The sequence below is a fragment of the Kribbella sp. NPDC050470 genome (genome assembly GCF_044458365.1).
Classification (GTDB): domain Bacteria; phylum Actinomycetota; class Actinomycetes; order Propionibacteriales; family Kribbellaceae; genus Kribbella.
In genome coordinates this window covers 109,450-165,750 of the sequence record NZ_JBITHV010000014.1, presented here as the reverse complement: position 1 = coordinate 165,750, position 56,301 = coordinate 109,450, and the positions used below count along the sequence as shown (strand labels likewise).

Below are 56,301 nucleotides of genomic sequence, written 5' to 3'. Positions count from 1 at the left end.
TCAGCGCCTCGGGCAGCTTGTCAGCGGCGAGGACTGCGGCCAGGACGACGGCGTCCTCGATCGCCTGGCAGGCGCCTTGGCCGAGGTCCGGCGACATTGCGTGCGCTGCGTCGCCGAGCAGCACGACGCGATCCTTCACGTACGTCGGCAGTGGGTCGAGGTCGACGATGTCGTTGTGCAGCACCTGGTCCTCGGGCGTCGCCGCGACGAGCTCCGGGATCGGGCGGTGCCAGTGCCGGACCCGACGCAGCACCTCGGCGCGATCGTCGCCGTACATCTGGTTCGGCTGAGCGGTGTTGACCATCAGGAACCAGTAGACGCGCTCGTCCGGGAGTGGGAGTACGCCGGCCTGCACCCCACGGCCGAGTGTCATCGTCTCCTGCACCGGCCACACGGATCCGGGAGGCGTCACCCCTCGCCAGACACATCGATGCTGGAAGACCGGATCGCCGGACCACAGGCTGCGCCGGGTCACGCTGTTGACCCCGTCGGCCGCGATCACCAGGTCGCCGGTGAACTCCTGGCCGTCCGCACAGACCACGGTGCCCTCGGGCGACACCGACACCACCTCGGCGTCGGTGTGCAGCGCCTCGTCCGGCAGCTCCTTGCGCAGTACGTCGTGCAGGTCGGCCCGATGGATCGCGAGTACGCCGACATCCTCGGGGTGACGGTGCCGCAGCCAGCGGCCGGACGGCGCCCGGAGGTTGCCGCGGGAGATGGTCGGGATCGACCGGGACCGGATCTCGACGCCCAGCGCGTCCAGCGCCCGCTCCGCGTTCGGCCAGACCGTCAGGCCCGCACCGACCTCGGCGATGATCGGCGCCCGCTCGAGCACGGTGACCGACCAGCCGATCCGCTGCAGTCCCACCGCGGCCGCCAGGCCGCCGATCCCGGCCCCGATGACGACCGCGGTCGAAGCTTGTTCACGCGTCCCCATGCCTCGGAGGTTACTTCTTCGCGGGATCGCCGGCGGAAGTGGTCTACCAGGTTCGTTGCCGGAATCAAACGTTTCGATCGGTGTGGAAGAGCTTTCTGACGACCCGGTGCCGGTGCTACCCAAGACCAATGCATGGTTCGCTGCCCGGGAAGGCTGCCGAGATCCGGGCGTTGCTGCTCAGCTTGATCGACTCGCTGCCCGAAGGCGCCGCGCTGCCGCCGGAGCGCGAGCTCGCGGTGCGCTGGAACGTGGCCCGGATGACGCTGCGCCGGGCCGTCGACGAGCTGGTGATAGAGGAACTGCTCGTGCGCCGGCACGGCAGCGGGACGTACACGACCCGGCCGAAGGTGGCGAAGTGGCTGGGCATGATCGGCTTCTCCGAGGACGTCCGGCGGCGCGGGATGCGCCCGGGCAGCACGATGATCGAGTTCCGGCACCAGAAGGCCGAGCGGGCCGCCGCGCGCCGGCTGCGGATCCCGGTCGGCGACCCGATCATCACGTTCACCCGGCTCCGGCTCGCCGACGACGTGCCGATGGTTGTCGAGCGCACCACGCTCCCGGCCGGGTACGTCCCCGGTCTGCAGGCCGGTGACCTGAGCGGCTCGCTGTACGAGGTGCTCGAGACGCGGTACGGCATCGACCACGTCAGCGGCACCTCCCGAATCGAGCCGGTCATGCCGGACGCCAAGACCGCCGGCTGGCTCGGCATCCCGACCAGCCAGCCCTGCCTCGCCGTGCACGGCATCAGCTTCGACCGCCGCGACCGCGTCTTCGAGTACACCTCCGCCCTCTATCGCGGTGACCGCTACGCGTTCACCACCGAGCTCCGCACCACGCCCACCCTCCGGTCCACCGCCCAGGGCCTGTAGTTGCCCTGAGCAAGAGTTGCTGTCCTGTCACGATGATTACTCTCGGTGGGCAACTGCTAATTATCGTGGGTGCCGCCATGGATCTCAGAAGCCCGATCAGCACCGTCATCCCGTCGTTGGACGGCCCCGTGTTGCAGGTACTCGCGCGCAGCGAAGGCGGCCTGTCCGGGCGGCAGATCCACAAGCTCGCCGGGACCGGCAGCGTCGCCGGCGTCCGGCTGGTGCTGCAACGACTGGCCACGACCGGCCTGGTGCACGTCGACGACGTCGGCAACTCGTTGCTGTACCACCTCAATCGCAAGCACCTCGTCGCCCCGGCCGTGGAGTTCCTCGCGGATCTGCGCAGCACCCTCACCGGCCGGCTCGCGGACGAGATCAGCGCCTGGCGGATCCCGCCGGTGCACGCCAGCCTGTACGGCGCGATCGCACGCGGCGGCGGTGACCTCGTGAGCGACGTCGACGTGCTGCTGATCCGCCCGGACCAGATCGACCAGGGCGACATCCTCTGGGAGGACCAGGCCGCGCGGCTGATGCGGACCGTCGTCGACCTGACCGGCAACCCGGCGCACGTCTTCGAGCTCAGCCGCACCGAGCTGATCGGTCACGTGACCGAGGAGCCGATCCTCAACGACTGGATGCGGCCGAGCATCCCGCTGTCCGGCCTGCCGCTCGAATCGCTGATGGCCGACTCCGCGCACCTCGCCGTGCGTTAGTCCCCGAGCAGCGGGGCGAGCAGGCGGGCGATCTGGCTGTTGCGGCCGGTCAGTTGTTCCTCGGCGTCCGCGACCGTCACGGCACGCCGGGCGGCGTTGATCCCGAGCCACCGCAGCGGTTCCGGCTCCCACCGGCGGGATTGATGCCCGACCCAGGGCAGCCGGGTGATCGCGGTGTCCCGGCGCAGGATCAGATCGGTCAGGGTCCGCCCGGCGAGGTTCGCCGTACTCACGCCGTCCCCGACGTACCCACCAGCCCAGGCCAGCCCGGACTCACGGTCGAGACCGACCGACGCGCACCAGTCCCGCGCGACACCGACCGGCCCGCCCCAAGCATGCGTGAACCGGACCTCGTCGAGTCCCTCGAACAGCTCCCGCACGGTTGTCCGCAGCGACGCGAAGACCCGGGGCACCTCGTCGTACGACGGCTTGACCCGGGAACCGAGGTGGTACGGCGCACCCCGGCCTCCGAACGCGATCCGCCCGTCGGCCGTCCGCTGCCCGTAGACGATCAGGTGCCGAAGGTCGCTGAACGTCGGCCGGTCCGCCAGCCCGATCCGCGCCCAGGTCGCGTCGTCGAGCGGCTCGGTGGCGACCATCAGCGAGTAGACCGGCAGCAACGTCCGCGTGTGTCCTTTCAGCGCCGGCGTGAACCCCTCGGTCGCCCGGACCACGACATCGGCCCGCACAACGCCGTACGGCGTGACCGCACCGCCCGGCCCGATCCTGGTCACCGGCGTCTGCTCGTGGATCGTCACGCCGAGGCGCTCGACGACGTCCGCCAGCCCGCGCACCAGCTTGCCCGGATGGATGGCGGCGCAATGTGGAGTGAAGACCGCCCCGAGCACATTCGTCGCGTGCACTTTGCGGACCGCCTCAGCGGCATCGAGGAAGTGCAGGTCGCCAGGGCCCCACTCGTGGGCGTCGGCAACCATCGCGCGGGCGCGGGCGAGCTGGGCCGGGCTGCGCGCCAGCGCGACCATGCCGCCCTTGTGGTAGTCGCAGTCGATGCCCTCGGCCTGGCTGACCAGGCCGACCTCGTTGACCGTGGCCTGCATCGCCCGGTGCATCTCGATCGCGGCCTCGCGACTCGATCCGGGCAGCGCCGCCAGCTTGCGCGACGAGGCCGGGAAGAACGCGGAACACCAACCACCGTTGCGACCTGACGCCCCGAACCCGGCCGTCTCGGCCTCGAGGACGACGATGCGCAACGCCGGATCGGCCTTCGCCAGGTAGTACGCGGTCCACAGGCCGGTGTAGCCGGCGCCGACGATCGCCACGTCGGCGTCCTGGTCGGCCGCGAGCCTCGGCCGCCCGGCGGCCTGCTCCGCGGGCTCTCCGGTGTCCCCCCAAAGGATCAGCGCACACCCCAGGAATAGGTCTGTTTCACCAACTTGAGGTAGACGAAGGTCTCGGTCGCCTTCACGCCCTCGATCTGCCGGATCCGCTCGGACAGCACCTGCAGCAGGTGCTCGTCGCTCTCGCAGAGTACCTCGGCCAGCAGGTCGAACGAGCCGGCCGTGATCACGACGTACTCGACCTCGTCCATCTTCGCGAGCTCGTCCGCGATCGGCTCCAGCGAGCCCTCCGCCTTGATCCCGATCATCGCCTGCCGGTCGAAGCCGAGCTCGAGCGGATCGGTGACCGCGACCACCTGCATCACGCCGGCGTCGGTCAGCCGCTGCACCCGCTGCCGGACCGCCGCCTCGGACAGCCCGACGGCCTTGCCGATGGCGGCGTACGAGCGGCGCCCGTCCCGCTGGAGCTGCTCGATGATCGCCTTCGAGGTGTCGTCCAGCAACGCCTGGTTCTTGTCGGGATTCCCCGTTCGCACTGCCACGCCGAGATCCTCTCAGTGTCACGGGGCGTAAGCAAGTCGGCGCAGCGGAATTCGTTGCAAGATAGCCGAATTGCTACGGAATCCCTTGTCTAGATCAGTTCGGTTTGACAGTATCGCCCGCGGAAGGTGCCTTTTAGGGGGTCCGATGAGTCAGCGTCATCAGCGTCTTGTCGGCCGCCGGACCGTGCTGCGGGGGATGTCGTTGTCCGCCCTCGGGCTGGCCGGCGGTGGTCTGCTGACCGGGTGTGGCATCCCGCCGGCCACGCAGGCCGCAGGGGAGTGCGTCAGTACCGACCTGTCCGCGGAGCAGAAGGCGCTGATCTTCTCGAACTGGCCGGGCTACATCGACGAGGACGAGGAGGACAGCAAGGCCGAGCCGCCCACGCTGGCCGCGTTCCACGCCGCGACCGGCATCAAGGTAACCTACACCGCCGACGTCAACGACAACGCCGATTTCTACGGCAAGGTCCGCGACCAGCTCGGGACCTGTGAGCCGTGCGGCCGCGACCTGTTCGCGCTGACCGACTGGATGGCCGCCCGGATGATCGGGCTGGGCTGGATCCAGAAGCTCGACCACGCCAACATCCCGAACGTCGACGCCAACCTGCTGGCGACGCTCAAGGCGCCGAGCTGGGACCCGAACCGCGACCACAGCGCACCCTGGCAGAGCGGGCTGACCGGGATCGCCTACAACGCCAAGGTCACCTCGGAGGTAGGCAGCATGGCCGACCTGCTGAACCGCGAGGACCTCAAGGGCCGGATCACGATGCTGTCCGAGATGCCCGACACGATGGGCTTCATGCTGCGCCTGACCGGCGCGGACCCGGGCGACTTCAACGACGCGGAGTGGAGCAGGGCCCTCGAGCTGCTCCAGGACAAGGTCGCCTCCGGGCAGATCCGCCGCTTCACCGGCAACGACTACGTGCAGGACCTGAACGCCGGCAACATCGCCGCCTGCGAGGCCTGGTCGGGCGACGTGATCGCGATGCAGGCGGACAACCCCGACATCAAGTTCGTCGTCCCCGAAGAGGGCCTCAACCTGTGGTCGGACAACCTGATGGTGCCGAACAAGGCCGACCACAAGGCGAACGCCGAAGCGTTGATGAACTACTACTACGACCCGGAGGTCGCGGCCACGCTGGCGGCCTGGGTGAACTACATCTGCCCGGTCGAGGGCGCCCAGGAGGCGATGGAGGCGATCGACCCGGAGCTGGTCGAGGACCCGCTGATCTTCCCCGACCAGGAGATGCTCGCCAAGACGTTCGCCTTCATGCCGCTGGACACGGCCCAGGCGAAGCTCTACGAAACCGACTTCAACCTCGCGATCGGGGGCTGAGCCCATGACTGCACCGGATACCGTCCCCGCCCCACCACCCCGGTCAGGTGACCTAGTCCTCACCGGCCTCAGCAAGCTGTACGGCGGTCAGCGCGCGGTCGACCAGGTCGAGCTGACCGTCCCGTCCGGCGCGTTCTTCGCGTTGCTCGGACCGTCCGGCTGCGGCAAGACCACCACCCTGCGGATGATCGCCGGCCTGGAGGAACCGAGCACCGGAACCATCCAGCTGGGTGAGCAGGACATCACCGGACTGCGCCCGTACAAACGCCCGGTCAACACGGTGTTCCAGAACTATGCGCTGTTCCCGCACCTGAGCATCTTCGAGAACGTCGCGTTCGGGCTGCGCCGCCGGGGCGTCAAGGACGTGAAACCGCAGGTCGAGCAGATGCTCGAGCTGGTCGAGCTCGGTGCCTTCGGCAAGCGAAAGCCGGCCCAGCTGTCCGGTGGCCAGCAGCAACGGGTCGCGCTCGCGCGGGCCCTGATCAACCGGCCGCAGGTGCTGCTGCTGGACGAGCCTCTGGGCGCGCTCGACCTGAAGCTGCGCCGGCAGATGCAGCTCGAGCTGAAACGGATCCAGACCGAGGTCGGCATCACCTTCGTGCACGTCACGCACGACCAGGAAGAGGCTATGACGATGGCCGACACCATCGCGGTGATGAACGGCGGCCTGATCGAGCAGCTCGGCACGCCCGCCGAGCTGTACGACCTGCCGGCCACCACGTTCGTGGCCAACTTCCTCGGGCAGTCGAACCTGATCCGGGCCGCGATCATCGGCACGTCCAATGGGAACCTGATCCTCGACGTCCAGGGTCGCAAGGTGACTGTGCCGCTGCCACGGTGCCGGGTCACCGAGGGCGAGGTCTGGATGGGGATCCGGCCCGAGAAGGTGTTCCTGGCCCCGGCGGGTACGGAGCAGAGCAACGGCGTGAACCAGTTGCGCGGAGGGGTCGTGACCGACGTCAGCTACGTCGGTGTGAGCACGCAGTACCTGACCCGTCTGCCGTGGGACCAGGAGCTGACGGTCTTCGAGCAGAACACCGGGGCGCGGGAGACGCTCGCGGTCGGAGACCAGGTGGATTTGCACTGGCAGCCGTCGCACACGTTCGTGCTGGATGCCAGGCAGGACGCGCTGGCCGGAGTCGAGGACATCGACGATCCGGGCGGTGCCGGGTGAGCGCGGTCGGTCAGTTGGGGGCGACCGCGCCGCCCCCGGCCGGCAGACCGCAGCGGTCCGGCCGGCGGCTGACGGCGTACCTGCTGCTGCTTCCGGGCGGACTCTGGCTGCTGCTGTTCTTCGCCGTACCGCTGGTGTCGCTGCTGGCCGCCAGCCTGTACGACCCGAACGGCTCGATCGAGACCGGGTTCGCGATGACCTGGCACTGGCAGAACTTCGTCGACGCGATGGCCGACTACGCGCGCCCGTTCGGCCGGTCGCTCTGGTACGCGCTGCTCACCACCGCGCTCTGCCTGCTGATCGGGTACCCACTCGCGTATGCGATCGCGATCAAGGCCGGCCGGTGGAAGAACCTGATGCTGGCACTGGTAATCGCGCCGTTCTTCACCAGCTTCCTGATCCGGACGCTGTCCTGGAAGCTGCTGCTCAGCGACAACGGGTTCGTGGTCGACTTCCTGCAGACGATCCGCATCCTCGGGCCGGACGGGCGGTTGCTGGCGACAACGGCCGCTGTGGTCACCGGCCTGGTGTACAACTTCCTGCCTTTCATGGTGCTGCCGCTGTACGCCAGCCTGGAGCGGATCGACCGCCGGCTGATCGAGGCCGGCGGCGATCTGTTCGCCGGGCCGTTCACGACCTTCCGCACGGTCACGCTGCCGCTGTCGATGCCGGGAGTGGTCGCAGGCACGCTGCTGACCTTCATCCCGGCGGCGGGTGACTACATCAACGCCCAGCTGCTCGGCACGCCGAAGCAGCGGATGATCGGCAACGACATCCAGCGCCTGTTCGCCGCCGGCGCCTACCCGACCGCCGCCGCGTTGTCGGTGACGCTGATGGCCGCGATCGTCGTACTCGTGCTCTTCTACGTACGGCGGGCCGGGACGGAGGACCTGGTATGACCAGAGCCGGCCGGTTCGTCGGACGCCACCTGATCATGGTGTTCGCGGTGCTCGTTCTGCTGTACCTGTTCGCGCCGATCGCCGTCGTGATCCTGATGTCGTTCAACGCGCCGGAGAGCAAGCTGTCGTACACGTTCGACGGCTTCACCTGGGACAACTGGCTGAACCCGTGCCGGCCGCTCGGCATGTGCGAAGCGGTCAGCACCAGCCTGCGGATCGGCCTGCTGGCCACCGTCATCGCCACCGCGCTGGGCACGCTGATGGCATTCGCGATGGTGCGGCACCGGTTCCGCGGCCGGTCCGCGACGAACCTGTTCATCTTCCTGCCGATGGCCTCGCCGGAGATCGTGCTCGGCTCGGCCCTGCTCGCGCTGTTCGTGTCCAGCGGCTTCGGCGGACAGCTCGGGTTCTGGACCGTGCTGATCGCACACGTGATGTTCTGCCTGTCCTTCGTGGTGGTGACCGTGAAGGCCCGGCTGACCGGGATGGACGCCCGGCTGGAACAGGCCGCGATGGACCTCTACGCCAACGAGTGGCAGACGTTCTGGCGGATCACCTTCCCGATGGTCTTCCCCGGCATCCTGGCCGCCGCCCTGCTGAGCTTCTCGCTGTCCTTCGACGACTTCATCATCACCAACCTGAACGCCGGGACCACGGTGACGTTCCCGATGTTCGTCTGGGGCTCGGCGCAACGCGACCTCCCACCACAGATCAACGTCGTCGGTACGGCGATGTTCGTGCTCGCCCTCGTCCTCGTGCTCGGCGGCGAGCTCGCCCGCCGGCGAAGGACCCGATGACGTCGCCTCTCAGCGAGGCAGAACCGCTGGTCTTCTGGCTCGACGACAAGTCGGCCCCGGAGGCGCTGCCGCCGCTGCGTGGCGACGAGGTCGCGGGTCTGGCCGTCGTCGGTGGCGGCTACACCGGCCTGTGGACGGCGCTCCGGGCGAAGGAGCGCTACCCGGAGCTCGACATCGTGCTGCTCGAGGCGTACACCTGCGGGTCCGCCGCGAGTGGACGCAACGGTGGATTCTGCGACGCCAGCCTGACCCACGGGTTCGCGAACGGCCAGGCCCGCTGGCCGGACGAGATGCCCGTCATCGAACGACTCGGCCGGGAGAACCTGGACGCGATCGGCGACACCATCGAGCGACTCGGGATCGACTGCGACTGGCGCCGTACCGGAGAGCTCACCGTCGCGACCGCGCCCCATCATGTTGCGGAGATGGCTGCGGAAGCTGCTGTGCGCGATGACGTGACGTTGCTGGACCAGGACGCCGTACGCGCTGAGGTGAACTCACCTACCTATCTCGGCGGACTGCTCGACGTGACGAACACTGCTCTGGTCGAGCCGGCGCGACTGGCTTGGGGACTGCGTGCGGCATGCCTGGGGCTCGGCGTACGGATCTACGAGAACACTCGCGTGCGTCACCTGCGGTCCGGGTGGTTGTCGACGGCAATGGGTTCGGTCCGCGCGGACCGGATCGCGTTGGCCACCAACGCCTTCCCGTCGTTGCTTCGACGACTGCGGCTCTACACGGTGCCCGTCTACGACCTCGTGCTCGTCACCGAGCCGCTGTCCTCGGCTCAGCTTGCCTCCATCGGCTGGCAACGGCGGCAGGGTGTCGGTGACGCGTCGAACCTCTTCCACTACTACCGCCTTACCCGCGACGACCGCATCCTGTGGGGCGGCTACACACCGCTCTACTACTACGGCAGCCGCATCAACCCCGCCCTGGAACAACGCGACGACATCCACCTCATGCTCGCCCGGCACTTCTTCCAGACCTTCCCCCAGTTGGAAGGCCTCCGCTTCACCCCCCGGCTGGGGCGGCGTCATCGACACCAGCACCCGGTTCTGCGCCTTCTTCGGCACCGCACATTCGGGTCGCCTCAGCTACGCCCTCGGCTACACCGGCCTGGGCGTAGCCGCCACCCGCTTCGGCGCCGACGTCATGCTCGACCTCCTGTACGGCGAATCCACCGACCGCACTGCGCTCCGCATGGTCCGCGAACGCCCCCTCCCCTTCCCACCCGAACCCCTCCGCGCAGCCGCCATCCACCTGACCCGCTGGTCGATGTCCCAAGCCGACAAGAACGCCGGCCACCGAAACCCCTGGCTCCAAACCCTGGACCGCCTAGGCCTCGGCTTCGACTTCTAGCTGTGGTCGACCCCACGCGCATGTGGTCGACCCACGCGAGCTACGCAAGGGCTCCTACGTCGCCCCCGCTACGCCCGCTCCCACCCACCCATGGCTCTGCGTGCTACCGCCCGCACCTGCGGCTACCGCCGCCCCCCGCGCGCTGCCGCGCGCCATCGACCACCAACGCGGCCCCATCCGCCGGAGCACTGTGGTCACGCCATCACGACACGACGACGCTCAGTTGCCGCCAGCCTGCACGCATGTCCACGTCAGCTACTTCAAGTCGCAGGCAGACTTGCACCGCAACGCGACGGCGGGCGAGGTCGTGAACAGCGACAGTGTCTAGGAATTTCCGCGCGAGTCGGGGTGCAGGTTGTCGTAGCCAGCCTGAGCTGCTGAGTCTCGCGATGCGATTCTGTTGCTGCGAGCATCGACTCCGAATGCAGTCCGCCACGGGTGGCGACCGTATCTCGCGAGGCGGAGGTGCAAACGGCGACAGGTCACACTTGTTCGGCACCTCAGAGCGCCGGCAACTTACTCGATCGCTCGCAAGATCGTGGATACGCCGTGAGGTGGTGGCAAACTGGGGGTGTGGGCAGGCACAATTGTCAGCAACCTGCGAGCGCACGCCGGAGGAGGCACAATGGACGAGCTTCAGCTCTCCTTGGAAGGCCCAAGGGGTGAGATGGCGGCGAGCTGCTTTCTAACTGCCGCACAGGCGATGCTGAAACTGCTCGATGGCGCGTCGCGAGAAAAGGTTGCTTGGCAGGTCTCGACCCTCGCGGAGGGGAGTCTTCGCATCGGGCTGGTGGCATCGCGGTCGGGTGACAGTGGTGATCCTGAGCAAGCAGTGGATACGGTCCTGCGCGGACTCGCCACGCTTCACGAGTCGTCGACCATCCCTCACGGGTTTACGTTGCCCATGATGAGCTACGCCCAGCAGTTGGCTGGGGTGAGGGGCAAGGGTGGGATCACCGAGATCTCAGTATCTGTGGGAGCCACTCTTGTGAAGATCGACGAGGTGCTTGCGCGAAACGCCGAGGAGGCCGTCGCCAGCAAGGTCGTCAGCATAGGTTCGGTGCAAGGAATCCTCGACAAAGTGAACTTCCGGAAGGTTCGCGAGTTCGGGTTGATTGATGAGCGGACTGGTGCCGCGATGAGGGTGACGTTCGGACCAGAGTTGGATGAGGCCGTCAAGCAGTCGATCGACACTCCGGTTGTTGTCACTGGCACCTTGTCCCGCAACGCGACAGGCCAGAAGGTAACAATGCGAGCGCGCACGATAGCCTCCCTGGCGAAGCAACCACCGCGACCAGTCGAACAACTCGTAGGTATTTTGGGTGATGACTGGACTGGTGGCCTGGACTCGGTCGACTTCATTCGGGCGCAGCGTGGTTGACAAGCCGAATGTGTACGTTGACTCGTGCGTGATCATCAATGTCTTCGCACCGAGTGCAAGTGTTGCGGATCAAGACCGACTTCGGCCGAGTCTCTGGGTCCTCTCGGCGGGACAACGCGGGCTGCTCAGGCTGACGTTAAGTCCGCTGGTGATCGCCGAAGTTCTTGGCAATGGAAACATCCGTGGCTCACACGTTCCGCCTGACGACCGGGCAGGAAAGGTAGCTAGCGTGCGAGCCTATTTTCACGACAACGACTTCTTGTTCGTCGAACTGGATCAGTTCCTAGGGCTGGAGGCAGCCCAACTCGCAGTCGCTCATCAACTAAGAGGACCTGACGCAATTCATCTCGCCAGCGCTCTGCGGGCAGGATGCACCACGCTTTACACGTGGGACAACGACCTGTTGAAGCTCGACGGACACGAAGCGCTTGGCGGCATGCGCTGTATCGAACCAGCCCCGGAAGGTCAGGGCGATCTGCTGGAGGAATTGTCCGCGTCGACTCCAGACAGCGAGTGAGCACGTCGTAAGGCAAACGGGCGCCTTGGCGCGCATGTGCTGTCGGTGTGATGAGGGCCTTGAGAGTTTGTGGTCGACTCTCTTCGCCCGGACGCGACGTGGCGCGACTCCGCTGAGCACATCCTCGATCGATGGGCTGACGGTTCAGGGGAGCGGTCGCCACGATAGGAGTCGTCTTGCTGACGGACGGTGGTCAGTGGTCGAGCGCGGGCGATAAGCCCGCCGACGCGGGCGGCAGCCTGCATGGAATCGGGTGGGTGGGAGCGCGCGTAGCACGCGTGGGGAAGATCTACTACAGCTTGGATTCCGCTTCGGTGAGGACTGAGCGGAGGATTTGTTCCATTTCGTCGAAGTGGGGTTGGTCGCAGATCAGGGGTGGGGAGAGTTGGATGACGGGGTCGCCGCGGTCGTCGGCTCGGCAGTAGAGGCCGGCGTCGAACAGCGCCTTGGAGAGGAAGCCGCGGAGGAGGCGTTCGGACTCCTCGTCGTCGAAGGTTTCCTTGGTGGCCTTGTCCTTGACCAGTTCGATGCCGTAAAAGTATCCGTCGCCGCGGACGTCGCCGACCAAGGGCAAATCGAGCAGCTTCTCGAGCGTCGCCCGGAACTCCCCCTCCCGGGCCCGGACGTGCTCGTTGATGCCTTCGCGCTCGAAGATGTCCAGATTGGTCAGCGCGACCGCGGCGGATACGGGGTGGCCACCGAAGGTGTAGCCATGGGCGAACGTGGTGTCGCCGTGCAGGAACGGTTCGGCCAGCCGGTCGGTCGCGATCATCGCGCCGAGCGGTGCGTAGCCGGAGGTGAGGCCTTTCGCGCAGGTGATGATGTCGGGCTGGTAGCCGTAGCGTTCTGCGCCGAACATGTGGCCGAGCCGGCCGAAGGCGCAGATCACCTCGTCGCTGACGAGCAGTACGTCGTACTCGTCGCAGATCTCGCGGACCCGGTCGAAGTAGCCGGGCGGCGGCGGGAAGCAGCCGCCGGCGTTCTGGACCGGTTCGAGGAAGACGGCGGCGACGGTGCTCGGGCCCTCGTTCTCGATGGCGACCGCGATCTGGTCTGCGGCCCAGCGGCCGAACGCGGCCGGCTCGTCGCCGTGCACCGGGGCCCGGTAGATGTTGGTGTTCGGGATCCGGAACGTGCTCGGCACCAGTGGCTCGAACGGCGCCTTCAGCTCCGGTAGTCCGGTGATCGACAGCGCGCCATGCGGGGTGCCGTGGTAGGCGATCGCGCGGCTGATGACCTTGTGCTTACCGGGTTTGCCGGTGAGCTTGAAGTACTGCTTGGCCAGCTTCCAGGCGGACTCGACCGCCTCGCCGCCGCCACTGGTGAAGAAGACCCGGTTCAGGTCACCGGGCGCGTAGCCGGCGATGCGTTCGGCCAGCTCGATCGACTTGGGGTGCGCGTACGACCAGAGCGGGAAGAACGCCAGCTCCGCGGCCTGCTTGGCCGCCGCCTCGGCGAGCTCCGTGCGGCCGTGGCCCAGTTGGCTGACGAACAGCCCGGCCAGACCGTCCAGGTAGCGCTTGCCGCGGGCGTCGTACACGTGCACGCCGTCGCCCCGGACGATCACCGGTACGTCGGCCTGCTGGTAGCTCGACAACCTGGTGAAGTGCATCCACAGGTGGTCGCGCGCCGACTGCTGCAGGTGGGCGAAGCCGGCGTCGTCGAGCATGTCGGACGGCATGTCGGTCCCTTCGTCAGGTGGTTTGCCGTTCCCACATCCTGCCCCCCGTAACGCGCGCAGGCAAGTGATTTCGTGCCAAACAAACCGATATGGTGTCGATGTCAGTGGCTGACGACGCGATCTGATGCGGAATCCGTACTGCGTGGGAGGTGGTCGGGTGGACACAGTGTTCGTCAACGGCGCGGTCTTCGACGGCCACCGGCACCGGCCCGGCCTGTCGGTCGGCGTTCGGTCCGGCCGGATCGTCGCGGTCGCGCCGGACCTGACGAGGCTGATCGGCCCGGCGACCGACGTGGTCGACCTCGACGGCGGCTTGCTGCTGCCCGGTTTCGTGGACGCCCACGTTCACCCGGTCCAGGGCGGCCTCGAACGCGCCCGCTGCGACCTCTCGCCGGCGTCCGGCCTCCCGGCGTACCTCGAACGGATCTCGACGTACGCCGGAAGTCACCCGGACGTCCCGTGGATCCTCGGCGGCGGCTGGCACCAGCCGGACTTCGCCAACGGAGCGCCCGCCGCGGCCGATCTCGACACCGTGGTCCCGGACCGCCTCGCCTTCCTGGTGAACGCCGACCACCACGGCGCCTGGGTCAACACGCGCGCGCTCGAGCTCGCCGGCATCGACGCGCGGACCCCGGACCCGCCCGACGGACGGATCGAACGCGGACCGGACGGCGTACCGACCGGCACCCTGCACGAGGGCGCTATGGACCTCGTCGGCCGCCACGTCCCACCCACGACTCACCAAGAGCTCGTCGACGCGCTGACCGACGCGCAGACGTACCTGCACTCGCTCGGCATCACCGGCTGGCAGGACGCGATCGTCGGCGACTACGCGAACATGAGCGACCCAGGTCCGGCGTACGCCGAGCTGGCGGCCGCAGGCCGCCTGACAGCACGCGTGGTCGGCGCGCTGTGGTGGCAACGCGACCGTGGCCCCGAGCAAATCTCCGACCTGACGGTACGGCGCGACGCCCTGAGCGTCGGCCGGTTCCGCGCCCGCAGCGTGAAGATCATGCAGGACGGCGTGGCCGAGAACTTCACCGCCGGAATGCTCGAGCCGTACTTCGACGGATGTGGTTGCCGCACCGCCAACGCCGGCCTGTCGTTCGTGGATCCGATCGAGCTGCGAGACAACATCACCAAGCTCGACGCCGAAGGCTTCCAGGTCCATGTGCACGCGATCGGCGACCGCGCGGTCCGCGAGGCGCTGGACGCGTTCGAAGCCGCACTGAACGCGAACGGCGACCGCGACCTGCGGCACCACATCGCGCACTTGCAGGTGGTGCATCCCGAGGACATCGCCCGGTTCGCCCAGCTCGGCGTCACGGCGAACCTGCAGGCGTTGTGGGCAGTCCGGGACGCGCAGATGGTCGACCTCACGCTTCCGTTCCTCGGGCCGGAGCGGTCCGGGTGGCAGTACCCGTTCGGCGACCTCGCCCGGTCGGGCGCACGGCTCGCGGCCGGTTCCGACTGGCCGGTGTCGAGTCCGGATCCGCTGGCCGCCGTACATGTCGCGGTGAATCGGAGCTCGCCTGACGACACCGACCCGTTCCTGCCCGAGCAGGCGCTGGACCTGGCGACCGCGTTGGCGGCGTACACCTCGGGGAGCGCGTGGCTGAACCACGAGGACGAGACCGGACGGATCCAGGCCGGCGCGCTCGCGGACCTGGCCGTCCTCGACCGGGATCCGTTCGCCGGACCGGTCGCGGAGATTGCCGAGGCCCGGGTGCGGGCCACCTACGTCGAAGGCGTCCGCGTCTTCGGTGATCGATCGACGAGATAGGGACTGACATGGCTGAGCTCAGGAACTTCGTGGACGGCAAGTCGGTGGGTGCGCTCAGTGGAGCGACGTACGACGTCATCGAGCCGGCGACCGGCGCGGTCTACACGCAGGCGCCGCTGTCCGGACCCGAGGACGTCGACCAGGCGATCACCGCGGCGGCCCGTGCGTTCGAGACCTGGCGGGACACCACGCCGGCCGAGCGGCAGCTGGCGCTGCTGAAGATCGCCGACGCGATGGAGCAGCGCGCGGACGAGTTCGTGCAGGTGGAGAGCCGGAACACGGGCAAGCCGCTGTCGCTGACCGCGAGCGACGAGGTGCCGCCCAGTGTGGACCAGTTGCGGTTCTTCGCCGGCGCTGCCCGGGTGCTGGAGGGCCGGTCGGCCGGTGAGTACCTGGCCGGCCACACTTCGTGGATCCGGCGGGAGCCGATCGGCGTCGTCGGGCAGGTCACGCCGTGGAACTACCCGTTGATGATGGCGATCTGGAAGATCGCACCGGCGCTCGCGGCCGGCAACACCGTCGTCCTGAAGCCGAGTGACACCACACCGGCGTCGACTGTGCTGCTGGCCGAGCTGTGCGGTGAGTTCCTGCCGCCTGGTGTGTTCAACGTCGTGTGCGGCGACCGGGACACCGGTCGCGCGCTGGTCGATCACGAGATCCCACAGCTCGTCGCGATCACCGGATCGGTCCGGGCCGGGATGGAGGTCGCGTCCGCCGCGTCCCGGCAGCTGAAGCGCACGCACCTCGAGCTCGGCGGCAAGGCTCCGGTCGTGGTCTTCGACGACGCCGATCTGGAGAAGGCGGCCCAGGCGATCGCGGACGCGGGCTACTTCAACGCCGGCCAGGACTGCACCGCGGCCACTCGGGTGCTGGCCGGACCGCGGATCCATGACGATTTCGTCGACGCCATCTCCGACCTCGCGCGCGACATCAAGACCGGGCAGCCCGACGATCCGGACGTCACGTACGGCGCCCTGAACAACGCCAACCAGCTCAGCCGGGTCAGCGGCTTCATCGACCGGCTGCCCGACCACGCGACGCTGCGCACCGGCGGGCAGGCAGTCGGTGACCGTGGCTACTTCTACGCGCCGACCGTGGTCTCCGGACTGCGGCAGGACGACGAGGCGATCCAGCAGGAGATCTTCGGACCAGTCGTCACCGTCCAGCAGTTCACCGACGAGGACGAGGCGCTGCGCTGGGCGAACGGCGTCGAGTACGGCCTGGCCTCGTCGGTGTTCACCCGCGACCACGGCCGCGCGCTGCGGATGGCCCGCCGCCTCGACTTCGGCTGCGTCTGGATCAACACCCACATCCCGATCGTCGCCGAGATGCCGCACGGCGGCTTCAAGCACTCCGGCTACGGCAAGGACCTCTCGATGTACGGCCTCGAGGATTACACGAGGATCAAGCACGTCATGTCGAACATCGAGCCTTAGGCCGTGGCTGAGTGGTCTAATCGAGGTCCTTTACCTGGGCGCCCGGTTCGCGCCAGAGTAGGGCGCGAGGACAGGCCAAGAGGAAGACCGGTATGACGAGCGTTGCCATCGACGGTGGGCAGTCCGCCCTCAGACTGCGAGTGCTCCCCACCGGGCAGGTCGGCACCGGCCCGGGCTACGTGCACGGACCGGACAGCATCCCGCGGTTGCTGGAGGCAATTCGGACCGCCGCAGCCGCTGCAGACCTTGCTGGACCTGTCGAGGTCGTCGCACTCGGGCTGACCGGGTTCCCGCCCGTCCGCGAGGTCGCACAGGAGCTTGCTGCGCAGGTAGCCGAGCTGCTGGACGCCGGTGAGGTGCGGCTGACGCAGGACATGGTGACCGCGCATGCAGGCGCTCTGGCGGACGGGTACGGCGTAGTGGTTGCTGCCGGCACCGGACTGGTCTGTCTCGCCGTCGACCGGGACGGCTCCTGGCACAAGGTGGACGGCCACGGGTACCTGTTCGGCGACGCCGGGAGCGCCTTCGCAATCGGTCGCGCCGGGCTGGTCGCCGTACAGCGGGCTCGGGACGGTCGTGGACCGGCCACGAAGCTCGCGGACACCACACTGGATCCGGTGACGCTCTACAAGTCCGCCACTCTGGTGGACGACGTCGCCCGGTTCGCTCCGGAGGTACTGCGTTGTGCCGCCGAAGGTGATCCGGTCGCGACGGACCTCGTCGTACTGGCCGCACGGGACATCGCAGAGACGATCGACGCGGCCGTCGCAACGCTCGCGGGACGAGGTGAAGTCCCAGTGGCGTGCGTAGGCGGCCTGTTCGCCGGTGCGGGCGACCAGCTGCTCGGTCCGGTCCGCGCAGCCGTGCCTGGCCGGGTGCAGCTCGTGCCCGCCGCCGGCACATCCCTCGACGGCGCCGAGCGCTTGGCGACCAGTCCGCCTGGCCCGTACGCCGACCTGATCATCACCCACCGCTCGTGAGGGCGCTGCCGCCCGGCAGCCTGGTGGTGTCGTGCCAGTCCATCCCGGGAGACCCGTTCGACTCCGCGGAGCTGATGGCTCTGATGGCGCGAGCCGCCGAGTTGGGCGGCGCGGCTGCGATCCGCGCCAACGGTCCCGAGCACATCGCCGCGATCCGGGCCGTCACGATGCTGCCGATCATCGGTATCCACAAGGTCGGCGACCCGTCGGGCGTGTTCATCACCCCGACGTTCGAAGCAGCTGCGGGAGTCGTGGCAGCCGGCGCAGACCTGGTCGCGCTGGATGCGACCCTCCTACCGCGGCCGGACGGCCAGTCGCTGAGCAATCAGATCGGCCGCATCCACGCCGAGCTGGGTGTACCAATCCTGGCGGACGTGGACACCTTCGACGCAGGCGTCGCTGCCCGCGCAGCCGGCGCCGACCTGGTCGCGACCACCCTGTCCGGCTACACCGACGGCGGTACGCCGACCGGACCGGACGTCGACCTGGTCCGGCGACTTGCCGCCGCGGTGGATTGCCCCGTGGTCGCCGAGGGCAGGATCAGGACGCCCGAAGACGTTCGCGCCGTCTTCGACGCCGGTGCGCACGCCGTCGTCGTCGGCTCCGCAATCACCAACCCCACCCACATCACCGCCCACTTGGCGAGCGCCTTACCGCCGAAGTGGTCTACTCGATCTCACCCGTGACCGCTCGATCCTGGAGACGCCCCTCGATTCCGTCGGCCCTTGCGAGCTATCTTGACTGGACCGGAAAGTTTTCACCGGCACGACCGTTGGAGCGTGTAAGTAAGTGAGCAGACTCCTCCTGGCCGCGACCTCTCTGGACGTCACGCCACCGCCCGGCCACCGCCTGGACGGATACGCGGCCCGCACTGCCACCGCGACCGGCACCGCGGACCCGCTGCGTGCCACCCTGATCTGGCTCAGTACGGCGGACGACCCCGGCGTGCTCTGGCTGAGTCTCGACGCCATCGCCGTCGCCAGGGACCTCGTCGCCGAGCTGTCCGCCGCGGCCGCGTCCGCGGCCGGCATCCCGGCCACGCGCGTCGTGGTGTCCGCGTCGCACACGCATTCCGGACCGTCGGGCTGGACCGGTGAGATCCACCCGGTCATACCGGCCGAGCGCGAGCCCGCTCTGTACCAGCCGCTGGTCGCAGCAGTCGCCAATGCATCGCTGCCCCGCCAGCCGGTCACCGCGTCGTGGCGTTCGGTCGAGGTGATCGGCGTCGGGGCGAACCGGCACCGCAAGAACGGCCCGCACGACAACACCGCGGGAGTGCTGGCTCTGCACTCGCTGGAGGGATCGCTGGAGGCGTTGCTGCTCGACTTCGCCTGCCACCCGACCACGTACGGCCCAGAGAACCTGCAGTGGTCCGCCGATTGGCCGGGAGCTGCCCGGGCAGCGCTTGCTCCTGCGGTAGTCGGCTATCTGCAGGGGGCTGCGGGCGATGTCAGTCCACGGTTCACGCGGCGGGGTCGCGGCGCCGAGGAGGTCGCGCGGTTGGGCGGTCTGCTCGCTGCACGCGTCCGTGAGGCGCTGGCCGGCCCTGGGCTGGAGCTACCGCAGTCGGCGCCGGCCATCCGCCGTACGACGATCGACCTGCCGGTCCGGCACGTGCCGCCGGCCGAGGAGGCGGCAGTCACCGTCGCGGCGGCCGAGAGTGCGGTCCGCGGTGGCGCCGACCATCCGTCGATGCGGATCGCGCAGACGCGGCTGGATGGCGCACGCGGCCAAGCGCTGATGGCTGCGGCATCGTTGCCAGAGTCGCTGGAGCTGCCGATCAGCGTGGTGACGTTGGGCGAGGTGTGCTGGGTCAACCTGCCGGTCGAACTGTTCGCCCTGCACGGCGCCTGCCTGCAGGCCGACAGCACCCACCCGATCACGCGGGTTGTCGGCTACACGGACGGCTACTACGGCTACATCGTCGACCCCTCCGCCGCCGAGTCCGGCGCCTACGAAGCCCTCATCACCTTCTTCGACCAACGCGCCACCAACCACCTCCTCACCGAAACCGCGGCCTTCATCAACGCCTAGAGCGCTAGCTCGGGCTGGAGCTTCTTGGCGGGCCAGACGCGTTGGTGGCGGGCGGCCAGGGTGGACGCCGTGCTCGGGCTGCTCGACGAGGCCGCGCCGGACCAGCGGCGGTGGCACCTCATCTCCACGGAGTTCACGTTGCACGCGCTGCGCAGCCCGGAGGCCGCGCGGGCGCTGAACGAGCAGCGGGAGATGTTCCGGTCGCGGCTGACTCAGCTGGTCGAGGAGATCGCCGAGACCAACGGGCTGGAGTTCAGCGTGCCGGCGGAGCAGTTCGTCCGGATGGTGATGGCGCTGCACGAGGGTGCCCGGTCAGAGAGCCTGCTGGAGCCTCGCAAGGTTCCGGCCGGGTCGCTGGAGCACACGTTCCTGCCGATGGTCCTCGAGGCCGTGACGCGTTAGCCGACCTTCACGTCCACGGTGTGCAGGCCGGTCGAGCCGTTCGGCGCCGGCGGTGCGGACGCCTCGATCTGCGGGTTGCCCTTGGCGTCGAACGCCCGTACCTGCAGGACGTGGTTGCCGCGCGGCGCGTCCCAGGTCCAGTGCCACTGCCGCCAGGTGTCGATCGACGCGTCCGCCGCCAGCGTCGCTTGTTGCCAAGGGCCCCCATCGACGCGGACCTCGACCTTCGACACCCCGACGTGCTGGTCCCACGCCACCCCGGCCACGGTGACCTGACCCGGTTCCGCCTTCGACCGCGGCACGTCGATCCGCGACGACAACTTGATCGGCCCGAGCTCCGACCACCCGCGCGGCGTCCAGTACGCCTCGAACCGGTCGAACCGGGTCACCTCGATATCCGTCAGCCACTTGGTCGCCGACACATACCCGTACAACCCGGGTACGACGATCCGCACCGGGAACCCGTGCTCCACCGGCAACGGCTCACCGTTCATCGCGAACGCGAGCATCGACTGCCGGTCGTCGAGCAGGGTGCTGAGCGGCGTACCGGCGGTGAACCCGTCCTTCGACGTCGACTGGATCGCGTCCGCGTCTTTGGCCGGCCCCGCCTCCTGCAGCAGGTCCTTGAGGAGTACGCCGGACCACAGCGCATTGCCGATCAGGTCGCCGCCGACCTCGTTGCTGACGCACGTGAGGGTGACCCACTTGTGCACGACCTCGCGCTTCAGCAGGTCGTCGAACGTCAGGTTCAGCTCGCGATCGACCATGCCGTGGATGCGCAGCTTCCAGTCCGCCGGCAGGATCTGCGGCACCGAGAGGGCGGTGTCGATGCGGTAGAAATCCGCGTTCGAGGTCACCCAGGACGTCGCGCCGTCGGCCTGGACACCGGCGGGAGCGTCCACAGTGGGTGGCTTCGGCAGGTTGAGGCCCTCGCGGGCTTCGGCGACGGCGGCGCGGTTGCCGCCGAGGACTCGTCCGAGCGCAGCGATTGCAGCTGAGCCGATCGCCACGCCGGCCGACAGCTGCAGGAAGCCGCGGCGGCTGACGCTGTCGTCGGGTGCATCGAGCAGTGGCTCAAGTCGCCGGGAGAACAGTCTGAGGACGAACAAGGCGGTGACACCGGCGACCACGGACGGCACGAATCCGGTCTGCCCGCTGTCCGGCCTGGTCGCGGCCGCGATCACAGCCAGTCCGACCAGTACGACGACCACGGTCGCGCCGACCCAGTAGCGCCGTACTGCGAGGACGCCTCCCAGTGCGGCGAGGACCAGCAGGACGATCAGGATGCCGACTTGGAGCGCGGTCTTGTCGTTGGTCCCGAACCACGCGATCGCGAGGTCCTTCAGCCACGGCGGCACTCGGTCGATGAACGCGGACCCGATCGCCACTACCGGCGTCAGCTGAGTGCCGAGCAACCCGGCGACCACGCTCCCTGCCGCCAAGCCGGCCAGGGCGGCAAGCACTCCGCCGACCGCGCCCCGCCACCAGCTCCCGCCCCGGCTGCTGTCCCCGCCCGCGCGCTTGCCGGGGTCAACGCCGTAGGGCTGTCCGACAGCGTCGTACCCGCGAGCTTCGGTTCGGCTGTGCGTGGTCCCCTGGTCGCCTTGGTTCACCTCTCAACGATTACGCGGCGGGGCGCTCGACACCAGTCGAGCGCCCCATCCGTTAGTCGCGGGTAATGCAAGGTGTTCAGTTGTCGGTTGTGCGGATCCGGTCGGGAGTGATCGGCCCCAGGTTCGGCCGTCCGTTCGGCCAGCGGCGAGCGTTGTCGCGGACCCGGCGAAGCTTGCCGAGCACGACCTCCCGCTCGTCGGACAGCTGCGACATCCACAGGCTGTCGATCTCCAGGAGGTGGTCCGGCAGTGCTTCGCGCAGCCGCCGCTTCCCCTCCTCGGTGAGGACCGCGAACGAACCGCGGGCATCGTCGGGACAGGGCTCCCGGCGTACCAGACCGAGGTTCTCGGCGCGGTCGACCAGCCGGGTGATGCCGCCGGTGGTGACGGTCAGCTCCCGGGCGAGGGACGTGAGACGCTGCTTCTCACCGTGGCTGCGGGCGAGCCGCAGCAACAGTTCGAACATTGCCATTTGCAGACCACTGCGCTTGAGGGAATGGCGCATCAGGTGATCGAGCTCGGCCGCTGCTTCACGCAGCAGGCCGTACGCGGTGATCACGTCGCTTTCCCAGGGTTCGACGGCACGAGTGGGTTCTGCATCGGCGAGCGCTAGGGGCGAGCAAAGCGAAGGCGCGATGGTCATGCGCGGACTCTATTAGCTGACTAGGTCACTTCGCTACACGGGGTGACCCTTCGGCTACAGATCGACCCACAACCGTAAGGATACGGAGCGTAACCCCGGTGCCTGTGGATAACTTCCGCGGCGGTCGGCCGATTTTTGCCAGCCTTGGTCCGCGAGGTTCTCACCACCGGATCGGGGAGTGCGATGAACGAGAAATCACCCTACGGCCGCGGCTTCATCGCCGCCTGCATCGTCGTCGCCGCAGTCCTCCTCTGCGGCGCCCTCCTCCTGATCTCGGGCCCCCGCAGTACGGCGAACCCCGCGACCGCAAGCAATCCGGTCCAGTCCACCCCGGCCGCATCCACCGCCGACAGCTCGACCCAACCCGGCACCGAGACTCCGGCCCAGCCTGGCGCCAGCACTCCGGCCCAGCCTGGCGCTAGCACTCCGGCGCCGGCGCATCCCGGCTCCGGCTGCGCGCTGCCCGCCGGCGACCAGGCCATTCCCCTCAAACCGCCGGCCGTCGACGGGTGGGATGTCAGCCGCCGCGTCGTCGTACCTCGGTCGACTGCGGCCGGTCCGGCCAAGACCGACCCCGACGGCTTCCGCCGGTGCTTCGCCCATTCCCCGACCGGCGCCGTCTTCGCCGCCTACAACGTCGTCGCCGCCCTCGCCGACCAGCGCCAATCCATCCCCACCGTCCGCAAACTCATGCTCCCCGGCCCCAACACCCAAGCGCTGATCCGCGAGCTCAGCACCGAGCGGCCGCCCGCCAATCCGAACGTCAGCCAACCAGCCGGCTACCGGGTCCTCGACGCCGACCAGGACCGCGCCACGATCATGCTCGCGCTCCCCGTCGAGTCGGCGTACATGAGCATCACTCTCACCCTCGTCTGGCACGACGACGACTGGCGCCTCCAACCACCCCCACCCGGCGATCCCGTAGGCATCCCGTTCGCCCAGCACCAGAACCTCTCCGATTTCGTCGCCTGGACCGGTGTCTGATGTGCGGACCCACGGACGTCACCTGCCACGTCACCGGCGGCTTCGAGGCTGCGACCAACAACGCCCTCAAACAGGTGAGCGAGAGCATCGGCGACGCCGCGATGGAGGGGATCCACGCCATCGCGACGTTCTGGATCAAGGAGCCCAGCCCGACGCTGGTGGTCGGCGCCGGTGACGGGTCGCCGCAGAACAGTGCGATGGTCGACTTCCTGCAGGGCAACGTCCTGTGGATCTCGGCGGCCGTCTTCACCGTCGCCGTACTGATCGCCGGCATGCGGCTCGCCTGGGAACAGCGCGCCCAACCGCTCCAGGACCTGCTGAAGGCGATGCTGACCTTCGTCGCGGTGAGTGCCGCGGGTACGGCGACCATGCAGCTGCTCGTCGAGTGGTCGGACGAAGTGTCCCTCGCCATCATCCGGTCGGCGCATCCGGACGAGTCCACTCTGTCGAGCGCTCTCGGCGCGCTGGTGATGCAGGGAAGCCTTGGAATGATGAGCGGCGACCACGCCGCGAGCCTCATCATGATGTTCGCCGGCGTGGCCGTGATCATGGCTGCGTTGATTCAGGTCGTGCTGATGGTCATCCGTTCGGCGATGCTGATCCTGCTGGCCGGGACGTTCCCGCTGGCCGCTGCGGCGACGAACACGGAGCTGGGCCGGACCTGGTTCAAGAAGTACTGCGGCTGGGCCTTGGCCTTCATCGCGTACAAGCCGGCTGCTGCCCTGATCTACGCGGCCGCGATGAAGATGAACGAGCTCGGTGTGGGCCAGTCCGCCAACAGCTTCGTGCAGACCACGACCGGTCTGATGATGTTGTTCCTGGCCATCTTCGCGTTGCCCGCCCTGCTCCGGTTCATGGTCCCCGTGACGGCTGCGGTCGCCGGCGGCAGCGCTGGCATGGGCAGCTCGGTTGCAGACCCGGGTGGCGCGGCCACCGGCGCCATCAACGTCGGCCGGTCCTTCATGGGCCGCGGCTCCGGCGGTTCTGGCGGCTCCGGTGGTGGTTCGGGCGGTGGCTCGGGTGGTGGAGCGTCGGGTGCCGTCGGTGTTGGTGCCGCGGCCAGCGCCGGACTGGTTGCCGCCGGAGCTGCCGTCAACGGCGCACGCAAGGTCGCCGGCGGGGTCGCCGGCGCCGCGGCCCATTCAGCCGGCGAGTCAGGAGGCGGCTCCGTGACCCCAACCGCATCCGTCGGCCCGATAGCCCGCCGCCGCCCACGCCAGTCCACCCCCAAATCCACCACCGCCCATCAACGCACCCCCGAACCCACCGGCCCAACCGGCAGCCGCTAACCGAACCCCCACCCGGTCCCGGTCCCACCCGGTCCCGGTCCCACCCGGTCCCGGCCCCAGCCCGTCCCGTCCCCACCTCACCCTTCCCGGGTTCGCCGGAACCACCAGCGGGTGGTGGGAAACCTGTTGTCGGTGGGAGATGAAAGCATGGCGGGTATGGGGTTGGAACGGATTGCGTTGATCTCGGACGTGCACGGGAATCTGACCGCGCTGGAGGCGGTGCTGGCGGATATCGCGGGGCGGGGGATCGAGCGGATCTTCAACCTGGGCGACTACGTCGGGAAGGGGCCGCGCGGCCAGGCGGCGGTCGACCTGTGCCGGCAGGTGTGCGAGGTGAACATCCTCGGCAACTGGGACGACTTCCTGCCGGACCCGGACCGCGAGCACGACAGCGACGCCCTGCGCTGGTGGAAGAAGGAGCTCCGCGAGGACCAGTTGGCGTGGTTGCGCGGGCTCCCGTTCTGCCACGACTTCCTGTTCAGCGGGCGGCAGATCCGGCTGTTCCACGCGTCGTCGACGAGCGTGCACCGGCGGGTGCGGTTCGACCACGACGAAGCGGAGTACCTCGGCATGTTCGAGAACACCGAGGCCACCGGCGACGGCCCGATCCCGACCGTCGTCGGGTACGCCGACACCCACGATCCGTTCTACGAGGTCGACCTCGGCCGCACCCTGTTCAACATCGGCTCGGTCGGCAACAGCCTGAACGACCCGACCCCGGTGTACGTCATCCTCGAAGGCGTCCCGGACACCCGCGATCCGGCCCCGTTCTCGATCCAGTTCGTCCGGGTCCCGTACGACGCCCGCGGCGAGCTCGAGATCGCCCGCCGGCTCGGCATGCCGCAGCTCGACGGCTACGAGGCCGAGATCATCCACGGCCTCTACCGCGGCAACCACTACGCCGGCGAACCGCACACCTACCACCGCCGAGTTCGGGGCTAGAGGCAACTATCCCCAGGTTTTCCACAACTGTGGAAGTTGTTCCCGCAGCCACCGGCGAACTAGATGCCGGAAGCAACGAGCTTTCAGCGGACCAGCAGAGCTTCGGAGCCGACGGGCTTGTAACCGGCCGCGAGGAAGGTGCGGAGAGAAGCCGCGTTGCCCGGGGTCACCTGGGCCCAGATGTGCGCGTCCACTGGGATCAGCGCCCGGGCGGCCCGCGCCAGCCGACGCCCGTGCCCCTTCCCCCGATCACCTTCGGGGACTTCGATCGCACACTCGATCCGACCCGCCAGACCGCGGCCCGTCAGCACCAGTCCGCCGTACGCGTCGCCGTACACCCGGACGTCGTCCCGATACCGCCAAGCCCGCTCGACGCGCGGGTGGGCGTGGTCGGTGAGCTCCGTCAGACCCTCGACGGCCGCGGAGCGGTCGGTGGCGTCGGTCAGCGCCGGCGCCAGCAGCATCCCGTCGATCGCGTTGACCCGGCGGCCGGTCGCGTGCTCGAGTGCGGACAGGAACGGCGGGTTGGTCGGCGCCGACAGATCGCCCGGCGAGATCCGCTCGGCCACCCAGGCCGGGTCGACGTCCGCGGCGATCACGATGTGCCCGGTGAAGGCGACCACGGCGGCTTCGCGCGGCGAGGGCGCCGGTACGACGGTGATGCCGAGGTCCGGGGTGGGGAAGACGCCGCGTTCGATGCCGCGCAGAATGTCAGCCAGAGTTGTCATCACGAGCCATTGTGGAGGAGACCCCTCCCCAAGCTCGATCCATGGACGCGACGGAGGCGACACACATGCGGAAGCCGCAACTGGTGCGAGCGGACGGACTGCCCGACCGGGTGACGATCTACGAGGTCGGCCCGCGGGACGGACTGCAGAACGAGTCGGCGATCGTCGACGTCGCGGTCAAGGCCGAGTTCATCCGCCGGCTGGTCGACGCCGGCCTGACCACGGTCGAGACGACCAGCTTCGTGCACCCGAAGTGGGTCCCGCAGCTCGCCGACGCCGCCGAGCTCCTGGAGTCGTTGGACCTGCCGGACGCCGTACGGGCGCCGGTCCTGGTGCCGAACGAACGCGGCCTCGACCGCGCGCTGGCCGCGGGCGTCCGGGAGATCGCGATCTTCGCGAGTGCGACCGAGACGTTCGCCGCGAAGAACCTGAACTCGACGCTGGACGAGCAGCTCGCGATGTTCACGCCGACGGTGCAGCGGGCGCTGGCCGAAGGGCTCTCGGTGCGCGGGTACGTGTCGATGTGTTACGGCGACCCGTGGGAGGGCGACGTACCGATCGACCAGGTGGTGAAGGTCGGCGCGCGGCTGATCGACCTCGGCTGCCACGAGCTCTCCCTCGGCGACACGATCGGGGTCGCGACTCCCGGCCAGGTGAGCGCGCTGCTCGCGGCCTTCGCTGCGGCCGGCGTCGGCGTGGACAAGCTCGCCGTCCACTTCCACGACACCTACGGCCAGGCGCTCGCCAACACCCTCACCGCCCTCCGCGAAGGCGTCACCACCGTCGACAGCTCCGCCGGCGGCCTCGGCGGCTGCCCGTACGCCGAAAGCGCCACCGGCAACCTCGCCACCGAAGACCTCCTCTGGCAACTGGACGGCCTGGGCATCCACACCGGCGTAGACCTGCAAAAGCTGGTCGCCACCAGCACCTGGATGTCCGCCCAACTAGGCAAGCCGTCCCCCAGCCGAGCCGTCCAAGCCCTGGCTGGCTGACCCCCACCCCTCGCCTGCTGTCCTTCCGCTTCGAGTCTATCGGCGAGAGCCGTAACCGACCTGAAGTTATCCACAGACCTGGGGTGCGGGTGTGGGCTACGGTCGGGGAGATGGGCGGGGGTTCTATGGGCGCTGACGTGGTTTTTTGGGCGGTGGTGCTGGCGCGGTTCGGGTTGCCGTTGTTGATTCCGCGGTATCCGTTGCCCGCCATCGTGGGGTGCCTGGTGCTCGACGGGGTCGACCAGACGATCTTCCAGGCGTTCGGGTACGACCCGCCGTTCTACCAGAGCTACGACAAGGCGATGGACGTCTTCTACCTGTCGGTGGCGTACCTGGCGAGCCTGCGGAACTGGACCAGTCAGGCGGCGGTCGGCATCAGCCGGTTCCTGTTCTTCTTCCGGCAGGTCGGCGTGGTCGCGTTCGAGCTGACCGGCCTGCGGGCCCTGCTGCTGCTGTTCCCTAACACCTTCGAGTACTTCTTCATCGCCTACGAGGCGATCCGGTCCCGGTGGAATCCGGCGAAGTTCGGGTTCCGGTTCTGGGCGCTGGTCGCCGGCGGCATCTGGGTGTTCGTCAAGCTGCCGCAGGAGTACTGGATCCACATCGCGCAACTGGACGTCACCGACCTGATCGCGGACACGAGCTGGTTCGGTCCGTTGCTGCTGGTCGCCGTACTCGGGCTGGTCGCGGTGCTGCTCCTGGTCGTCCGCCCGCGGTTGCCGCAGCCCGACTGGACCTGGAAGCTCGAGGCCGACCCGCTGCCGACCGCGATCGACGAGGCCAGCGAGCGTGCCGCGTTCCAGGCCGCGCACCGCAAGGTCTTCGACTGGGAGGCCGTGGAGAAGATCTTCCTGATCGGGCTGATCAGTGTGATCTTCGGCAACGTGCTGCCGGCCGTGCAGGCGAGCAGCATGGAGATCTTCATCAGCATCGCGATCTTCGCGGTGATCAACTCCGCGCTCGGGCTGTGGTCGGCCCGGCGGGGCCGGTCGTGGGAGTCCGCGACGATGTCGTTCGCGGTCGTGTTCGCGACGAACGTCGTACTGGTCACGATCGGCGACCTGGTGCTGGGCCGGGACGACGAGGGCCTGCCGCTGGTCACCACGCTGTTCTTCATCTTCCTGTTCAGCATCCTGACGATGCTCTACGACCGCTACCGCCCGATCAACGACTACCGCGTCCAGGCCGCGGTGACCGCTCGACAACCGGAGGGAGAGGAACCATGACCGACCTGATCGTCCTCGGATTCCCGAGCCGTGACCTCGCCGAGGAGGCCCGGCAGCGGCTCACCGAGCTGGAGGCGACCGAGGCCCTCGAGCTCAGCGGCCTCGCGGTCGCCTGCCGCCACGAGGACGGCGAGGTCGAGCTCGTCCAGCCGCTCCGGCTGACCGCCACCGGAGCCGTCGCCGGCGCGGCCGGCGGTGGGCTGATCGGTCTGATGCTGCTCGTCCCACTGCTCTCGGCCGCGGTGGGCGCCGCAGCGGGTGCAGTCGGCGGCACAGTGTCGGCAGGCATCCTCAACGCACAGTTCGTCCGCGGCCTCCGGCAGACCCTCGAGCCCGGCCGCGCGGCCCTACTCCTGGTCGTCCGGAACGTGGTCGACGGCGACAAAGCGATCGACCAGCTCAAACCCCTGTCACCGCAGGTCCTCCGCACCACCTGGTCCGACGAGCAGGAGCGCCGACTCATCGCCGCCCTCTCGGACCACTCCTGAACCAGGCGGTGTCAGGGCTCGATCGGGCGGCGGATGCGGCGGACCAGACTCTTGTCGGCGTACTCGGCGATTCGCCACGTCGCGAAGCCGTCCACACCGGCCCCGACCGCACCACCGAGCAGCGGGATCCGGCGGGTCACGGTGAGCGCCATCCGCTTGCCGCTGATCCGGGCGATCAGCTCGGCGACCACCTCACCCGCGACCTGGCGGTCCAGCTCCGGATCGAACACCGGCGCGGTCGCGATCGCCAGCGGGGACGTCGGCAGGCTCGACTTCTTCAGCCGGTCCAGTACGCCGTCCTCGCCGAGCATGCACGTGATCACCGCCGTACGAACCCGCGGATCGTCCAGGTCGTACCCGCGCAGGTGCGCGATCGCGGCCACCATCCGGGCCTGCACGATCGCCAGGCCGGTCAGGTTGGCGGGCAGCGCGACCGGGAGCGTGACGAGCCCGCCGATACTGGTGACGAACCCCTGGAACCCGGCCAGCCGGATGTGCTGGTCGATCACCGCGTCGATCGCCAGCTGCGCGTCACCGCCGGTCCTGGACAGTTTCGCGTCGGCGATCGCCTCGGCGCCCGGGAACCGTTGGTACCCGTCGATCGCGACCTCGAGGATCTGGCGCAGCACACCCGCCGCTGCCTGAGGTGCGAATCGCTGCGCGGCGGGCGCGAGACTGCTGGCGACGAACCTGGCTACTCCGGCCACGGTGCTCCTTCCCGCCCTCCCCGCGTCCGAGTCCTGGGCGTGCTTCAACTCTACGTGCCCCCACGACTCCCGCCACTCGGGAGAAACCCCCGGTGTCCCCCGACCCCGCGGCGGGTCCGCGGGTGGTCCAGGATTGGGGTGTGCCTGTCGAGCCTGCTGCTTCTGTGTGGGACTTTCCGCCGGTGGCGGTTGCCGGGGCGAGTGACATCGTCGCCGGTGGGGCGGATCTGCAGCCGGGGACCGTGCTGGCGGCGTACCGGCGGGGGCTGTTCCCGATGCCGGACCACCGGGGCTCGCTGCTGTGGTGGTCGCCGGTCGACCGCGGGGTGATCGAGGTCGCGGGTTACCGGCCGTCACGGTCGGTACGGCGGGCGCGGAACAAGTTCGAGATCCGGGTGAACACCGCCTTCGACCAGGTCATCCGCGCGTGCGCCGACCCGCGCCGGCCCGGGTCCTGGATCGACCGCGGGATCATCGCGTCGTACACAGAGCTGCACCGCCTCGGCTGGGTGCACTCGGTCGAGGCGTGGGACGGCGACCAGCTGGCCGGCGGCCTGTACGGCGTCGCGATCGGCGGACTGTTCGCCGGCGAGTCGATGTTCCACCACAAGACCGACGGCTCGAAGGCGGCTGTGGCCGGCCTGATCGAGCTGCTCGACGACGAGTACGCCGACCAGCGGGTGCTCGACATCCAGTGGGTCACCGACCACCTGGCGACTCTCGGCGCCGTCTCCATCCCCCGCGAGACCTACGTCCGCCGGGTGTCGGCCGCCGTACACCTGCCGCTTCCGAAGGCCTTCAGCTGAGGCCAACGAAGGCGGCCATCTGCCGCGTCGTCGAGTCGAAGAACGCGTCCGCCGGATCCATCGACCCGACCAGTTGACCGAACAGCTCGAAGCTGATCATCCCGAACAGCTGCGTCCACACGATCACCGTCCGCACCAGCACCGGCGGCGGAACCCGAGGCGCCAACGCCACTAGCACCTGCACCTGCTCCGCCAGTACGCCGCCCGGCTCCGGAGCATCCCCTGGTACGACGAGCTGCCCGTCGGCCTGGGCGCGGTCGAGCAGGCCGAGCAGGAGGATCGGGACCCGGCTGGCCGGCTGCACCGTCGCCTGCGGCGCCTGATACCCGCTGATCGGCGACCCGTAGATCAGCGCGTACTCGTGCGGGTTGGCCCGCGCCCAGTCCCGGACCGCTGCGCAGACCGCGAGCCAGGCGTCGAGCGGCCGGTCGTAGTCCGGTTCGACGGCGGCCTCGGCTGCCTCGCCGAGGGCGTCGTACGCGTCGATGATCAGCGCGGTCAGCAGGTCGTCCCGGCTCGGGAAGTAGCGGTAGATCGCGGACGACACCATGCCGAGCTCACGCGAGATGGCGCGCAGCGACAGGTCGGCGGCGCCGTCGGTCGCCAGCTGCCGGCGGGCGATCGTCTTGATCTCCTCGGTCAGCTCGGCCCTGGCTCTCTCGCGTGCGGTGCGTCCGGCGTTCATGGCAGCAGTCTGCCATAAAACCGAGAGCACTGCTCTTGACAGTGAGCACTGCTTTCGTGTTCACTGATCACAACAGAGAGCACCGCTCTCGCAACCAGAAGAGGTACGACGATGCGGCAGTACAACCAGACCTACGACAGCAAGCGCGTGATCACCGCCGCCGAGGGCAGCATGCGGGTCTTCAACCGGATCGTCGCCCGCCTGACCAAGCTCGGCCTGAGCCTGATGGGCAGCCGGGTACTCTCGGTCCGCGGCCGGAAGACCGGCGACTGGCGGAGCACGCCGGTGAACTTGCTGGTCGTCGACGGCCAGCAGTACCTGGTCGCCCCGCGCGGTCACACCCAGTGGGTGCGCAACCTGCGGGTGAACCCCGAGGGCCGGCTCCAGCTCGGCCGGAAGATCCAGGCCTTCCGGGCCGAGGAGATCGCCGACGCCGACAAGACGCCGATGCTGCGCCTGTACCTGAAGAAGTGGGCCTGGGAGGTCGGCACCTTCTTCAGCGGTGACGTCGACAAGAACTCGCCGGACGAGGTGCTCCGCCACATCGCCCCGGGCGTCCCGGTCTTCAAGATCCACGCTCAGTGATACGCGGCGGCCTGGATCCGGTAGAGCTCGGCGTAGTGACCGTCGCTCGCCATCAGCTCGTCGTGCGTCCCGGTCTCCACCACCCGGGAGCCGTCCAGCACCACGATCAGATCGGCCATCCGGACCGTCGAGAACCGGTGTGAGACCAGGATCGTGATCCGCCCGTCCGCGCTGTCCCGGGCCGCGACCGCGTACCGCTCGAACAGGGCGTGCTCGGTCTCGGCGTCCAGCGCGGCGGTCGGCTCGTCGAGGACCAGCAGCAACGGCCGGTTCCGCATGAAGCCGCGGGCCAGCGCCAGCTTCTGCCACTGCCCGAAGCTGATCTCCGCCCCGCTCGGCCAGGTGGCGCCGAGCTGGGTGTCCAACCCGGCCTCGAGCCGCTCGACGACGTCCTCCGCGCCGGCCCGTCCGACCGCCGTGGTGACGGCCGGCTCGTCGTCCAGTCGTGGCAGGTCCCCGAGCCCGACGCTGTGGCCGGCCCGGAACTCGAACCGGAAGAAGTCCTGGAACGCGCCGGCGGTCGCGAGCCGCCACGCCTCGGCCGGGATCCGGTCCAGTGGCTGCCCATCGACCAGGATCCGTCCGCCGGTCGGCTCGTAGAGCTTGCAGATCAGCTTCACCAGCGTCGACTTGCCGGCGCCGTTCTCGCCGACGACCGCGACCACTCGCCCGGCCGGCAGATGCAGCTCGACATCCTCCAGCGCCGGCCGGGACGCTCCGGCATAGGTGAAGGAGACGTGCTCCAGCCGGATGCCGTCGGTGAGGCGCTCCGGCGCCGGCAGATCCGCGGAGTCGTCGAACGACGCCGCGTAGTTCTCCAGCCAGACCAACCGCCGCGACCCGTCCAGCCAGATCCCCCGCAGGAACCCGATCTCGCCGACAGTCGCTCCGATGTACGCCGACAGCCGCGCACCCGCGGCCAGGATCAGCAGGACGTTGCCGACCGAGCCGTTCGGCCCGGAGACGACGAACAGTACGGCGCCGACGTACGCCGCGCCGAAGATCGCCCAAGCAACCGCATGCCACCCCGCGCTCGTCCACCGGGCGCTTGCGATGGCGCCGTACCACTTCTCCCACTCGCGGCGGCGGTTCACCACGAGATCCTGGCCGATGCCGACAACGCGGACCTCCTTGCCGGGCGCGGCGGTGGTGGCGGTCCGGAAGAGATGGTCGGCCAGCCGGCTGTGGGCGGCGTACTGCTCCTCGACAGCACGCTCGACGCCCGGGCGCCAGCTGGAGCTGACGACGGTCGGAAGGGCGAACACCAGTAGCAGGATCAGCGCCGGATCGATCGACATCAGCAGCGCGACAGTCACCCCGAGCCGCAGCAGCCAGCCGCAGGTCGAGAACAGCGACATGTACATGTGGTCGAGCACGAACACCTGCTTGCGCAGCACGGACAACCGGTCCAGGAAGTCGCGTCGTTCCTGGTGCTCGATGGTCGCGACCGACGCCTGCAGCTGGGCGACGTGCGCCTCGAGCATGATCGTCACGCGATCCCGGAACCGCCGGGTGATCCGGGTCGACACCGTGCGCAGGAACCAGGTCGCTGTGACAGACAGCGCGAGGCCGCCCGCAGCGAGCAGTACGGCGCGCCCGTCGTTCTCCAGCACGCCGTCGGCAAGGACCTTGAGCCACAACGCGAGCAGCGCGTCCGGCAGCGCGGCCAGCAGCGTCATCGCGAAGGCGAAGACCAGCAGTCGCGGCTCGTGCTGATAACCGAGCTTGCACAGCCGCCACATCGCCGGCAACGCCCTGGGCAGGTCGTCGACGTCAGAGCGTGTCATAGCTGACTCCTTCCTCGTCGACCTCCGCGAACCGCTCGGCCTGCAGGTCGAACATCGTCCGGTACCGCCCGCCGAGCGCCATCAGCTCGTCGTGGCTGCCGAGCTCGACGACCCGGCCGTGCTCGAGCACACAGATCCGGTCGGCGTGCCGGACCGTGGAGAAGCGATGCGAGATCAGGATCGTGGTGACATCGCGGGTCGCGGTCAGGATCCGGTCGAAGATCGCCGCCTCACCACGGACGTCCAGCTGCGCCGTCGGCTCGTCGAGCAGCACCAGCCCGGCACCCTGCCGTACGGCGCACAACGCCCGCGCCAGCGCGACCCGTTGCCATTGACCACCGGACAGGTCGGTGCCGTCGCCGTACCCGGTCGCCAAGCGGGTGTCGAGGCTCGCCAGGTTGTTGGCGCCGGCGTCCGCGAGCGCGGCGAGGATGTCCGCGTCCGGGGCACCGGCCGGGGCCACGTTCTCCCGCAACGGAAGCTCGAGTCGCAGGAAGTCCTGGAAGACGGCAGCGACCCGGGTCCGCCATGCGTCCACGTCGAGGTCGTGCAGGTCGGTCCCGTCGACTCGGATCGATCCGGCGTCGGCGTCGTACAACCGGCACAGCAGCTTGGCCAGCGTCGTCTTGCCGGCGCCGTTCTGACCGACGACGGCCAGCGACGAGCCGGCCGGAATGGTCAGGTCGAGGCCGTCGAACACCGGCTCCGCCGCCTGTGGATACCGGAACCGCAGATCCCGGATCTCGATCGCGACAGCGCCGCGCGGACGCGGCATCCGCCGGCCGGACGTCAAGGCGCCGGCCGGCTCCATCGCGGGCTTCAGCCGATGTACGGCGGCCACCGGCGCCGACGCACCGTCGAGCGCCCAGTTCAGCCCGCCGAACGCGATCATGCTGACCCCGACCGCGACCTGGGCGAACGTCACCAGCCGATCGAGCTCCAGCCGACCGTCGATCGCAGCCGCTCCGAGCGCCCAGAAGACCAGACCGTTGGCCACGACCACGATCACCAGGCTCCAGACCATCGGACGCTCGCGCAGCCGCGTGGCGGCGTACTGCAGCTCGAACAGCCGCCGGCGCCGATCGGTGAACCGCTGCACGGTCCAGCCGGCCAGACCGAACAGTCGCAGCTCCTTCGCGGCTTCCGGCTCGACCGCGAGCTGGTAGGCGTAGTCCGCGTGCCGCTGCGCCGACCGGACCTCGGCCGTGTTCCGGTCCTTCCAGACACCGCTCTCCCGGAGCAGCCAGTGCGTCGCCGTCCAGGCGACGACGAGCACCAGCGGCGCCCACCAGCTGAATCCGAACAGCACCACCGCGGACGCGATGCCGCCGACGAGCTCGACGAGGCTGCCCGCGACGAAGTCGACGTTCAGGTACATCGGCGGGCCGGTCTGGCCGCGGTCGAACTCGCGGGCCACGGTCAGGTCCTCACTGAGCTCCGGATCCTCGAGGTGACCGATCCCCGGCGGCTCCACACAGGTCCTGGTGAGTACGTCGTTCAGCCAGGCGGCCACGCGGCTGCCGAGATTGGCGCTGACTGCCTGATGCACAGGGGCCAGCACCTGCAGTAGCACGAACGTGACCCCCATCAGGCTCAGCGGCCCGGCCAGCTCGGACCCGTTCTGGACCGCGCCGATCAGCCGGCCCATCGAGATCGCGAACAGCGCCGGCAGCGCGCCGCGCACCAGCAGCAGGACCCACCAGAGTGTGGCCAGCACCGGATCTGCCCGGGGCAGAACGGCGAAGAACTGCCATTCGGGGCGACCACGCAGCCGACTCACCATTTCCTCACCATGACACGCGGCGCCGACGGAATTCTTGAACATTTGCCGGATCCGGGGCGGCTGGCAGGATGGCGCCATGATCACCCCCGAGCAGTTGAACGCGGCGCCGAAGGTTCTGTTGCACGACCATCTGGACGGCGGGCTGCGGCCGGGGACGGTGCTGGAGCTGGCTCGGGAGATCGGGCACCAGGTGCCGCGGAACGACGCCGAGGAGCTGGGCGCGTGGTTCGTCGAGTCGGCGGACTCGGGGTCGCTGGAGCGGTACCTGGAGACGTTCGACCACACCGTCGCGGTGATGCAGAACGCTGAGGCGATCAAGCGGGTGGCCAGTGAGTGCGTGCAGGATCTGGCCGCGGACGGCGTGGTGTACGCCGAGGTCCGGTACGCGCCCGAGCAGCACTTGACCCGTGGGTTGACGCTCGAGCAGGTCGTGGACGCCGTCCGCGAGGGGTTCGAGCACGGCATGGCGACCGCGGAGCGTCCGATCGTCGCCCGGCAGTTGCTGACCGCGATGCGGCACAAGGCGCGGTCGATGGAGATCGCCGAGCTGGCGGTCGCGTACCGCGACGCCGGGGTGGTCGGGTTCGACATCGCCGGCGCGGAGGCCGGCTACCCGCCCACCCGGCACCTGGACGCGTTCGAGTATCTGCAGCGGGAGAACGCGCACTTCACCATCCACGCCGGCGAGGCGTTCGGGCTGCCGTCGATCTGGCAGGCGATCCAGTGGTGCGGCGCGGACCGGCTCGGGCACGGCGTCCGGATCATCGACGACATCGACTACGACCCGGCCGGCGACAAGGCCGAGCTCGGGCGGCTCGCGGCGTACGTCCGGGACCGGCGGATCCCGCTGGAGATGTGCCCGAGCTCCAACCTGCAGACCGGCGCCGCCGAGTCGATCGCCGACCACCCGATCGGCCTGCTCGCCAAGCTCCGCTTCCGGGTCACCGTCAACACCGACAACCGCCTGATGAGCGGTACGTCGATGAGCCGCGAGCTCACCCTGCTCGCCGAAGCCTTCGACTACGACCTCGCCGACTTCCGCTGGTTCGCCATCAACGCGATGAAGTCCGCCTTCATCCCCTTCGACGAACGCCTCACCATCATCGACAACACCATCAAACCCTGGTACGCCGAAGCCCTAGCGCGCTGACTCCAGGTTGCCGATCAGCCGGGCGGTGACCTCCAGGTAGCCGGCGGCCTCGGCCTCGGTCAGCCCCTCGACGGCCAAGGCGTTCACCGACTGTGCCGCGGCGACGAGGTCAGGCTGGAGTTCCCGCGCGTGATCGGTCAGGTAGACCCGGATCCGGCGCTTGTCGGCCGGGTCGGGATCGCACCGAACCAGACCGTCGCGCTGCATGCGCTGCAAGGTCTTCGCCATCGTGGCCTGCTCGATCCGCACCCGGTCACACAGCTCGCGTTGCGTCAGCCCGTCCTCCTCGAACAGTACGAGCAACTGCGCGAACTGCCCCGGCACAACGCCGTACTGCGCGATCCGAGCCGCCAGCGTCTGCGCAAGCAACCGAGCAAGGTGGTTGACCTGGTAACCAAGCGACTCCCCGCGAAACAGCCCGTCCGTCACGCCCGAGTCCTCAGCTTGCGAGCCAGCCGCCGCACCTTCGGCCACTGCCACATCAGCACGCCGGACGCAGCCAGGAGTGGCAGGATCACCCAGCGAACCGCGGCTTCGAGCGCGGGCGCGCCCGGTGCGTAGACGTAGGCGACCACCGCGATCCCGGCGACCAGATGAGCCAGCCGCTGCCGATCGCGAACCTTCTTACCCCCGCCGGTCCGGCGGGCGGTGATGACAGTCATGACGACCTCACCTCAATTCCATAGCTTGCTATGAGTTTTACATAGCAAGCTATGGAATGCAAGGTCTCAGACCGACCGTTGGTACGTGCGGAAGGCTCGGGTGGAGAGCCAGGCGACCAGGAGGGTGAAGGCGAGTAGGTAGGTCAGGTGGCGGGCGACCGAGGGCCAGTCCGGGGTGGCGGAGAGGGCTTCGCGGGCTGCGGTGGCCGCCCAGTCGACGGGGTTGTAGCGGGCGGCGACGTTGAGCCAGTGCGGAGCGACGTCGGGGTCGATCATGATCGAGGATATGAAGGTCAGGGGGAGCGAGACGAACTGGAAGATGGCGATCAGCGCCTCCTGCTGACGGGTCAGCAAGGCGACGGCATTGGACAGCGAGCCGAAGGCGGTGCCGACGAGGATCGCGGCGCCGGCCGTGACCGCGTAGCCGGCGGCACTGCCGTCGTACCGGGCGCCGGCTGCCAGGCCGATCGCGAACACCAGCACGGTCTGGAGGAATGTCGTGGTCGCGTTGCTGACGAGCTGCCCGGCCATCAGGCCGCCGCGGCTGACCGGCGACGCGAGTAGCCGGTCCATCACCCCGCGTTCCATGTCCGCAATGAACGTCGTACCGTTCCAGCCGCTGTTCATCAACGCGGTCATCATCACGATTCCCGGCGTGAGGAAGGCGATGTACGACGAGTCGCCGAAGCCGGGGAGGTTCACGACCCCCTGGAACAACTGCCCGAACAGCAGCAACCAGATCGCCGGCTGGATCAACGTGAACGCGATCAGCGCCGGTTGCCGGTACTGCGCCCGCAGCCAGCGACCAGTGATGAACCGGGTGTGCCCGAGAAACTCGACGGTGCTCATCACGCCGCCTCGCCCTCGCCGGAGCGGAACGACCGCCCGGTGTAGCGCAGATAGACGTCGTCCAGCGACGGCCGCGACACCGTCACCGCGGTCACCGGAATCGCCTTGTCCTCAAGGGTTCCCAGGACGGCGGGAACGGCGGTCGCGCCGTGGTCGACCCGGAGCCGCAACGTGTTGCCCTCGACAACAATCTCTCCGACCCCCGGCAACTCCCCGAGCAGCGCCCGCACGCTCAGCGAGCTGTCCGGAGCCAGCAGCTCGACGTTGACGGAGTCGCCCCGGAGCTCGGCCTTCAACGCCTCCGGGGTGCCGGAGGCAACGATCTTGCCGTGGTCGACGATGGCGAGCTGGTCGGCCAGCCGGTCCGCCTCCTCGAGGTAGTGCGTGGTGAGCAGCACGGTCAGCCCTTCCTGGTCCGACAGGCGACCGACCTCGTCCCACAGGTCGGCCCGCGCTTCAGGATCGAGACCTGTCGTCGGTTCGTCCAGGAACAGCACCTGCGGCCGGTGGACCAACCCGAGGGCGACGTCGAGCTTGCGCTGCATGCCGCCGGAGTACGTCCTGACCTGGCGGCCACCCGCCTCGGTCAGGCCGAACCGCGCCAGCAGTTCCGTTGCTCGGCGCACCGCCTCCGCACGGGTCAGGCCGTAGATCCGGCCGCCCAGGACGAGGTTCTCGACCCCGGTGGCCTGTGGGTCGGAGCTGGACTTCTGCGGTACGTAGCCGATCGCCCGCCGTACTTGGTCCTGCTCGGCGTCGACGTCGTACCCGGTCACGCGGGCCGCGCCGGAGTCGGCGCGGGACAGGGTGGTGAGGATCTTGACCGTGGTGGACTTGCCGGCGCCGTTCGGGCCGAGCAGGCCCAGTACGACGCCTTCCGGAACGCTGAAGGTGAGACCGTCGAGCGCGCGCAACGGTGGGTTCTTGCGCCCGGCCGGGTACGTCTTGACCAGGTCGATCGCTTCCAGGGCATGCGTAGCCATGAGGTGGTGACTCCCTTGTGGTGAGGGGAGCCGGTCCGCTGCTGGCTATCCTGATGAGTGCGCCTTGGGACCAGGTCTTCGGACCGGCTCGAGGAACTGCGGCCCTCGACCTGTGGTGTTGCCGCACCTCGGTCGGGGGCCGTCCTGCTTGCTACTTGGCCTCCGGCGGCATCGCCTGCAGCCAGGCGAAGTCGGCGCCGAAGTACTTGACGGGGTCCTTCAGTTGGTCGACCGGGCTGATGCCCTCCTCTTCGAACAGTTTCCAGGCCTTGTGCCAGAACGCCGACCCGTCGAGGGTGTCGCTCCGGATCGCCTCTGTGAGCTCGTGAACGTACGCCGACTCGGCCCTGAGCAGCGCCAGCCGGAACTCCGACTCGACCCAGAACAAGCGCGGGAACTCCATCGACGCCATCTGTTCGTGGGCGGCGACGACCTGCTCGATCTCCGCGTCGATCGCCTTCGCCCGCTGCTCCAGGAGCTCGGCGACCCGGCCGGGTGGCAGGCCGGGCAGGTACGCGAGGCCGGCCTCGAGCGGGTGGAACTCGCGACTCGGCGTGCCGAGCAACTCGGTCAGCCAGTCGCGGAACTCCTCCTGGCCGGCCTCGGTGATCTGGTAGACGGTGCGCTCCGGCCGGTTGCCCTCGCGGATCGTCTCCCGGGCTTCGACGAAGCCGTTCTTCTCCAGGGCCGTGACGACGGAGTACAGCGAGCCGTAGTTGAGCTTGATGCTCTGGTCCTTGCCTCGGGCCCGCAGGATCGTCGAGATCTCGTACGGGTGCATCGGGCGCTCGGCCAGGCTGCCGAGGATGGCGAACGCGAGCGGGTTGCCGACCTTCCGTCGCGCCATCACGCCCCCTCGAGCTCGATTACTCGAAATCGAGTATCACGCTCCGGGTATCCGGCGTCAAGTAGTCAGCCAGACCAGCGCGCGGAACCCCAGGCGGCGCAGTGGCGGCCGGATCGGGGTGTTGGCCAGTGCGCGGTACACGGGTCGTTCGACGTACGTCGTCAACAGCCAAGCCAGCGCGATCACCCCGGCAACCGCGCCGGCGATCTGCGCCAGGCGTCCCGCGCCGATCGACATCAGGTGGTAGGCGATCAGGTACCCGAGCTCCTGGTTGAGGAGGTAGATCGCGAACGAGATCCGCGCCAGGAATTGGATCGGCCGCCGGATCGGAGCGAAGACCCGCCAGTCCGGGCCCCGCGCGGCCATCGCCACGACCACCAGCAGGACGCCGATGCCGAGCGACGACGGCAGGTCGGCCGTGTGCGCGTGCTGAGCGAAGACGGTCGCGACGAGCAGCGCGCCCAGGTGCATCACGTTGATCCGGCGCTGGGCCCAGAGCCAGATCGCGATACCGATCGCGAACAGCTGCAGCCGATGCAGCCCGAGTCCGTTCCAGGCCTGCTGGACCCAGAACGGGCTGTGCACGATCCGGTCGTTCCAGTCCAGGATCACCGGCGCCAGGATCATCACCCAGAGCAGTCCGGTGATGCGCCCGGCCGACCCCATGCCGCGCGGCCAGAGCAGTGCAGCGGCGGCGAACGCCATCAGCTGCAGCGGCAGCGTCCAGTAGGAGCCGTCGATGAGGTGCACCGACGGGTCGAACGAGGCGACGAGCGTCAGGTTGCCCCACAGGTCGTGCGGCGTGGGCAGCTTCCAGTTGTCAGGCCCGAGCAGGATCAATGCCGTGTAGGTGACCATCACGGCGGCCAGGTACGGCGGCAGCACCCGGCAGACCCGGCGCCACAACCACCGCGCCGTCGGACCCTTCCGGATCGTCACACAGACGAAGTACGCGCTGATCACCAGCAGGACGCTGGCACCGACCTGGAACGGGTACTTGCCCAGCGGCGCACCGAGCTCGGGGTGCAGCACCGGGCCTTGGTACGTCGTGTGGGTGAAGACCACTGCGAGGACGGCGAGGACACGGACGACGTCCCAGCTCAGACGTCGGGAGGTGCTGGCCCGGGACGGGTCCGGCGTTGCCACAGTCGCTCCAACTTCTCTCGGCTCGCCGATCTGTTCGGCCGTTACCCCCCTGTGACACTCGAAGGATCCTAGAAGGCCCAGGTGGGGGCACCGCAAATTCTGTGGGCGGTCTCACGCTGCCCGCGCAGGGCAGAGCGGCCTCACTCAATGCGATCAGCCGGTATGCGCAGCGTAGCCGAAGACCGTCAGCTGGCGGTGCGGAAGGTTCGGCGGTAGTCCTGGGGTGGCACGCCTACGACCCTGCGGAAGTGGTGCCGCAGGAGGGCGGCCGTGCCGAAGCCTGACTCGGCGGCGATCTGCTCGATGCCCATCCGGGTCTGCTCGAGCAGCGTGCGTGCCCGCAGCACGCGCTGGGTGGTGACCCACTTCAGCGGTGTCGTCCCGGTCTCCGCGACGAACCGCCGCGCGAACGTGCGCTCCGACATCTGCGCCCGCCGGGCCAGCGCCGGCACGGTGTGCTCGATCGTGAGGTTGTCGACCATCCAGTCGAGCACCGGCTGCAGGCTCTCGCCCGACGACTCCGGCACGGGTACTTCGACGTACTGCCGCTGACCGCCGTCGCGCTGCGGCGGGACGACCATCCGGCGCGCGATCCGGGTGGCGACCGCGCTGCCGAGCTCACGCCGGACCAGGTGCAGGCAGGCGTCGATCCCGGCCGCGGTGCCGGCGCTGGTGATGATGTTGCCGTCGTCAACGAACAGCACGTCGGCGTCCAGCTTGGCCAGCGGGAACGTCTCCTGGAAGAGCTTCTCGTAGCGCCAGTGCGTGGTGCACGGCCGGCCGTCCAGCAGCCCGGCCTTGCCGAGCACGAAGGCGCCCGAGCAGACCGTCAGCAGGATCGCCCCGCGGGCCTCGGCCCGGCGCAGCGCGTCCAGGATCCGCTCGTCGTACGCCTCCCGCCAGGTCGTCGCCGGGAGCGCGACCAGGTCGGCGTCCTCGAGCTCCTCCAGCCCGTACGGCGCGATCACCGCGGAGTGGCTGCTGCTGCGCAGGGGCTCGCCCGGCCGGGTCGAGCACACCTTGAAGTCGAATGCGGGCACACCGTCGTCGGTCCGGTCGATCCCGAACACCTCGGACACCACGCCGAACTCGAACATGGCGACGTCCTCCATGAGGACGACAGCGATCTTCTGGAGCATGCCGCCAGTATGGCAGGAATTTGTGGAACTATGTCAATAGTGCCAGTGGTGGCAGAATCTAGTAGGTAGCAAAATCTATGCCATGACCGGAATCATTCTTCTCGCAGTACTCGCGCTGGCCGTGATCGCGGCTCTGGAGCTCAGCAACAGGCGTCACTCGACCGGTCTCACCACCGGTCCGAACGGCTCCTGGGTGACTGACGACCGTGACCAGGCCCGGACAAAGCTCGACCTGCTCGCCCTCGGTGGCGCGGCCGAGCCCTTCAATCACAAGCCCGCAACGGCCGCAGGCACCGTGCACAGCATCCGCCGGGCCCGCATCCTCACCCACCACGGCCACCACGCGGCCTGACACCACCGCAGACCGCCGGGATCTCACCCGGCGGTTTTGCGCTGCCAGGTGGGAGCGGTCGCGTTGGTGACGGCCCGCAGCACACCTTCCACCGGCCCGTAGCCGTAGCGGCTCATCCAGACGTGGCTCAGCACGACCTGTACGGCGAAGATCGCGACGGCGATCCCCAGCGTCTCCAGCGGAGACACCTGGCCGACCAGGCCGAACCCGATCCCGGTGAAGATCAGCATCGTCGCGACCGACTGGCCCAGGTAGTTCGACAACGCCATCTGCCCGGCCGGTGCGAGTACCCGCCGCACGTCCCGTCCCTTGTCGGAGTGCATGATCCGCAGCAGCGTCGCGACGTACGCCGCAGCGAGGAACGGTGCGGTGAGCACGCTGGCCAGGACGGAACCGGTGTCGCCGTTCCCGCCGGCCGCGTACATCATGCCGCCGGTGATGCCGATGACGAACCCGACCAGCTGGATCAGCCGCAGTACAGCCTCTTGACCGTTGAGGTTCGCGAGCAGTCGACGTCGGCCCGCGACCAGACCGAGCAGGAAGGCGGCCAGCGTTGTCGGTCCTTGGACAGTGAGCAGAGACAGGCCGTACGTCGGTAGCGCCGCGACGTGCTCGCCGATGATGTCGCCGAACGAGCCGCCGAGGTTCGCGGTCGTCTGTTGAGCCGCGGCGACCGCGCCGGCCGGGTCGAGGAACGCCAAGGTGTCCTGGAAGAGTGCGGTCGAGCCCAGCGAGACGAAGAGGTAGGCGTAGATCGCGACCACCACGATCAGCGCGGTCCGTTCCTTCACCCGCCGCATCGCCAGCAGGATCAGGCCGATCAGCGCGTAGACGCTGAGGATGTCGCCGGTGATCAGGAAGATCGCGTGCAGCGCGCCGATCGCGAAGAGACCAGCCAGTCGGCGCAGCATCCGCGGCTTGAACGCCGCGCCCGCGCGCTGCGCCGCCTCGATCTGCAACTGGAAGCTGTACCCGAACAGGAACGAGAACAGCAGGTAGAACTTCATGTCCACGAACGTCGAGGACACCCAGTGCACGGCCTGGTCGAGCCACGACTGGTACGCCGGATCCTTCGCCAGATGAATCGGGAACCCCGAGGCGGCGAAGGTGATGTTCACGAGCACGATGCCCAGCAGGGCGAATCCACGCAACGCATCGACGTCCTGGATGCGGGTCCGGCTCAGTACCTGGCTCATGACCTCCAGCACACCAGTGCGCCGTACGTCACACAGTCGGCCTGAACCTCCCATGAAGGTGGACTTATCTCCACTAATTGTTGTGACGCGTCCGTCGGCCGTGTGGCATGGTCGCGGCGTGAGCGACTACCGGGATGTGAATCGGGCCAACTGGGACGAGCGGGTGCCGGCGCACGCCGCGTCGCCGGGGTACAACGTGGCGCAGTTCGAGGCGGATCCGCAGTACCTCAGTGAAGTGGTCCGGTTCGACTTGCCGCGGCTCGGTGACATCTCCGGGCTGCGCGGGGTGCATCTGCAGTGCCATATCGGCACCGACACGGTGTCCCTTGCACGGCTCGGCGCCCGGATGAGCGGACTGGACTTCTCTGCGCCCGCGGTCGAGCACGCGCAGGCGCTGGCCGACCGGCTCGGCCTGGAGGCGGACTTCCATGTCTCGGATGTGTACGACGCGGTCGACGTGCTCGGCGCGTCGTCGTACGACCTGGTCTTCACCGGGATCGGCGCGCTGGGCTGGCTGCCGAGCATCACGCGGTGGGCCGACACGGTCGCGGGCCTGCTGAAGCCAGGCGGGCGGCTGTTCATTCGCGAGGGTCACCCGATGCTGTGGGCGCTCGACGCCGAGCCCGGGGACACGAGCCCGGTGCTGCGGTACCCGTACTTCGAGACCGCCGAGCCGATCGTGTGGGACGAGGGCGGGACGTACGTCGAGACGGACGTGGAGTTCTCACACAACGTCACGCACGAGTGGAACCACGGCCTGTCCGAGATCATCACCGCGCTTCAGCAGGCCGGCCTGGTCTTCGACTCGCTCGCCGAGCACGACAGCGCGCCCTGGAACGCCCTGCCCGGGCTGATGACCGAGGACGCGTCCGGCGAGTGGCGGCTGACCGACAACCCGCACCGGCTGCCCGCCACGTACACGCTGCAGGCGCACAAACCCGCCTGAGCGCATACTTCAGGCCCGGCTGTGCACAAAGTCGTGCACAAGCAGCCGGGCCGAAGTCAGAATGGCTTAGTGGGCGCCGCCGCGGCGCTGCTGCACCTTGGTGAACGCATCCTTCAGCTTGCGCTGGTTCTCAGGCTTGCTGAGCTCGCGCTGCGCGATCTGCGCCAGCTTGGCGACGACCGCACCCTTGACCAACGTCTTCACAAACCCCATCAGGGCCTCCCTACTCTCTTGCCCTAAGACGCTACCGTCCTTGGCCAACAAACTCTTGCGGGTTCACCCCACCGATCCCCTGTTCCCACCCTGAACCCGGCAAACTGTCCCCGCCGTAAGGCACACTGGGACGGTGCCTGAGTTGCCGGAGGTCGAGTCGCTGGCGGCGTTCCTGCGCGAGCGCGCCGTCGGCCACGCGTTCGTGCGCGCCGACATCACCGCGATCAGCGCGCTGAAGACCTACGACCCGCCGATCACGAGCCTGGTCGGGCTGCTGATCGACGACGTCCGGAGGCACGGGAAGTTCCTCGACATCGAGGCCCAGGGCGTGCACCTAGTCATCCACCTGGCCCGCGCGGGCTGGCTGCGGTGGAAGGATGAGCAGTCCACCGCGCTGGTGCGGCCCGGCAAGGGCCCGATCGCGTTGCGGACGGTGTTCGACGACGGCTCCGGCTTCGACCTGACCGAGGCCGGCACCCAGAAGAAGCTCGCGGTGTACGTCGTCCGAGACCCGGCCGAGGTGCCCGGGATCGCCCGGCTCGGGCCGGATCCGTTCACGCTGTCCCTCGACGACTTCGGCGCGATCCTGAAACGCGAGGGCCGGGTGCAGCTGAAGGGTGTGCTGCGCAACCAGTCGGTGATCGCCGGAATCGGCAACGCCTACTCCGACGAGATCCTGCACGTCGCGAAGATGAGCCCCTTCAAACCCGCGTCGAACCTGACCGAGGACGAGCTCAAGCTGCTGTACGACGCCATGCTCGAGACCCTCCAGGACGCGGTCGACCGCTCCGCCGGCCTCGCCGTACAGGATCTGAAGTCGGAGAAGAAGTCGGGCCTGCGCGTGCACGGCCGCAAGGGCCAGAAGTGCCCGGTCTGCGGCGACATCGTCCGCGAGGTCAGCTTCCACGACTCCTCCCTGCAGTACTGCGCCACCTGCCAGACCGGCGGCAAACCGCTGGCCGACCGCCGCCTCTCCAAACTGCTCAAGTAGTTTTCCCGCGGGTACTGCGGAACCATGGCAGACCCCACCGAGCGGTACGCGGGCGCGGAGGCCCAAGGTCCGGAGCAACTCGAGCACCCCGGCCGCAGCGCGGACATGGAGCGGCACCCCGACTACGGCGAGGACACGTACAAGGGCAGCGGCAAGCTCAACGGGAAGCGGGCGCTGATCACCGGCGGTGACTCCGGGATCGGGCGCGCCGTCGCGTTGGCGTTCGCCCGCGAGGGAGCCGACGTACTCGTGTCCTACCTCGAGAGCGAGGAGAAGGACGCCCGCGAGACCTGCCGGCTGGTCGAGGAGGCGGGCTGCAGGGCCGTCGCGGTGCCTGGTGACATCCAGGAGGAGAACCACTGCCGCAAGCTGGTCAACCAGTGCGTGTCCGACCTCGGCGGCCTCGACGTCCTGGTGAACAACGCGGCGTACCAGATGTCGCAGGAGGGGATCGCCGGGATCAGCACCGAGCAGTTCGACCAGGTGATGAAGACCAACGTGTACGCGATGTTCTGGCTGTGCAAGGCCGCCGTACCGGTGATGAAACCCGGGTCGGCGATCATCAACACGACCTCGATCCAGGCGTACCAGCCGTCGCCGCAGCTGCTCGACTACGCGACCAGCAAGGCGGCGATCCTGAACTTCACCAAGGCGCTCGCGCAGGAGCTGGCTCCGAAGGGCATCCGGGTGAACGCGGTCGCACCGGGTCCGGTGTGGACGCCGTTGATCCCGGCGACACTGCCGCCCGAGAAGGTGGACGAGTTCGGCGCGGACACTCCGCTCGGCCGACCGGGGCAACCGGCCGAGATGGCACCGGCGTACGTCTTCCTCGCCTCGGACGACTCGACCTACATCACCGGCGAACGCATCGGCGCCACCGGAGGCCGCCCGCTGCCCTAGAGGCGGAAGACGCGTGTCGACCAGTGGCCTGAGATGATCGAGAGCATGTTCCAGAACCAGGAGATTCCCTCGGTCGTGGTGGCCGAGTTGGACGACGCTTTGCTGGCCGAGGCGTTCGTTTTGGATGTGCGTGAGCCGGACGAGTGGGACCGCGGGCACATCGAGGGGGCGAACCACATCCCGCTCGGTGAGTTGCAGGAGCGCGTGGGCGAGGTGCCGATGGACCAGAAGGTGCTGTGCGTGTGCGCGGTCGGCGGCCGGTCCGGGATGGCCACCCAGTTCCTGAACCAGCTCGGCCGCGAGGCGATCAACCTGGACGGCGGCATGCACGCCTGGCAGACCTCCGGCCGCCCGGTCGCCGTCGGCTGACCGAAGCCTCGATCCGTGGGCCCGGCCGCGCTGCGCGGCACTCGGCGGGCACATCGCGGCGTTGGAGGACGAGGCACGGAGAACCCCACTCCGAGCCTCGCCCTCCGCCTTGCGCTGCACTCCGCCGAGCACCTGCTCGCGGCTGCCCGGGCCCACGGATCGAGGCTCTGCGAGGAGAAAACCTTCCGGTCGGGCTCTGGAGACGTTACTTTGTCACCGGTCGGTTGACCGGCGTACACCTGTGCCTCATGTGGCGGTAGAGCGCACCACGTCGGATGGCCGCGTCCGTCCACGTTGGGGAGGCTCCTGTGTCGCTCTTCCGTCCCTTGACCGCAGCGCTCGGCATGGGCGGCCTGCTGGCCGGCGCCGTCGTCGTGCCGGCTGTCGCGCAGCCCGCCCCCGGTGGCATCCCGGACTCCGCGATCGCCGGCGACGGTGTGCTGACGACGCGCGAGGACAGCCCGGTCGCGCCGGGCGTGAACTACACGTCGTTCGAGCGTCTCGACCCGAAGGGCTGGCTCCGCGGTGACATCCTCGCGGCCGACCTGGACAAGCACGGGGTGACGGTCGACTACGTCAACACCGGCAAGGTCTCCGGCGGCACGCCGCTCAGCCAGCAGCTGGCCCGGAAGGGCGCGATCGCCGGCGTCAACGGCGACTTCTTCGACATCAACGACACCACCGCGCCGCTGGGCGTCGGCGTCGAGAGCGGCCGGCTGGTCAACGCGCCCGCGGCCGGGCACAACGACACCGCCGTGATCGGCAAGGACGGCCTCGGCCTGATCGCGGAGCTGTTCCTGCAGGGCAGCGCGACCGACGACGACGCCACCAAGCTCGAGCTGACCAACCTCAACTCGCCGACCGTCAACTCCGGCGGAATCGGCCTTTACACACCGGAGTGGGGCGACGCGGCCCGCACCAGGACCGTCGACGGCCTGCCGACCGTGCGCGAAGCGATCCTTCGCGACGGCGTGGTCGTCTCGTCCGCCGCCACTCCGGGCACCACTCCGCTGGCCGCGAACGAGCAGGCGCTGATCGGCCGCGAAGCCGGTGCGGCCGCGCTCGCCGCCTTCGAGGCCGGCGACAAGGTCGACGTGCAGTACGGCCTGCGCCCCGACGCGGCCGACGTCGCCGTCGGCATCAGCGGCAACCACCAGCTCGCCAAGGACGGTCAGGTCCCGGCCGACGTCCCGGACGCGGACCTGGCGCCCCGGACCGCGATCGGGTTCGACGCGGACGGCAGCCGGATGCTGCTGCTCACCGTCGACGGTCGCGCGACCGGCTCCCGCGGGCTGTCGCTGAAGGAGATGGGCGAGCTGATGATCGGCCTGGGCGCCGACGACGCGCTGAACCTGGACGGCGGCGGCTCGTCGACGATGCTCGCGCGATCGCCCGGTGAGGCAGCGCCGCAGGTGGTGAACGACCCGTCCGACGGCGGCGAGCGCGTGATCCCCAATGGCCTCGGCCTGCTACCGGTCAAGGGTTCCGGCCAGCTGACCGGCTACCGCGTCGAGGCCCAGGGCACCGCGGCCGAGGACGCGGACACCGATGTCTCCCGCAGCTCCCGGGTCCTGACCGGCCTCAGCCGGGTCCTGACCGCGACCGGACACGACGAGACCTACGCTCCGGCCACAGGTACGCCGTACTGGTTCGCCGGGGGCAATGTTCGCGTCGACCAAAAGGGTGTGGTGACCGGTCGGAAGGCCGGTGACGCGATCGTCACCGCGGCCCGCGGCAAGGCGCACGGCCGCATCCAGCTGACCGTCCTCGGCGCGCCGACCCGGCTCGCGCCGTCGACCCGGCAGGTGTCGCTGACCGACTCGACCTCCAAGGGCTTCTTCGAGATCGACGGGTACGACGCAGACGGCTTCGGCACCTGGATCGAGCCGCGTAACCTCGAGCTGTCGTACGATGCCACTCTCGTCAAGGTGGTTGCCAAAGGCAATGGGTTCGAGGTGAACGCGCTCAGCGACGACGCGGTGTCGACCGTGATCACCGCGAAGGCCGGCACCCTGACCACGCAGCTCAGTGTCACGTCCGGCCTGAGCAGCACCGTGATCGACGAGGTCGACGACCTGTCCCGCTGGGCGGCGAACGCCGTACCAGCCGGTGCAGCGACGGCGGCGCGGTCGGAGGCCGAGGGCCATGACGGCGGGCAGGCGATCGCGCTCGACTACTCCCTCACTGGCACGACGGCGACGCGAGCGGCGTACCTCTCGGTGACGCCGCAGCTGACGTTGCCCGGGCAGCCGCAGAAGCTCGGCGCGTGGGTGTACGGCGACGGCAAGGGCGCGTGGTTGCGGGCGAACGCCTACACCGCGGCCGGTGGATCGCCGCAGACGCTGAACGTCGCGGCCGCGGTGGACTGGGTCGGCTGGAAGTACGTCGAGGCGGACATCCCGCCGGGGCTGGCGATGCCGCTGCGGTTCTGGCGGATCTACGTCGTCGAGACCGTGCCGACCCGGCAGTACTCGGGCCGGATCATCGTCGACGACCTGACCCTGCGCGGTGCGCCGCCGGTGGACATGGCGCCGCCGGCGAAGGTGGTCGACCCGCTGGTGGTCACCGACGGGACCGTGGCGACCGACGGCCGGTGGCGGTTCGCGGTGATGTCGGACGCGCAGTTCACCGCCGACGACCCGAACTCCGACTTCGTCAAGCAGGCCCGGCGGACGATCCGCGAGGCGCTCGCGCAGCACCCGGACTTCCTGGTGATCAACGGCGACTTCGTCGACCGGGGCTTCGCTCAGGACATCGCGTTGGCGAAGCAGATCATCGACGAGGAGGTCGCCGGCCAGGTGCCGGTGCACTACGTGCCGGGCAACCACGAGAGCTACGGCCCGGGTGACCTGTCCGAGTGGTCCAAGGTGTTCGGGCCGCCGAGCAGCACGTTCGACCACAAGGGGACGCGCTTCATCCTTCGGGACTCGTCGCTCGGCTCGCTGCGGGCGGGCGGGTTCGCGCAGATCCTCGACCTTCGCGCGCAGCTGGACGACGCGGCCACGAACAAGTCGATCCGCAACGTGGTGGTGATGGCGCACCACCCGATCGACGACCCGTCGCCGACCGCCAACTCGCAGCTGGGTGACCGGAAGGAGGCCCGGATGATCGTCGACTGGCTGGCCGGGTTCCGGGCGTCGACCGGGAAGGGCGCCGCGTACATGGCTGCCCACGCCGGGACCTTCGCGGCCTCCCGCACCGACGGCGTCCTGCTGCCGCTGACCGGCAACTCCGGCAAGGGTCCGTCGTCCGCGCCGAACGACGGTGGATTCACCGGCTGGGCGATGGTCGGTGTCGACCCCAACGCGCAGGCGGCGGCCGCCGGTGAGCGCAAGTGGTCGGCGCCGGAGCGGTCCTGGCTCAAGGTCGAGTTCCGGCCGCACGTCGACTCGCTCGAGCTGACCGCGCCGGCAGCGTTGCGTCGTGGTGAGACGGGTAGTGCGGGGGCGACCGTCGTACAGGAGAGCCGGCGGGTGCCGGTGGCGTTCCCGGTGTCGGCCGACTGGTGGGGTTCGCGCGCCCTGCACATCGGTCCGGCGCAGACCGCGCCGTTCTGGGCGGTGGCGTCGTACGACCCGGCGACCGGTCAACTCACCGGGCTGCGTCCGGGCACGGCTCAGCTGGGCGTGACCGTCAACGGCACCTCCAAGAGCGCGACGATCACGGTGGATTGGTAGCGTCACGGAGTGACTGACGTGAAGGTGCCGGAGCGGTTGTCGGTTGGGGATCGGGTGGCGGTGGTTGCGCCGTCGGGACCGGTGCGGGCGGAGCGGCTGGCGACTGGGATCGAGCACCTGAAGGCGTGGGGGCTCGAGGTCGAGGTGCTGCCGTCGGTGCTTGCTGGGCACGAACGGCTTAACTACCTGGCTGCGGACGACAAGGCTCGGGCCGAGGACCTGCGGAACGCGTGGCTGGACTCCACCTTCGCGGCCGTGTTCTGTGCACGTGGTGGGTACGGCGTGCAGCGCATGCTCGAGTACGTCGACTTCGACGAGCTGGCCGCCGTACCGAAGTGGTTCATCGGGTTCAGTGACATCACTGCGCTGCACGAGCCGCTCAACGCACGCGGTCTGGTCACCATGCACGGGCCGATGGCTGCTGCGGTCGAGCAGCTCGGGTCGGAGGTAGGGCGGCAGCGGCTGCGCGACCTGCTGTTCGAGCCGGACAGCGTCACGGATCTACTCGCACCAGCAGGCGCGCGGACTGTGGTCGGTGGCGTTGCTGAGGGCCCGCTGCGTGGCGGCAACCTGGCAATGCTTGCAGCAAGCGTCGGTACGCCGACCTACGCGCCGCCGACCGGGATCGTCGTGATGGAGGACGTCAGCGAGGACGCGTACCGGGTGGACCGGCTGCTGACTCAGTTGCTGCGGGCCAACTGGTTCGCAGAGGTCACTGGAGTAGTCGTCGGCGACTTCAGCGGCGCCGACGACTCCGGACTGGTCAGCGCCGTGGTCCACGATCGGCTCGACCCGCTGGGTCTGCCGATGGTGGAGGGCGCTGCGATCGGGCATGAGGACCTGAACCTCGCCGTACCACTGGGACTGCCGGTGCGGCTGGACGCGACCGCGGGGACGCTCGAGCGACTCAGCTGAGGTGTTCGGCGAGGAACGCCAGGGCTTGTGGATAGGCGTCGAGCTTGTTGGTCAGCTTGGCCAGGCCATGGCCCTCGTCGGGGTAGACGAGGAGCTGGCAGGGTACGCCGCGAGCCGTCAGCGCGTCGGTGATCTGCTCGGCCTCCGACAGCGGTACGCGCGGGTCGTTGGCGCCGTGGATGACCAGCAGCGGCGCTCGCAGGTCGTCGACGCGGCTCAACGGACTCGCCGACTGCAGGAACTCCCGGTCGGTCGCCAGGTAGCCGTACTCCCGCTCCCGCGTCGCCCGCCGGTAGTCGGACGTGTTCTCCAGGAACGTCACCAGCGAAGCGATCCCTACGATGTCCACACCGGCCGCCCACAACGACGGCTGGAAGGCCAACCCGGCCAGCACCATGTAGCCGCCGTACGACCCACCCCACAGGGCTGCCCGGGTCGGATCGCAGCCGATCGACGGCAGCCAGGCGTGGATCGCGGCCAGATCCTTCACCGAGTCCAGCCGCAGCTCGCGATCGTCCAGCGAGTACCAGCGCTTCCCGTACGCCGCCGAGCCCCGCACGTTCGGTACGACGACCGTGTGGCCGGCCGCTGCGAGTCCGGAGACCACCGGGACCCAGCCCCGCATGGCTGCGCCCTCGGGACCACCGTGGACGTGGATGACCGTCGAGCCGAGGTCGGGTCCGGTCGGACGGTAGACGAAGACCGGGACCTGCTCACCGTCGAACGACGGCACGCGATGGCTCTCGGGATGTGCCACCTCGGCAGGGACCTCGGGCGTCGCCGGCGGACGCATCGGGACGATCTCCCTGGTCGCCAGGGTGTAGCGGTAGACCGTGGGCGGTTCGATCGGTGAGTGGTAGGTGATCAGGGCGTACGTGCCGTCGGGAGACCAGACCGGGTCCGGCAGCATGACCGCCTGCGCTCCACAGCCGAGCGGGGGCAGGTCGAGCGGTGCGACCAGCGCACCGTCCTCCAGCTTGTGCAGCGCCAGCGGCACCAGGCCGTCGTCGATCGTCGCGACGAGCAGATGCTCTCCGTCGGGACAGACCCAGCCGGCCAGGTCGTGCTCGTCGTCGACCATCAGGTCCGACCAGGTCCCGTCGCTCACGTCGTACTGCCGGATCGCCATCCGGTCTCGGTCGGCATCGCTCGCTACGACGAACCCGGACGAGCTCGGCAGCCAGGACACGACCTTCTGATCGTTGTGCGCGTCTGGCGCCGTCAGCGCGGTGACTGCTCGGGTCGTCGTGTCGACGAGCAGCAGCTGCATCGAGTTGGCCGGGGCGCTGGCCAGGGACAGCACGACCCACTTGCCGTCCGGGGAGGCGTCGACCGCCATCGCCCAGCCGCCGCCGTCGTACAGCACGGACTCCTCGCCGGTCGCGAGGTCGTGGGAGACCAGGTCGAAGTCGACGCCGTTGCGTCGGTTGGTAGTGAACAGCACGCGACCGCCGGTCGCCTGGACCAGGTTGTGCTTGAACGCCGGGTCGTGGACGAGTGGCGTCAGGGTCCGGTCGTCCAGGTCGACGAGGGACAGCTGTCCGCGTTCGTCGCCGCCGCTGTCGTGCTGGACGACCACTTGGCGGCTGCCGAGGACGAAGCGCGCGTTCCGGCAGGTCTCGCCCAGGTCGGTGAGAGCCCGCCAGGTGCCGTCGGGGGTCACCTCGTTGACCTCACGGGTGCCGGTCTCGTCGTAGAGAACCAGCAGACCGCCCTCGTCGTTCACGTCGAGGGCGAGAGCGGTGGGCAGCGCGAGCAGCGTCGTCAGCAGCACACCCTGCATCCTCACATGACTTGGTGGGGCAGACCTCTCGAGTCTGCCCCACCGTGTGTCAGCGGTCGCCGTGCCAGGAGTGCCAGAGCGCGGCGTAGGGTCCCTGGGCGCCGACCAGCTCGTCGTGGCCGCCCAGCTCGACGATCTTGCCGTCCTCGACCACTGCGATCACGTCCGCGTCGTGCGCGGTGTGCAGGCGGTGGGCGATCGCCACCACGGTCCGGCCCTCCAGCACGCCGGCCAGCGACCGCTCCAGGTGACGAGCTGCCCGCGGGTCCATCAACGAGGTCGCCTCGTCCAGGACCAGCGTGTGCGGGTCCGCCAGCACCAGCCGGGCCAGCGCGACCTGCTGGGCCTGTGCAGGCGTCAGCGAGACCCCGCCGGAGCCCACCTCGGTGTCGAGCCCGTTGTCGAATCCGGCGACCCAGCCGTCAGCGTCGACCGAGCGCAACGCCGCCCACAGGTCGGCGTCCGCCGCGTCCGGCCGCGCCAGCCGCAGGTTGTCCCGGACGCTGCCCACGAACACGTGGTGCTCCTGGTTGACCAGGGCAACGTGGCTCCGGACCTGCTCTGCCGACATCTTGTCGAGGGCCGCGCCACCCAAGGTGATGTCACCGACCCGCGGCGAGTAGATGCCGGCCAGCAACCGGCCCAGCGTCGATTTCCCTGCGCCAGAAGGGCCTACGAGCGCAACCCGGGCACCTGGCTGCACAGTCAGCGTGACACCGTGCAGCACGTCCCGGCCTTCCAGGTAGCCGAACCGCACGTCGTCCGCGAGGACGGTTCGGCCTTCCGGCTCGCTCTGCTCAGCGGACTCGGCCTCCTCGACCTCACGCACCCCGACCAGTCGCGCCAGTGACACCTGCGCGACCTGGAGCTCGTCGTACCAACGGATCATCATGTTGACCGGCTCGACCAGCATTTGGATGTACAGCGCGCCCGTGGTGAGCGCGCCGACGGTCAGCCAGCCCTGGATGGCGAAGCCGCCACCGATCACCAGCACCGCCGCCAGCGCGATCGTGTGGGTCATGTTGATCACCGGGAACAGCACCATCCGCAGGTAGAGCGTGTACCGCTCCCACGCCACCCACTGGCCGATCCGGGTGTCGCCCAGCTTGATCCGGCGACCGCCCAGCCGGTGCGACTCGACGGTCCGGCCGGCGTCGACGGTCTCGGCCAGCGCCGAGGCCACCGCGGCGTACCCGGCGGCCTCCGACCGGTACGCCGCCGGCGCCCGGCGGAAGTACCAGCGGCCGCCGATGATCAGGATCGGCGCCGCGATCACCACGGCCACCGCCAGCTCCGGCGCGGTCACGATCAACGCGCCGATCAGCAGCGACGCCCAGATGATCGCGATGGTCAGCTGCGGCACGGCGTCCCGCATCGCGTGCGAGAGCCGGTCGACGTCGGTGGTGATCCGGGACAGCAGGTCACCCGTCCCGGCCCGCTCCAGCACACCCGGCGGCAGGCCGACCGCCCGGATCAGGAAGTCCTCACGCAGGTCCGCGAGCATCTCCTCACCCAGTACGGCGCCGCGCAGCCGGGTCAGCCGGACGAACACCGTCTGCACCGCGAGCGCGATGACGAAGCCGATCACGACATACGGCAGGTCGACGTCGCGCTCGCCGCGGGACAGCTTCTCCACCACGTTGCCGAGCAGCCAGGGCCCGACCATGCCGCTCAGCGCCGCCGCCGCGTTCACCAGGGTCAGCCAGGCGAACGCACGGCGGTGCCGGCGGAACAGCGTCTTCAGGTAGGCGCGCACGGTGGCACTACCTGCTACCGGCAGTCGCGCCGCCTCCTGCGGCGCTGCCGGGTCGTAGTGAGGGCGCTTCACGCCATCTCCTCGAGGGTTGTCTCGTCTTCACGGGTGACGACCGCGCGGTAGCGCGGGTTGGTGTGCACCAGCTCGTGGTGGGTGCCGACGGCATCGACCCGGCCGTCCGGCACGAACACGACCCGCTCCGCGCGGTCCAGCATCAGCGGGCTGGAGGTGAACACCACAGTGGTCCGGCCGGCTCGCAGCAGCCGCAGGCCGTCTGCGATCCGCGCCTCGGTGTGCGCGTCGACCGCACTGGTCGGCTCGTCCAGCACCAGCACCTGCGGGTCGACGTACAGCGAACGGGCCAAGGCCACTCGCTGCCGCTGCCCACCGGACAGGGACCGTCCGCGCTCGGTCAGCACGGCCTGCATCGCGTCCGACTCACCGGCCGGCAGCGTCTGCCGCAGTACGTCGAGAATGTCCGCGCACTGCGCCGCGTCGAGCGCTGTCTCCGGTGACACCGCACCGCTCGCCGGCACGTCGAACAGCTCGCGCACGGTCCCGGACAGCAGCACCGGATCCTTGTCCTGCACCAGTACGACGCTCCGCGCAGACTCCAGCGGGATGTCGTCCAGTGCGACACCGTCGAGGAGCACCGACGCCTCGTCGTCCTCGGCGGCCGGGCTGTGTCCACCCAGCCGGTCGGCCAGGCGACCACCCGCATCCGGGTCACCGCAGACGACCGCGGTGAAGCTCCCGGCCGGCACGTGCAGCCCGGAGACCGGGTCGAGCACGTCACCCTCCGGCAGCTGCGCCTCAGCGGTGCCCTTGGTCTCGTCGGTCCGCTGGAGTGCCAGCACTCGAGCGGCCCGGCGCGCCGACACCTTCGAGAAGATGAACGCGCTCGCCGTCTCCTCGAACGTGTGCAGCGGCACCAGCATGAAGGTGATGAACCCGTACGTCGTGACGAGCTCACCGACCGAGATCTGGTTCGACAGCACCAGCCGGACACCCAGCCACACGACGATGAC

At 69.1% G+C, this 56,301-nt stretch carries 54 protein-coding genes (2 of these 54 cut by a window edge); 31 read left to right on the top strand and 23 right to left on the bottom strand.

Annotation, left to right across the window (positions count from 1 at the left end; genetic code table 11):
* Positions 1-937, bottom strand: the 5' portion of a protein-coding gene (locus ACIBGM_RS37975; protein WP_396388295.1) for an FAD-dependent monooxygenase. It extends 197 nt beyond the left edge of the window; the window shows 937 of its 1,134 coding nt (coding positions 1-937); it begins with the start codon at positions 935-937; its stop codon lies off the left edge, out of view.
* 128 nt (positions 938-1,065) lie between these two features.
* On the opposite strand from ACIBGM_RS37975, the gene ACIBGM_RS37970 reads away from it, so the two are divergent.
* Positions 1,066-1,806: a GntR family transcriptional regulator gene (locus tag ACIBGM_RS37970; RefSeq protein WP_360522930.1), complete on the top strand. Its 741-nt coding sequence runs from the start codon at positions 1,066-1,068 to the stop codon at positions 1,804-1,806.
* A gap of 77 nt (positions 1,807-1,883) precedes the next feature.
* Positions 1,884-2,519 (top strand): hypothetical protein, encoded by a 636-nt coding sequence (locus ACIBGM_RS37965; protein WP_396388294.1) that lies wholly within the window; start codon positions 1,884-1,886, stop codon positions 2,517-2,519.
* Here ACIBGM_RS37965 and ACIBGM_RS37960 read toward each other — a convergent pair.
* Complete coding sequence (locus ACIBGM_RS37960; RefSeq protein WP_396388293.1) at positions 2,516-3,799, bottom strand: NAD(P)/FAD-dependent oxidoreductase; 1,284 nt, start codon at positions 3,797-3,799, stop codon at positions 2,516-2,518. The genes ACIBGM_RS37965 and ACIBGM_RS37960 overlap by 4 nt on opposite strands.
* 77 nt (positions 3,800-3,876) lie before the next feature.
* Positions 3,877-4,317 (bottom strand): Lrp/AsnC family transcriptional regulator, encoded by a 441-nt coding sequence (locus ACIBGM_RS37955; protein ID WP_396388372.1) that lies wholly within the window; start codon positions 4,315-4,317, stop codon positions 3,877-3,879.
* Between the two features lie 187 nt (positions 4,318-4,504).
* Between ACIBGM_RS37955 and ACIBGM_RS37950 the strand changes: the two genes are divergently transcribed.
* The 7 genes from ACIBGM_RS37950 to ACIBGM_RS37920 all read left to right on the top strand — a co-directional run bounded on the left by ACIBGM_RS37950 (position 4,505) and on the right by ACIBGM_RS37920 (position 11,825).
* Positions 4,505-5,695 (top strand): spermidine/putrescine ABC transporter substrate-binding protein, encoded by a 1,191-nt coding sequence (locus tag ACIBGM_RS37950; protein ID WP_360522918.1) that lies wholly within the window; start codon positions 4,505-4,507, stop codon positions 5,693-5,695.
* 4 nt (positions 5,696-5,699) lie between these two features.
* Positions 5,700-6,869 carry an ABC transporter ATP-binding protein gene (locus tag ACIBGM_RS37945; RefSeq protein ID WP_396388292.1) on the top strand — a complete coding sequence of 390 codons (1,170 nt, stop codon included), beginning with the start codon at positions 5,700-5,702 and terminating at the stop codon, positions 6,867-6,869.
* A complete protein-coding gene (locus ACIBGM_RS37940) occupies positions 6,866-7,768 on the top strand; it encodes an ABC transporter permease (protein WP_396388291.1) in 903 nt (300 codons plus the stop codon). The genes ACIBGM_RS37945 and ACIBGM_RS37940 overlap by 4 nt, the downstream gene beginning before the upstream one ends.
* On the top strand, positions 7,765-8,565 hold the full coding sequence (locus tag ACIBGM_RS37935) for an ABC transporter permease (protein ID WP_360522909.1): 801 nt from the start codon (positions 7,765-7,767) through the stop codon (positions 8,563-8,565). Before ACIBGM_RS37940 ends, ACIBGM_RS37935 begins: the two co-directional genes overlap by 4 nt.
* Complete coding sequence (locus tag ACIBGM_RS37930) at positions 8,562-10,238, top strand: NAD(P)/FAD-dependent oxidoreductase (protein ID WP_396388290.1); 1,677 nt, start codon at positions 8,562-8,564, stop codon at positions 10,236-10,238. Before ACIBGM_RS37935 ends, ACIBGM_RS37930 begins: the two co-directional genes overlap by 4 nt.
* 314 nt (positions 10,239-10,552) lie before the next feature.
* Positions 10,553-11,308, top strand: a complete 756-nt coding sequence (locus tag ACIBGM_RS37925; RefSeq protein WP_360522904.1) for a hypothetical protein — start codon at positions 10,553-10,555, stop codon at positions 11,306-11,308.
* Positions 11,253-11,825, top strand: a complete 573-nt coding sequence (locus tag ACIBGM_RS37920; RefSeq protein WP_360522901.1) for a type II toxin-antitoxin system VapC family toxin — start codon at positions 11,253-11,255, stop codon at positions 11,823-11,825. The genes ACIBGM_RS37925 and ACIBGM_RS37920 overlap by 56 nt, the downstream gene beginning before the upstream one ends.
* A 292-nt stretch (positions 11,826-12,117) precedes the next feature.
* Here the strand turns inward: ACIBGM_RS37920 and ACIBGM_RS37915 are convergent, their stop codons facing one another.
* On the bottom strand, positions 12,118-13,506 hold the full coding sequence (locus ACIBGM_RS37915) for an aspartate aminotransferase family protein (protein WP_396388289.1): 1,389 nt from the start codon (positions 13,504-13,506) through the stop codon (positions 12,118-12,120).
* A 157-nt stretch (positions 13,507-13,663) separates the two neighbouring features.
* Between ACIBGM_RS37915 and ACIBGM_RS37910 the strand changes: the two genes are divergently transcribed.
* The 6 genes from ACIBGM_RS37910 to ACIBGM_RS37885 all read left to right on the top strand — a co-directional run bounded on the left by ACIBGM_RS37910 (position 13,664) and on the right by ACIBGM_RS37885 (position 20,141).
* The gene (locus ACIBGM_RS37910) at positions 13,664-15,289 is read left to right on the top strand and encodes an amidohydrolase (RefSeq protein WP_396388288.1); all 1,626 of its coding nucleotides are present in this window, start codon (positions 13,664-13,666) and stop codon (positions 15,287-15,289) included.
* An 8-nt stretch (positions 15,290-15,297) separates the two neighbouring features.
* Positions 15,298-16,725, top strand: coding sequence for a gamma-aminobutyraldehyde dehydrogenase (locus tag ACIBGM_RS37905; protein ID WP_396388287.1), 1,428 nt, complete (start codon positions 15,298-15,300; stop codon positions 16,723-16,725).
* Positions 16,726-16,817: 92 nt separating this feature from the next.
* A complete protein-coding gene (locus ACIBGM_RS37900) occupies positions 16,818-17,705 on the top strand; it encodes an N-acetylglucosamine kinase (RefSeq protein WP_396388286.1) in 888 nt (295 codons plus the stop codon).
* A complete protein-coding gene (locus tag ACIBGM_RS37895; protein WP_396388285.1) occupies positions 17,702-18,391 on the top strand; it encodes an N-acetylmannosamine-6-phosphate 2-epimerase in 690 nt (229 codons plus the stop codon). Before ACIBGM_RS37900 ends, ACIBGM_RS37895 begins: the two co-directional genes overlap by 4 nt.
* Before the next feature lie 103 nt (positions 18,392-18,494).
* Positions 18,495-19,739: a hypothetical protein gene (locus tag ACIBGM_RS37890; protein ID WP_396388284.1), complete on the top strand. Its 1,245-nt coding sequence runs from the start codon at positions 18,495-18,497 to the stop codon at positions 19,737-19,739.
* Between the two features lie 69 nt (positions 19,740-19,808).
* Positions 19,809-20,141 (top strand): TetR family transcriptional regulator C-terminal domain-containing protein, encoded by a 333-nt coding sequence (locus tag ACIBGM_RS37885; RefSeq protein WP_396388283.1) that lies wholly within the window; start codon positions 19,809-19,811, stop codon positions 20,139-20,141.
* Here ACIBGM_RS37885 and ACIBGM_RS37880 read toward each other — a convergent pair.
* Together ACIBGM_RS37880 and ACIBGM_RS37875 are read right to left on the bottom strand one after the other, a co-directional pair.
* Positions 20,138-21,754 (bottom strand): molybdopterin-dependent oxidoreductase, encoded by a 1,617-nt coding sequence (locus ACIBGM_RS37880; RefSeq protein WP_396388282.1) that lies wholly within the window; start codon positions 21,752-21,754, stop codon positions 20,138-20,140. The two genes, ACIBGM_RS37885 and ACIBGM_RS37880, sit on opposite strands and share 4 nt — an antisense overlap.
* A 76-nt stretch (positions 21,755-21,830) precedes the next feature.
* Positions 21,831-22,397, bottom strand: coding sequence for a MarR family transcriptional regulator (locus ACIBGM_RS37875; RefSeq protein ID WP_360522877.1), 567 nt, complete (start codon positions 22,395-22,397; stop codon positions 21,831-21,833).
* 183 nt (positions 22,398-22,580) lie between these two features.
* Between ACIBGM_RS37875 and ACIBGM_RS37870 the strand changes: the two genes are divergently transcribed.
* The 3 genes from ACIBGM_RS37870 to ACIBGM_RS37860 all read left to right on the top strand — a co-directional run bounded on the left by ACIBGM_RS37870 (position 22,581) and on the right by ACIBGM_RS37860 (position 25,612).
* Positions 22,581-23,381 (top strand): hypothetical protein, encoded by an 801-nt coding sequence (locus tag ACIBGM_RS37870; RefSeq protein ID WP_396388281.1) that lies wholly within the window; start codon positions 22,581-22,583, stop codon positions 23,379-23,381.
* Positions 23,381-24,670, top strand: a complete 1,290-nt coding sequence (locus ACIBGM_RS37865) for a hypothetical protein (RefSeq protein WP_396388280.1) — start codon at positions 23,381-23,383, stop codon at positions 24,668-24,670. The genes ACIBGM_RS37870 and ACIBGM_RS37865 overlap by 1 nt, the downstream gene beginning before the upstream one ends.
* A 156-nt stretch (positions 24,671-24,826) precedes the next feature.
* Positions 24,827-25,612, top strand: coding sequence for a metallophosphoesterase family protein (locus ACIBGM_RS37860; protein WP_360522868.1), 786 nt, complete (start codon positions 24,827-24,829; stop codon positions 25,610-25,612).
* A gap of 83 nt (positions 25,613-25,695) precedes the next feature.
* Here the strand turns inward: ACIBGM_RS37860 and ACIBGM_RS37855 are convergent, their stop codons facing one another.
* Positions 25,696-26,340, bottom strand: a complete 645-nt coding sequence (locus tag ACIBGM_RS37855) for a GNAT family N-acetyltransferase (protein ID WP_396388279.1) — start codon at positions 26,338-26,340, stop codon at positions 25,696-25,698.
* Positions 26,341-26,381: 41 nt separating this feature from the next.
* Here ACIBGM_RS37855 and ACIBGM_RS37850 point away from each other — a divergent pair, with 41 nt between their 5' ends.
* From ACIBGM_RS37850 to ACIBGM_RS37840, 3 genes are all read left to right on the top strand, one after another.
* Positions 26,382-27,332, top strand: coding sequence for a hydroxymethylglutaryl-CoA lyase (locus ACIBGM_RS37850; protein ID WP_396388278.1), 951 nt, complete (start codon positions 26,382-26,384; stop codon positions 27,330-27,332).
* 137 nt (positions 27,333-27,469) lie between these two features.
* The gene (locus ACIBGM_RS37845) at positions 27,470-28,558 is read left to right on the top strand and encodes a hypothetical protein (RefSeq protein WP_396388277.1); all 1,089 of its coding nucleotides are present in this window, start codon (positions 27,470-27,472) and stop codon (positions 28,556-28,558) included.
* Positions 28,555-29,046, top strand: a complete 492-nt coding sequence (locus ACIBGM_RS37840) for a DUF1269 domain-containing protein (protein WP_360522856.1) — start codon at positions 28,555-28,557, stop codon at positions 29,044-29,046. The genes ACIBGM_RS37845 and ACIBGM_RS37840 overlap by 4 nt, the downstream gene beginning before the upstream one ends.
* Before the next feature lie 11 nt (positions 29,047-29,057).
* Here ACIBGM_RS37840 and ACIBGM_RS37835 read toward each other — a convergent pair whose 3' ends face one another.
* A complete protein-coding gene (locus ACIBGM_RS37835) occupies positions 29,058-29,753 on the bottom strand; it encodes an EcsC family protein (RefSeq protein ID WP_360522853.1) in 696 nt (231 codons plus the stop codon).
* A gap of 140 nt (positions 29,754-29,893) precedes the next feature.
* Here ACIBGM_RS37835 and aat point away from each other — a divergent pair, with 140 nt between their 5' ends.
* On the top strand, positions 29,894-30,559 hold the full coding sequence (gene aat, locus ACIBGM_RS37830; RefSeq protein ID WP_396388276.1) for a leucyl/phenylalanyl-tRNA--protein transferase: 666 nt from the start codon (positions 29,894-29,896) through the stop codon (positions 30,557-30,559).
* On the opposite strand, the gene ACIBGM_RS37825 is transcribed toward aat, so the two are convergent.
* Entirely contained in the window at positions 30,552-31,244 is a 693-nt protein-coding gene (locus ACIBGM_RS37825) for a TetR/AcrR family transcriptional regulator (RefSeq protein ID WP_396388275.1), read from the bottom strand. The two genes, aat and ACIBGM_RS37825, sit on opposite strands and share 8 nt — an antisense overlap.
* Positions 31,245-31,355: 111 nt before the next feature.
* Here ACIBGM_RS37825 and ACIBGM_RS37820 point away from each other — a divergent pair, with 111 nt between their 5' ends.
* On the top strand, positions 31,356-31,829 hold the full coding sequence (locus tag ACIBGM_RS37820) for a nitroreductase family deazaflavin-dependent oxidoreductase (RefSeq protein WP_396388274.1): 474 nt from the start codon (positions 31,356-31,358) through the stop codon (positions 31,827-31,829).
* Here the strand turns inward: ACIBGM_RS37820 and ACIBGM_RS37815 are convergent.
* Both ACIBGM_RS37815 and ACIBGM_RS37810 read right to left on the bottom strand, forming a co-directional pair.
* A complete protein-coding gene (locus tag ACIBGM_RS37815) occupies positions 31,823-33,616 on the bottom strand; it encodes an ABC transporter ATP-binding protein (RefSeq protein ID WP_396388273.1) in 1,794 nt (597 codons plus the stop codon). The genes ACIBGM_RS37820 and ACIBGM_RS37815 overlap by 7 nt on opposite strands.
* Positions 33,603-35,399, bottom strand: a complete 1,797-nt coding sequence (locus ACIBGM_RS37810; protein ID WP_396388272.1) for an ABC transporter ATP-binding protein — start codon at positions 35,397-35,399, stop codon at positions 33,603-33,605. The genes ACIBGM_RS37815 and ACIBGM_RS37810 overlap by 14 nt, the downstream gene beginning before the upstream one ends.
* 76 nt (positions 35,400-35,475) lie before the next feature.
* Between ACIBGM_RS37810 and ACIBGM_RS37805 the strand changes: the two genes are divergently transcribed.
* Positions 35,476-36,549, top strand: a complete 1,074-nt coding sequence (locus tag ACIBGM_RS37805; RefSeq protein WP_396388271.1) for an adenosine deaminase — start codon at positions 35,476-35,478, stop codon at positions 36,547-36,549.
* Here ACIBGM_RS37805 and ACIBGM_RS37800 read toward each other — a convergent pair.
* The 7 genes from ACIBGM_RS37800 to ACIBGM_RS37770 form a co-directional block, all read right to left on the bottom strand.
* Positions 36,538-36,978 (bottom strand): MarR family winged helix-turn-helix transcriptional regulator, encoded by a 441-nt coding sequence (locus tag ACIBGM_RS37800; protein ID WP_396388270.1) that lies wholly within the window; start codon positions 36,976-36,978, stop codon positions 36,538-36,540. The two genes, ACIBGM_RS37805 and ACIBGM_RS37800, sit on opposite strands and share 12 nt — an antisense overlap.
* Positions 36,975-37,211 (bottom strand): hypothetical protein, encoded by a 237-nt coding sequence (locus ACIBGM_RS37795; RefSeq protein WP_396388269.1) that lies wholly within the window; start codon positions 37,209-37,211, stop codon positions 36,975-36,977. Before ACIBGM_RS37795 ends, ACIBGM_RS37800 begins: the two co-directional genes overlap by 4 nt.
* 66 nt (positions 37,212-37,277) lie before the next feature.
* Positions 37,278-38,060 carry an ABC transporter permease gene (locus ACIBGM_RS37790; protein ID WP_396388268.1) on the bottom strand — a complete coding sequence of 261 codons (783 nt, stop codon included), beginning with the start codon at positions 38,058-38,060 and terminating at the stop codon, positions 37,278-37,280.
* Complete coding sequence (locus tag ACIBGM_RS37785) at positions 38,060-39,043, bottom strand: ATP-binding cassette domain-containing protein (RefSeq protein ID WP_396388267.1); 984 nt, start codon at positions 39,041-39,043, stop codon at positions 38,060-38,062. Before ACIBGM_RS37785 ends, ACIBGM_RS37790 begins: the two co-directional genes overlap by 1 nt.
* Positions 39,044-39,194: 151 nt before the next feature.
* Entirely contained in the window at positions 39,195-39,890 is a 696-nt protein-coding gene (locus ACIBGM_RS37780) for a PadR family transcriptional regulator (RefSeq protein ID WP_360522820.1), read from the bottom strand.
* A gap of 57 nt (positions 39,891-39,947) precedes the next feature.
* Positions 39,948-41,036, bottom strand: a complete 1,089-nt coding sequence (locus ACIBGM_RS37775) for an acyltransferase (protein ID WP_360522817.1) — start codon at positions 41,034-41,036, stop codon at positions 39,948-39,950.
* A 185-nt stretch (positions 41,037-41,221) separates the two neighbouring features.
* A complete protein-coding gene (locus ACIBGM_RS37770; protein ID WP_396388266.1) occupies positions 41,222-42,175 on the bottom strand; it encodes a GlxA family transcriptional regulator in 954 nt (317 codons plus the stop codon).
* An 82-nt stretch (positions 42,176-42,257) separates the two neighbouring features.
* Between ACIBGM_RS37770 and ACIBGM_RS37765 the strand changes: the two genes are divergently transcribed.
* Positions 42,258-42,527, top strand: a complete 270-nt coding sequence (locus tag ACIBGM_RS37765; RefSeq protein ID WP_396388265.1) for a hypothetical protein — start codon at positions 42,258-42,260, stop codon at positions 42,525-42,527.
* A 23-nt stretch (positions 42,528-42,550) separates the two neighbouring features.
* Here ACIBGM_RS37765 and ACIBGM_RS37760 read toward each other — a convergent pair whose 3' ends face one another.
* Positions 42,551-43,723 (bottom strand): DUF418 domain-containing protein, encoded by a 1,173-nt coding sequence (locus tag ACIBGM_RS37760; protein WP_396388264.1) that lies wholly within the window; start codon positions 43,721-43,723, stop codon positions 42,551-42,553.
* A gap of 118 nt (positions 43,724-43,841) precedes the next feature.
* On the opposite strand from ACIBGM_RS37760, the gene ACIBGM_RS37755 reads away from it, so the two are divergent.
* Entirely contained in the window at positions 43,842-44,669 is an 828-nt protein-coding gene (locus ACIBGM_RS37755; RefSeq protein WP_396388263.1) for a class I SAM-dependent methyltransferase, read from the top strand.
* Positions 44,670-44,735: 66 nt separating this feature from the next.
* Here ACIBGM_RS37755 and ACIBGM_RS37750 read toward each other — a convergent pair whose 3' ends face one another.
* On the bottom strand, positions 44,736-44,882 hold the full coding sequence (locus ACIBGM_RS37750) for a hypothetical protein (RefSeq protein ID WP_360522802.1): 147 nt from the start codon (positions 44,880-44,882) through the stop codon (positions 44,736-44,738).
* 133 nt (positions 44,883-45,015) lie between these two features.
* Between ACIBGM_RS37750 and ACIBGM_RS37745 the strand changes: the two genes are divergently transcribed.
* The 5 genes from ACIBGM_RS37745 to ACIBGM_RS37725 all read left to right on the top strand — a co-directional run bounded on the left by ACIBGM_RS37745 (position 45,016) and on the right by ACIBGM_RS37725 (position 51,734).
* A complete protein-coding gene (locus tag ACIBGM_RS37745) occupies positions 45,016-45,873 on the top strand; it encodes a DNA-formamidopyrimidine glycosylase family protein (protein WP_360522799.1) in 858 nt (285 codons plus the stop codon).
* A 24-nt stretch (positions 45,874-45,897) separates the two neighbouring features.
* Positions 45,898-46,773 carry an SDR family oxidoreductase gene (locus ACIBGM_RS37740; protein WP_396388262.1) on the top strand — a complete coding sequence of 292 codons (876 nt, stop codon included), beginning with the start codon at positions 45,898-45,900 and terminating at the stop codon, positions 46,771-46,773.
* 33 nt (positions 46,774-46,806) lie between these two features.
* Positions 46,807-47,142 carry a rhodanese-like domain-containing protein gene (locus tag ACIBGM_RS37735; protein WP_396388261.1) on the top strand — a complete coding sequence of 112 codons (336 nt, stop codon included), beginning with the start codon at positions 46,807-46,809 and terminating at the stop codon, positions 47,140-47,142.
* Between the two features lie 308 nt (positions 47,143-47,450).
* Positions 47,451-50,819 carry a phosphodiester glycosidase family protein gene (locus ACIBGM_RS37730; protein WP_396388260.1) on the top strand — a complete coding sequence of 1,123 codons (3,369 nt, stop codon included), beginning with the start codon at positions 47,451-47,453 and terminating at the stop codon, positions 50,817-50,819.
* A 9-nt stretch (positions 50,820-50,828) separates the two neighbouring features.
* Complete coding sequence (locus ACIBGM_RS37725) at positions 50,829-51,734, top strand: LD-carboxypeptidase (RefSeq protein ID WP_360522787.1); 906 nt, start codon at positions 50,829-50,831, stop codon at positions 51,732-51,734.
* On the opposite strand, the gene ACIBGM_RS37720 is transcribed toward ACIBGM_RS37725, so the two are convergent.
* The 3 genes in view from ACIBGM_RS37720 to ACIBGM_RS37710 are tightly spaced (at most 58 nt apart) and all read right to left on the bottom strand, a layout consistent with a single transcriptional unit that may run on beyond the window.
* A complete protein-coding gene (locus ACIBGM_RS37720) occupies positions 51,727-53,508 on the bottom strand; it encodes a S9 family peptidase (RefSeq protein WP_396388259.1) in 1,782 nt (593 codons plus the stop codon). The genes ACIBGM_RS37725 and ACIBGM_RS37720 overlap by 8 nt on opposite strands.
* A 58-nt stretch (positions 53,509-53,566) precedes the next feature.
* Positions 53,567-55,345: an ABC transporter ATP-binding protein gene (locus ACIBGM_RS37715; RefSeq protein ID WP_360522781.1), complete on the bottom strand. Its 1,779-nt coding sequence runs from the start codon at positions 55,343-55,345 to the stop codon at positions 53,567-53,569.
* Positions 55,342-56,301, bottom strand: the 3' portion of a protein-coding gene (locus ACIBGM_RS37710) for an ABC transporter ATP-binding protein (RefSeq protein ID WP_360522778.1). Its footprint extends 804 nt past the window's final position; the window shows 960 of its 1,764 coding nt (coding positions 805-1,764); the start codon falls outside the window, past its right edge; the stop codon is at positions 55,342-55,344. The genes ACIBGM_RS37715 and ACIBGM_RS37710 overlap by 4 nt, the downstream gene beginning before the upstream one ends.

What these genes read in the sequence shown, in the direction of transcription:
- ACIBGM_RS37770 (WP_396388266.1), bottom strand. Translation starts at nt 42,175, where the DNA reads ATGCTCCAGAAGATCGCTGTCGTCCTCATGGAGGACGTCGCCATGTTC.
- ACIBGM_RS37740 (WP_396388262.1), top strand. Translation starts at nt 45,898, where the DNA reads ATGGCAGACCCCACCGAGCGGTACGCGGGCGCGGAGGCCCAAGGTCCG.
- ACIBGM_RS37810 (WP_396388272.1), bottom strand. Translation starts at nt 35,399, where the DNA reads ATGGTGAGTCGGCTGCGTGGTCGCCCCGAATGGCAGTTCTTCGCCGTT.
- ACIBGM_RS37790 (WP_396388268.1), bottom strand. Translation starts at nt 38,060, where the DNA reads ATGAGCACCGTCGAGTTTCTCGGGCACACCCGGTTCATCACTGGTCGC.
- ACIBGM_RS37825 (WP_396388275.1), bottom strand. Translation starts at nt 31,244, where the DNA reads ATGAACGCCGGACGCACCGCACGCGAGAGAGCCAGGGCCGAGCTGACC.
- ACIBGM_RS37820 (WP_396388274.1), top strand. Translation starts at nt 31,356, where the DNA reads ATGCGGCAGTACAACCAGACCTACGACAGCAAGCGCGTGATCACCGCC.
- ACIBGM_RS37860 (WP_360522868.1), top strand. Translation starts at nt 24,827, where the DNA reads ATGGGGTTGGAACGGATTGCGTTGATCTCGGACGTGCACGGGAATCTG.
- ACIBGM_RS37735 (WP_396388261.1), top strand. Translation starts at nt 46,807, where the DNA reads ATGATCGAGAGCATGTTCCAGAACCAGGAGATTCCCTCGGTCGTGGTG.
- ACIBGM_RS37950 (WP_360522918.1), top strand. Translation starts at nt 4,505, where the DNA reads ATGAGTCAGCGTCATCAGCGTCTTGTCGGCCGCCGGACCGTGCTGCGG.
- ACIBGM_RS37905 (WP_396388287.1), top strand. Translation starts at nt 15,298, where the DNA reads ATGGCTGAGCTCAGGAACTTCGTGGACGGCAAGTCGGTGGGTGCGCTC.
- ACIBGM_RS37780 (WP_360522820.1), bottom strand. Translation starts at nt 39,890, where the DNA reads ATGGCGCGACGGAAGGTCGGCAACCCGCTCGCGTTCGCCATCCTCGGC.
- ACIBGM_RS37765 (WP_396388265.1), top strand. Translation starts at nt 42,258, where the DNA reads ATGACCGGAATCATTCTTCTCGCAGTACTCGCGCTGGCCGTGATCGCG.
- ACIBGM_RS37970 (WP_360522930.1), top strand. Translation starts at nt 1,066, where the DNA reads ATGCATGGTTCGCTGCCCGGGAAGGCTGCCGAGATCCGGGCGTTGCTG.
- ACIBGM_RS37900 (WP_396388286.1), top strand. Translation starts at nt 16,818, where the DNA reads ATGACGAGCGTTGCCATCGACGGTGGGCAGTCCGCCCTCAGACTGCGA.
- ACIBGM_RS37840 (WP_360522856.1), top strand. Translation starts at nt 28,555, where the DNA reads ATGACCGACCTGATCGTCCTCGGATTCCCGAGCCGTGACCTCGCCGAG.
- ACIBGM_RS37850 (WP_396388278.1), top strand. Translation starts at nt 26,382, where the DNA reads ATGGACGCGACGGAGGCGACACACATGCGGAAGCCGCAACTGGTGCGA.
- ACIBGM_RS37785 (WP_396388267.1), bottom strand. Translation starts at nt 39,043, where the DNA reads ATGGCTACGCATGCCCTGGAAGCGATCGACCTGGTCAAGACGTACCCG.
- ACIBGM_RS37930 (WP_396388290.1), top strand. Translation starts at nt 8,562, where the DNA reads ATGACGTCGCCTCTCAGCGAGGCAGAACCGCTGGTCTTCTGGCTCGAC.
- ACIBGM_RS37795 (WP_396388269.1), bottom strand. Translation starts at nt 37,211, where the DNA reads ATGACTGTCATCACCGCCCGCCGGACCGGCGGGGGTAAGAAGGTTCGC.
- ACIBGM_RS37965 (WP_396388294.1), top strand. Translation starts at nt 1,884, where the DNA reads ATGGATCTCAGAAGCCCGATCAGCACCGTCATCCCGTCGTTGGACGGC.
- ACIBGM_RS37870 (WP_396388281.1), top strand. Translation starts at nt 22,581, where the DNA reads ATGAACGAGAAATCACCCTACGGCCGCGGCTTCATCGCCGCCTGCATC.
- ACIBGM_RS37865 (WP_396388280.1), top strand. Translation starts at nt 23,381, where the DNA reads ATGTGCGGACCCACGGACGTCACCTGCCACGTCACCGGCGGCTTCGAG.
- ACIBGM_RS37760 (WP_396388264.1), bottom strand. Translation starts at nt 43,723, where the DNA reads ATGAGCCAGGTACTGAGCCGGACCCGCATCCAGGACGTCGATGCGTTG.
- ACIBGM_RS37875 (WP_360522877.1), bottom strand. Translation starts at nt 22,397, where the DNA reads ATGACCATCGCGCCTTCGCTTTGCTCGCCCCTAGCGCTCGCCGATGCA.
- ACIBGM_RS37815 (WP_396388273.1), bottom strand. Translation starts at nt 33,616, where the DNA reads ATGACACGCTCTGACGTCGACGACCTGCCCAGGGCGTTGCCGGCGATG.
- ACIBGM_RS37855 (WP_396388279.1), bottom strand. Translation starts at nt 26,340, where the DNA reads ATGACAACTCTGGCTGACATTCTGCGCGGCATCGAACGCGGCGTCTTC.
- ACIBGM_RS37750 (WP_360522802.1), bottom strand. Translation starts at nt 44,882, where the DNA reads ATGGGGTTTGTGAAGACGTTGGTCAAGGGTGCGGTCGTCGCCAAGCTG.
- ACIBGM_RS37925 (WP_360522904.1), top strand. Translation starts at nt 10,553, where the DNA reads ATGGACGAGCTTCAGCTCTCCTTGGAAGGCCCAAGGGGTGAGATGGCG.
- ACIBGM_RS37935 (WP_360522909.1), top strand. Translation starts at nt 7,765, where the DNA reads ATGACCAGAGCCGGCCGGTTCGTCGGACGCCACCTGATCATGGTGTTC.
- ACIBGM_RS37945 (WP_396388292.1), top strand. Translation starts at nt 5,700, where the DNA reads ATGACTGCACCGGATACCGTCCCCGCCCCACCACCCCGGTCAGGTGAC.
- ACIBGM_RS37920 (WP_360522901.1), top strand. Translation starts at nt 11,253, where the DNA reads ATGACTGGACTGGTGGCCTGGACTCGGTCGACTTCATTCGGGCGCAGC.
- ACIBGM_RS37805 (WP_396388271.1), top strand. Translation starts at nt 35,476, where the DNA reads ATGATCACCCCCGAGCAGTTGAACGCGGCGCCGAAGGTTCTGTTGCAC.
- ACIBGM_RS37915 (WP_396388289.1), bottom strand. Translation starts at nt 13,506, where the DNA reads ATGCCGTCCGACATGCTCGACGACGCCGGCTTCGCCCACCTGCAGCAG.